61 protein-coding genes, 1 tRNA gene and 1 pseudogene (2 of these 63 only partly in view) are annotated in these 53,747 nt (G+C 67.9%); 40 read left to right on the forward strand and 23 right to left on the reverse strand.

Annotation, left to right across the window (positions count from 1 at the left end; genetic code table 11):
* From ABC319_RS03315 to ABC319_RS03325, 3 genes are all read left to right on the forward strand, one after another.
* On the forward strand, positions 1-507 hold the 3' end of the coding sequence (locus ABC319_RS03315; RefSeq protein ID WP_413068868.1) for an ArdC family protein. It extends 675 nt beyond the left edge of the window; only the last 507 of its 1,182 coding nucleotides appear in the window; its start codon lies beyond the left edge, outside the window; its stop codon occupies positions 505-507.
* A complete protein-coding gene (locus ABC319_RS03320) occupies positions 495-956 on the forward strand; it encodes a DUF2958 domain-containing protein (RefSeq protein ID WP_413068869.1) in 462 nt (153 codons plus the stop codon). The genes ABC319_RS03315 and ABC319_RS03320 overlap by 13 nt, the downstream gene beginning before the upstream one ends.
* Before the next feature lie 94 nt (positions 957-1,050).
* Entirely contained in the window at positions 1,051-2,895 is a 1,845-nt protein-coding gene (locus tag ABC319_RS03325; protein ID WP_413068870.1) for a ParB/RepB/Spo0J family partition protein, read from the forward strand.
* Between the two features lie 413 nt (positions 2,896-3,308).
* Here the strand turns inward: ABC319_RS03325 and ABC319_RS03330 are convergent, their stop codons facing one another.
* Positions 3,309-3,809, reverse strand: a complete 501-nt coding sequence (locus ABC319_RS03330; RefSeq protein WP_413068871.1) for a thermonuclease family protein — start codon at positions 3,807-3,809, stop codon at positions 3,309-3,311.
* 382 nt (positions 3,810-4,191) lie between these two features.
* On the opposite strand from ABC319_RS03330, the gene ABC319_RS03335 reads away from it, so the two are divergent.
* From ABC319_RS03335 to rlxS, 6 genes are all read left to right on the forward strand, one after another.
* The gene (locus ABC319_RS03335) at positions 4,192-4,512 is read left to right on the forward strand and encodes a DUF736 domain-containing protein (protein WP_413068872.1); all 321 of its coding nucleotides are present in this window, start codon (positions 4,192-4,194) and stop codon (positions 4,510-4,512) included.
* A 181-nt stretch (positions 4,513-4,693) separates the two neighbouring features.
* Positions 4,694-4,930 carry a helix-turn-helix transcriptional regulator gene (locus tag ABC319_RS03340; protein ID WP_413068873.1) on the forward strand — a complete coding sequence of 79 codons (237 nt, stop codon included), beginning with the start codon at positions 4,694-4,696 and terminating at the stop codon, positions 4,928-4,930.
* Entirely contained in the window at positions 4,923-5,492 is a 570-nt protein-coding gene (locus tag ABC319_RS03345) for a S26 family signal peptidase (protein WP_413068874.1), read from the forward strand. Before ABC319_RS03340 ends, ABC319_RS03345 begins: the two co-directional genes overlap by 8 nt.
* Positions 5,480-6,133: a lytic transglycosylase domain-containing protein gene (locus tag ABC319_RS03350; protein WP_413068875.1), complete on the forward strand. Its 654-nt coding sequence runs from the start codon at positions 5,480-5,482 to the stop codon at positions 6,131-6,133. The genes ABC319_RS03345 and ABC319_RS03350 overlap by 13 nt, the downstream gene beginning before the upstream one ends.
* A gap of 456 nt (positions 6,134-6,589) precedes the next feature.
* A complete protein-coding gene (locus ABC319_RS03355) occupies positions 6,590-6,952 on the forward strand; it encodes a hypothetical protein (RefSeq protein ID WP_413068876.1) in 363 nt (120 codons plus the stop codon).
* Between the two features lie 363 nt (positions 6,953-7,315).
* Positions 7,316-9,298 carry a relaxase/mobilization nuclease RlxS gene (gene rlxS / locus ABC319_RS03360; protein WP_413068877.1) on the forward strand — a complete coding sequence of 661 codons (1,983 nt, stop codon included), beginning with the start codon at positions 7,316-7,318 and terminating at the stop codon, positions 9,296-9,298.
* An 81-nt stretch (positions 9,299-9,379) separates the two neighbouring features.
* Here rlxS and ABC319_RS03365 read toward each other — a convergent pair whose 3' ends face one another.
* Positions 9,380-9,616, reverse strand: a complete 237-nt coding sequence (locus tag ABC319_RS03365) for a hypothetical protein (RefSeq protein WP_413068878.1) — start codon at positions 9,614-9,616, stop codon at positions 9,380-9,382.
* Between the two features lie 158 nt (positions 9,617-9,774).
* On the opposite strand from ABC319_RS03365, the gene ABC319_RS03370 reads away from it, so the two are divergent.
* From ABC319_RS03370 to ABC319_RS03395, 6 genes are all read left to right on the forward strand, one after another.
* Positions 9,775-10,002 (forward strand): hypothetical protein, encoded by a 228-nt coding sequence (locus ABC319_RS03370; protein WP_413068879.1) that lies wholly within the window; start codon positions 9,775-9,777, stop codon positions 10,000-10,002.
* A 7-nt stretch (positions 10,003-10,009) separates the two neighbouring features.
* Positions 10,010-10,306, forward strand: coding sequence for a hypothetical protein (locus ABC319_RS03375; protein WP_413068880.1), 297 nt, complete (start codon positions 10,010-10,012; stop codon positions 10,304-10,306).
* Positions 10,299-10,628, forward strand: coding sequence for a hypothetical protein (locus ABC319_RS03380; protein ID WP_413068881.1), 330 nt, complete (start codon positions 10,299-10,301; stop codon positions 10,626-10,628). The genes ABC319_RS03375 and ABC319_RS03380 overlap by 8 nt, the downstream gene beginning before the upstream one ends.
* 11 nt (positions 10,629-10,639) lie before the next feature.
* The gene (locus ABC319_RS03385) at positions 10,640-10,999 is read left to right on the forward strand and encodes a hypothetical protein (protein WP_413068882.1); all 360 of its coding nucleotides are present in this window, start codon (positions 10,640-10,642) and stop codon (positions 10,997-10,999) included.
* 2 nt (positions 11,000-11,001) lie between these two features.
* Positions 11,002-11,613: an SOS response-associated peptidase family protein gene (locus tag ABC319_RS03390; protein ID WP_413068883.1), complete on the forward strand. Its 612-nt coding sequence runs from the start codon at positions 11,002-11,004 to the stop codon at positions 11,611-11,613.
* Between the two features lie 67 nt (positions 11,614-11,680).
* A complete protein-coding gene (locus tag ABC319_RS03395; protein ID WP_413068884.1) occupies positions 11,681-11,914 on the forward strand; it encodes a hypothetical protein in 234 nt (77 codons plus the stop codon).
* Between the two features lie 35 nt (positions 11,915-11,949).
* Here the strand turns inward: ABC319_RS03395 and ABC319_RS03400 are convergent, their stop codons facing one another.
* From ABC319_RS03400 to ABC319_RS03410, 3 genes are read right to left on the reverse strand one after another with little or no spacing between them, the layout of a single operon-like run.
* Positions 11,950-12,150 carry a hypothetical protein gene (locus ABC319_RS03400; RefSeq protein WP_413068885.1) on the reverse strand — a complete coding sequence of 67 codons (201 nt, stop codon included), beginning with the start codon at positions 12,148-12,150 and terminating at the stop codon, positions 11,950-11,952.
* The gene (locus tag ABC319_RS03405) at positions 12,126-12,305 is read right to left on the reverse strand and encodes a hypothetical protein (RefSeq protein ID WP_413068886.1); all 180 of its coding nucleotides are present in this window, start codon (positions 12,303-12,305) and stop codon (positions 12,126-12,128) included. Before ABC319_RS03405 ends, ABC319_RS03400 begins: the two co-directional genes overlap by 25 nt.
* On the reverse strand, positions 12,302-12,481 hold the full coding sequence (locus tag ABC319_RS03410) for a hypothetical protein (protein WP_413068887.1): 180 nt from the start codon (positions 12,479-12,481) through the stop codon (positions 12,302-12,304). Before ABC319_RS03410 ends, ABC319_RS03405 begins: the two co-directional genes overlap by 4 nt.
* 647 nt (positions 12,482-13,128) lie before the next feature.
* On the opposite strand from ABC319_RS03410, the gene ABC319_RS03415 reads away from it, so the two are divergent.
* Positions 13,129-13,413 carry a hypothetical protein gene (locus tag ABC319_RS03415; protein ID WP_413068888.1) on the forward strand — a complete coding sequence of 95 codons (285 nt, stop codon included), beginning with the start codon at positions 13,129-13,131 and terminating at the stop codon, positions 13,411-13,413.
* A gap of 171 nt (positions 13,414-13,584) precedes the next feature.
* Here the strand turns inward: ABC319_RS03415 and ABC319_RS03420 are convergent, their stop codons facing one another.
* The gene (locus tag ABC319_RS03420; RefSeq protein ID WP_413068889.1) at positions 13,585-14,079 is read right to left on the reverse strand and encodes a Ros/MucR family transcriptional regulator; all 495 of its coding nucleotides are present in this window, start codon (positions 14,077-14,079) and stop codon (positions 13,585-13,587) included.
* 147 nt (positions 14,080-14,226) lie between these two features.
* Positions 14,227-14,466 (reverse strand): histidine kinase, encoded by a 240-nt coding sequence (locus tag ABC319_RS03425; protein ID WP_413068890.1) that lies wholly within the window; start codon positions 14,464-14,466, stop codon positions 14,227-14,229.
* Positions 14,467-14,737: 271 nt separating this feature from the next.
* On the opposite strand from ABC319_RS03425, the gene ABC319_RS03430 reads away from it, so the two are divergent.
* Together ABC319_RS03430 and ABC319_RS03435 are read left to right on the forward strand one after the other, a co-directional pair.
* Entirely contained in the window at positions 14,738-15,769 is a 1,032-nt protein-coding gene (locus ABC319_RS03430; RefSeq protein ID WP_413068891.1) for an AAA family ATPase, read from the forward strand.
* Positions 15,720-18,236: a S8 family peptidase gene (locus ABC319_RS03435; protein ID WP_413068892.1), complete on the forward strand. Its 2,517-nt coding sequence runs from the start codon at positions 15,720-15,722 to the stop codon at positions 18,234-18,236. The genes ABC319_RS03430 and ABC319_RS03435 overlap by 50 nt, the downstream gene beginning before the upstream one ends.
* Before the next feature lie 32 nt (positions 18,237-18,268).
* On the opposite strand, the gene ABC319_RS03440 is transcribed toward ABC319_RS03435, so the two are convergent.
* Entirely contained in the window at positions 18,269-19,165 is an 897-nt protein-coding gene (locus ABC319_RS03440) for a HEPN domain-containing protein (protein WP_413068893.1), read from the reverse strand.
* A gap of 204 nt (positions 19,166-19,369) precedes the next feature.
* On the opposite strand from ABC319_RS03440, the gene ABC319_RS03445 reads away from it, so the two are divergent.
* The 14 genes and pseudogenes from ABC319_RS03445 to ABC319_RS03510 all read left to right on the forward strand — a co-directional run bounded on the left by ABC319_RS03445 (position 19,370) and on the right by ABC319_RS03510 (position 32,435).
* Positions 19,370-21,397, forward strand: coding sequence for a conjugal transfer protein TraG (locus tag ABC319_RS03445; RefSeq protein WP_413068894.1), 2,028 nt, complete (start codon positions 19,370-19,372; stop codon positions 21,395-21,397).
* Between the two features lie 3 nt (positions 21,398-21,400).
* Positions 21,401-21,805 carry a CopG family transcriptional regulator gene (locus tag ABC319_RS03450; RefSeq protein ID WP_413068895.1) on the forward strand — a complete coding sequence of 135 codons (405 nt, stop codon included), beginning with the start codon at positions 21,401-21,403 and terminating at the stop codon, positions 21,803-21,805.
* Positions 21,802-22,797, forward strand: coding sequence for a P-type conjugative transfer ATPase TrbB (gene trbB, locus ABC319_RS03455; protein WP_413068896.1), 996 nt, complete (start codon positions 21,802-21,804; stop codon positions 22,795-22,797). Before ABC319_RS03450 ends, trbB begins: the two co-directional genes overlap by 4 nt.
* Positions 22,798-22,800: 3 nt before the next feature.
* A complete protein-coding gene (locus ABC319_RS03460; protein WP_413068897.1) occupies positions 22,801-23,136 on the forward strand; it encodes a TrbC/VirB2 family type IV secretion system protein in 336 nt (111 codons plus the stop codon).
* Positions 23,133-23,417, forward strand: coding sequence for a conjugal transfer protein (locus ABC319_RS03465; RefSeq protein ID WP_413068898.1), 285 nt, complete (start codon positions 23,133-23,135; stop codon positions 23,415-23,417). The genes ABC319_RS03460 and ABC319_RS03465 overlap by 4 nt, the downstream gene beginning before the upstream one ends.
* Positions 23,411-25,873, forward strand: coding sequence for a conjugal transfer protein TrbE (gene trbE, locus ABC319_RS03470; RefSeq protein ID WP_413068899.1), 2,463 nt, complete (start codon positions 23,411-23,413; stop codon positions 25,871-25,873). The genes ABC319_RS03465 and trbE overlap by 7 nt, the downstream gene beginning before the upstream one ends.
* A complete protein-coding gene (trbJ, locus tag ABC319_RS03475) occupies positions 25,870-26,643 on the forward strand; it encodes a P-type conjugative transfer protein TrbJ (protein WP_413068900.1) in 774 nt (257 codons plus the stop codon). Before trbE ends, trbJ begins: the two co-directional genes overlap by 4 nt.
* Positions 26,644-26,698: 55 nt before the next feature.
* Entirely contained in the window at positions 26,699-27,991 is a 1,293-nt protein-coding gene (gene trbL / locus ABC319_RS03480; protein ID WP_413068901.1) for a P-type conjugative transfer protein TrbL, read from the forward strand.
* Positions 27,992-27,994: 3 nt separating this feature from the next.
* Positions 27,995-28,804 carry a conjugal transfer protein TrbF gene (gene trbF, locus ABC319_RS03485; protein WP_413068902.1) on the forward strand — a complete coding sequence of 270 codons (810 nt, stop codon included), beginning with the start codon at positions 27,995-27,997 and terminating at the stop codon, positions 28,802-28,804.
* Positions 28,801-29,655 (forward strand): P-type conjugative transfer protein TrbG, encoded by an 855-nt coding sequence (gene trbG / locus ABC319_RS03490; RefSeq protein WP_413068903.1) that lies wholly within the window; start codon positions 28,801-28,803, stop codon positions 29,653-29,655. The genes trbF and trbG overlap by 4 nt, the downstream gene beginning before the upstream one ends.
* 5 nt (positions 29,656-29,660) lie before the next feature.
* On the forward strand, positions 29,661-30,878 hold the full coding sequence (locus ABC319_RS03495; RefSeq protein WP_413068904.1) for a TraB/TrbI/VirB10 family type IV secretion system protein: 1,218 nt from the start codon (positions 29,661-29,663) through the stop codon (positions 30,876-30,878).
* A 12-nt stretch (positions 30,879-30,890) separates the two neighbouring features.
* Positions 30,891-31,121, forward strand: coding sequence for a DUF2274 domain-containing protein (locus ABC319_RS03500; RefSeq protein WP_413068905.1), 231 nt, complete (start codon positions 30,891-30,893; stop codon positions 31,119-31,121).
* Between the two features lie 10 nt (positions 31,122-31,131).
* Positions 31,132-31,260, forward strand: a pseudogene (locus ABC319_RS03505) (helix-turn-helix domain-containing protein); the annotation flags it as partial.
* 74 nt (positions 31,261-31,334) lie between these two features.
* Complete coding sequence (locus ABC319_RS03510; protein WP_413068906.1) at positions 31,335-32,435, forward strand: tyrosine-type recombinase/integrase; 1,101 nt, start codon at positions 31,335-31,337, stop codon at positions 32,433-32,435.
* Between the two features lie 17 nt (positions 32,436-32,452).
* Here the strand turns inward: ABC319_RS03510 and ABC319_RS03515 are convergent.
* From ABC319_RS03515 to ABC319_RS03540, 6 genes are all read right to left on the reverse strand, one after another.
* Positions 32,453-32,528, reverse strand: a tRNA-Lys gene (locus ABC319_RS03515).
* A 95-nt stretch (positions 32,529-32,623) separates the two neighbouring features.
* Entirely contained in the window at positions 32,624-33,733 is a 1,110-nt protein-coding gene (rodA, locus tag ABC319_RS03520) for a rod shape-determining protein RodA (RefSeq protein WP_413068907.1), read from the reverse strand.
* Positions 33,730-35,808 carry a penicillin-binding protein 2 gene (gene mrdA / locus ABC319_RS03525; RefSeq protein WP_413068908.1) on the reverse strand — a complete coding sequence of 693 codons (2,079 nt, stop codon included), beginning with the start codon at positions 35,806-35,808 and terminating at the stop codon, positions 33,730-33,732. Before mrdA ends, rodA begins: the two co-directional genes overlap by 4 nt.
* Positions 35,805-36,317 carry a rod shape-determining protein MreD gene (gene mreD / locus ABC319_RS03530; protein ID WP_413068909.1) on the reverse strand — a complete coding sequence of 171 codons (513 nt, stop codon included), beginning with the start codon at positions 36,315-36,317 and terminating at the stop codon, positions 35,805-35,807. Before mreD ends, mrdA begins: the two co-directional genes overlap by 4 nt.
* The gene (locus tag ABC319_RS03535) at positions 36,314-37,198 is read right to left on the reverse strand and encodes a rod shape-determining protein MreC (protein WP_413068910.1); all 885 of its coding nucleotides are present in this window, start codon (positions 37,196-37,198) and stop codon (positions 36,314-36,316) included. The genes mreD and ABC319_RS03535 overlap by 4 nt, the downstream gene beginning before the upstream one ends.
* 26 nt (positions 37,199-37,224) lie before the next feature.
* A complete protein-coding gene (locus ABC319_RS03540; RefSeq protein ID WP_413071596.1) occupies positions 37,225-38,265 on the reverse strand; it encodes a rod shape-determining protein in 1,041 nt (346 codons plus the stop codon).
* Positions 38,266-38,412: 147 nt separating this feature from the next.
* Between ABC319_RS03540 and mutL the strand changes: the two genes are divergently transcribed.
* Positions 38,413-40,176, forward strand: coding sequence for a DNA mismatch repair endonuclease MutL (gene mutL / locus ABC319_RS03545; protein WP_413068911.1), 1,764 nt, complete (start codon positions 38,413-38,415; stop codon positions 40,174-40,176).
* Between the two features lie 271 nt (positions 40,177-40,447).
* On the opposite strand, the gene rplI is transcribed toward mutL, so the two are convergent.
* Genes rplI through rpsF form a run of 3 tightly spaced genes read right to left on the reverse strand, consistent with a single transcriptional unit; the run spans position 40,448 to position 41,713 of the window.
* Positions 40,448-41,035 carry a 50S ribosomal protein L9 gene (rplI, locus tag ABC319_RS03550; protein ID WP_413068912.1) on the reverse strand — a complete coding sequence of 196 codons (588 nt, stop codon included), beginning with the start codon at positions 41,033-41,035 and terminating at the stop codon, positions 40,448-40,450.
* Between the two features lie 13 nt (positions 41,036-41,048).
* Positions 41,049-41,273, reverse strand: coding sequence for a 30S ribosomal protein S18 (rpsR, locus tag ABC319_RS03555; protein WP_007403456.1), 225 nt, complete (start codon positions 41,271-41,273; stop codon positions 41,049-41,051).
* Positions 41,273-41,713, reverse strand: a complete 441-nt coding sequence (gene rpsF, locus ABC319_RS03560) for a 30S ribosomal protein S6 (protein ID WP_413068913.1) — start codon at positions 41,711-41,713, stop codon at positions 41,273-41,275. The genes rpsR and rpsF overlap by 1 nt, the downstream gene beginning before the upstream one ends.
* A 222-nt stretch (positions 41,714-41,935) precedes the next feature.
* Between rpsF and fabD the strand changes: the two genes are divergently transcribed.
* From fabD to ABC319_RS03595, 7 genes are all read left to right on the forward strand, one after another.
* Positions 41,936-42,895, forward strand: a complete 960-nt coding sequence (fabD, locus tag ABC319_RS03565; protein ID WP_413068914.1) for an ACP S-malonyltransferase — start codon at positions 41,936-41,938, stop codon at positions 42,893-42,895.
* Positions 42,896-42,931: 36 nt separating this feature from the next.
* Positions 42,932-43,669, forward strand: a complete 738-nt coding sequence (fabG, locus tag ABC319_RS03570) for a 3-oxoacyl-[acyl-carrier-protein] reductase (RefSeq protein ID WP_413068915.1) — start codon at positions 42,932-42,934, stop codon at positions 43,667-43,669.
* Between the two features lie 95 nt (positions 43,670-43,764).
* The gene (locus ABC319_RS03575) at positions 43,765-44,142 is read left to right on the forward strand and encodes a hypothetical protein (protein WP_413068916.1); all 378 of its coding nucleotides are present in this window, start codon (positions 43,765-43,767) and stop codon (positions 44,140-44,142) included.
* A gap of 141 nt (positions 44,143-44,283) precedes the next feature.
* Complete coding sequence (locus ABC319_RS03580; protein ID WP_055843503.1) at positions 44,284-44,520, forward strand: acyl carrier protein; 237 nt, start codon at positions 44,284-44,286, stop codon at positions 44,518-44,520.
* 104 nt (positions 44,521-44,624) lie between these two features.
* On the forward strand, positions 44,625-45,881 hold the full coding sequence (fabF, locus tag ABC319_RS03585) for a beta-ketoacyl-ACP synthase II (RefSeq protein ID WP_413068917.1): 1,257 nt from the start codon (positions 44,625-44,627) through the stop codon (positions 45,879-45,881).
* A 26-nt stretch (positions 45,882-45,907) separates the two neighbouring features.
* On the forward strand, positions 45,908-46,873 hold the full coding sequence (mltG, locus tag ABC319_RS03590; RefSeq protein WP_413068918.1) for an endolytic transglycosylase MltG: 966 nt from the start codon (positions 45,908-45,910) through the stop codon (positions 46,871-46,873).
* Between the two features lie 128 nt (positions 46,874-47,001).
* On the forward strand, positions 47,002-47,157 hold the full coding sequence (locus ABC319_RS03595; RefSeq protein ID WP_413068919.1) for a hypothetical protein: 156 nt from the start codon (positions 47,002-47,004) through the stop codon (positions 47,155-47,157).
* Between the two features lie 42 nt (positions 47,158-47,199).
* On the opposite strand, the gene eda is transcribed toward ABC319_RS03595, so the two are convergent.
* The 6 genes from eda to argC form a co-directional block, all read right to left on the reverse strand.
* Positions 47,200-47,805 (reverse strand): bifunctional 4-hydroxy-2-oxoglutarate aldolase/2-dehydro-3-deoxy-phosphogluconate aldolase, encoded by a 606-nt coding sequence (gene eda / locus ABC319_RS03600; RefSeq protein ID WP_413068920.1) that lies wholly within the window; start codon positions 47,803-47,805, stop codon positions 47,200-47,202.
* Entirely contained in the window at positions 47,802-48,770 is a 969-nt protein-coding gene (glk, locus tag ABC319_RS03605; RefSeq protein ID WP_413071597.1) for a glucokinase, read from the reverse strand. The genes eda and glk overlap by 4 nt, the downstream gene beginning before the upstream one ends.
* A gap of 61 nt (positions 48,771-48,831) precedes the next feature.
* Positions 48,832-50,643, reverse strand: a complete 1,812-nt coding sequence (gene edd / locus ABC319_RS03610; protein WP_413068921.1) for a phosphogluconate dehydratase — start codon at positions 50,641-50,643, stop codon at positions 48,832-48,834.
* On the reverse strand, positions 50,643-51,350 hold the full coding sequence (pgl, locus tag ABC319_RS03615; protein ID WP_413068922.1) for a 6-phosphogluconolactonase: 708 nt from the start codon (positions 51,348-51,350) through the stop codon (positions 50,643-50,645). The genes edd and pgl overlap by 1 nt, the downstream gene beginning before the upstream one ends.
* Before the next feature lie 131 nt (positions 51,351-51,481).
* Positions 51,482-52,945 carry a glucose-6-phosphate dehydrogenase gene (zwf, locus tag ABC319_RS03620; protein WP_413068923.1) on the reverse strand — a complete coding sequence of 488 codons (1,464 nt, stop codon included), beginning with the start codon at positions 52,943-52,945 and terminating at the stop codon, positions 51,482-51,484.
* 10 nt (positions 52,946-52,955) lie between these two features.
* Positions 52,956-53,747 carry the 3' portion of an N-acetyl-gamma-glutamyl-phosphate reductase gene (argC, locus tag ABC319_RS03625; protein ID WP_413068924.1) on the reverse strand. 135 nt of this gene lie beyond the right edge of the window, so the window shows 792 of its 927 coding nt (coding positions 136-927); its start codon lies beyond the right edge, outside the window; its stop codon occupies positions 52,956-52,958.

Consider the following 53,747-nt stretch of genomic DNA (forward strand, 5'->3'; position numbering starts at 1 on the left):
GCCTTCTACATGCCGGCGCGCGACGTGGTGCAGGTGCCGCCGCAGGCGGCGTTCCCTGCGCCGATCAACTTCTATCGCACCGTCCTCCACGAACTGACCCACGCCACCGGCCACCCCAGCCGGCTGGACCGCCGGCTGCTCAACGCGGTCGGCAGCAAGGACTATGCGCGCGAGGAACTCGTTGCCGAAATGGGATCGGCGTTCCTGTGTGCCGCGCTCGGCATCGTGCCCACCGTCCGTCACGCCGACTATATCGCCTGCTGGCTCGACGTGCTGCGCGAGGACAATCGGGCGATCTTCCGCGCCGCGAGCGCCGCCAGCCGGGCCGCCGACTGGCTGCTCGCCCGCCACGCCGAGGCCACCGCCGCAGCGCCGGCGCAGCCGATGCCGGCGGTGGCGGCGTGCCCCCCCGCCACCGGCCACGCGGCTCATTCCGTCCCGGACCCCGCGCGCGGTCGCGCCGCCTTCGCTGACCCAGACCGAGGATCATGCCCATGGACCTGCTGACCCCATCGCTGCGCTTCGCGCTTACCGCCAATGCGCTTGCGCAGGTCGAGGCGCAGCGCCTCGGCCGTCCGGAACCCGATCCGTCGCCGGTCGTGAAACTCTTCAATCCGCTGGGGGCGGCGACATGGCTCGCGACCGAACTCGACGCGGACGGCGACACGCTGTTCGGCCTCGCCGACCTCGGCTTCGGCTGCCCCGAGCTGGGTTCGTTCAGCCTGTCCGAGATCGCCGCGCTTCGTCTTCCCTACGGGCTGACGATCGAGCGCGACGGGCATTTCGTGAGCGCCGCGCCGCTATCCCTATGGACGTCGACGGCGCAGGCGACCGGGTCGTTGAGCGCCGCCGAGGCGGCGCTTGCGGCGCGGCGCACGCCACCGCCGGTGCCGCCCGCCGCCGACCCGGCGGGCGTGCTGGGTGAGCTTCCGTCGTCCGGTTCGGACGACGGCTGACGCGGCGGGCGCGTCTCGCCCGCAATCCCCGATCGTCCACGATCCCGCCCGATCAGGCGCCGGGGAGGGCGGTCCTTCGCAAGGAGTGGAAACGATGCAACTCGCCTTCATCCCGCTGGCCAAGCTGTCGGTCAGCCGTACCAACATGCGCTTCGCCAGGACGCGCCCCGATGTCGCCGACATCCTGCCGAGCGTACGCAAGCGCGGCGTGCTCCAGCCCGTGACCGTGCGGCCCGCCGCAGCGCCCGACGCCTTCGAGATCGTCGCCGGGTTTCGGCGCTTCACCGCCGCGCTGATCGTCGCCGACGAGCGCATCGCGGCCGGCGAGGAGGCCGACGACCTGCCGTGCGCGATCCTCGACACCGGCGACGATGCCGACGCGGTCGAGGCGTCGATGATCGAGAACATGGCGCGTCTCGACGCGGACGAGGTCACCCGCTGGGAAAGCTTCACCCGGCTGGTCCGCGAGGGCCGCAGCGTCGACGACATCGCCGCGACCTTCATGCTGCCCGAGATCGTGGTTCGGCGGACGCTCGCGCTCGGCAACCTCCTGCCAGCGATCCGGCGGATGTACGCGGCCGAGCGGATCGACGCGGCGACCGTCCGCCACCTGACGATGGCGACCAAGCGCCAGCAGCAGGCATGGCTGGCGCTCGCCGCCGACCCGAAGGCCTATTGCCCGACCGGGCATCAGCTCAAGGCATGGCTGTTCGGCGGCGAGTCGATCGCGGTCGCACACGCGCTGTTCGACGTCGCGGCGAGCGGCCTCGCGATCGTCGCCGACCTGTTCGGCGACGATCGCTATTTCGCCGATGCCGATGCCTTCTGGCGCGCGCAGACCGCCGCGATCGAGGCGCGCCGCGCCGCCTATCTCGCGGCGGGGTGGAGCGACGCGATCGTGGTGCCGCCGGCCGAGCATTTCGCGCCATGGGAATATGAGAAGGCGGCCAAGCGCAAGGGCGGGCGCGTCTATCTCGACGTCCGGTCGACCGGCGAAGTCGCGATCCACGAAGGCTATGTCAGCCGCCGCGAGGCGGCCCGGCTGGCAAGGGGCGAGACGCCCTTGACCGACGCCAGACCGCCCCGGCCGGAGACGACGGCCGCGATCCAGACCTATGTCGACCTCCATCGCCATGCCGCCGTCCGCGCGACGCTGCTCGATCATCCGCGCGTCGCGCTCCGGCTGATGGTCGCGCACGCGGTCGCCGGCGCCTCGCTCTGGACCGTCCGCGTCCAGTCGCAGGTCGCGCGCGATCCGGCGACGCAGGAGAGCGTCGAGACGGCCCCCGCCGAGGGCATCTTCGACGCGCGCCGTCGCGCCGTCCTCGACGCGCTGGGGTTCGATGCCGACGCGCCGACCGTGACCGGCGGCGCGCGCGGCTGGCGGCTCGACGACGCCGTCGTCGCCGTGTTCGCGCGGCTGCTCGACCTCGCCGACGACCTCGTCCTGGAGGTGCTCGCCATCGTGATGGGCGAGACGCTGGCGAGCGGCAGTCCCGTCGTCGAGGCGGTGGGCCTGCGGATCGGCGTCGACATGGCGCAGCACTGGCAGGCGGATGCCGCCTTCTTCGACCTTGTCCGCGAACGGGCGGTGCTTGGCGCGATGGTCGCCGAGGTGGCGGGCGCGACGATCGCCGCCGCCAATTCGAACGAGCCGGGCAAGACGCTCAAGCGGATCATCACCGACCATCTCGCCGGCCGCGACGGGCGCAGGAAGGTCGAGGGCTGGGTGCCGCGCTGGATGGCCTTTCCGCCCTCGGCCTATACCGAGCGCGGCGGCGTCGGCACGGTCGCGGCGCATGCTCGCGCGCTCGCGGCGCAGGCGGCGGTCGCCGACGCCGACACAGACCGCGATGACATCGATCGCGACGGCGCCATGGCGGCCGCGTCGCTGCCGCCGACGCCGGACGATGCCGACGACGTGCGGCTCGCGGCCTGATCCGCGCACCGGGAGCGGCGCCGAGGACGCCGCTCCCACGCCCCAAAAATCCGGCGCGCACCCCGGCCCGGACCCTGACGGCTCCGGGCCGGGGTGCGCGCATTGTCCTTGCCGAAAGGCCTGCCGGCCCGATCGTGAGCGAGCCGCATGGGACCGCCATGGGACCGGCGCGAAGGGCGGTTAATGGCGACGATGTCGGCGGTCAGCCCGATACCGGATCACCCGTTTCTCGCCGCAACACAGCGCGCAGAGGTCGCGACTGATGTCGAATCCGGGGGGTCCCGCGAGCCTGCGGGTCGCCCCGTTGGCCGCGCCCGTCGCGGCAAGATCGAGCCGCACCGCCAGGCACGCATCGCAGACCGGTTGCGGGGCCAGCCGCACGATCAGCGCCGCGATCCGTGCCGGAGCCCTCGTCATCGGCTTGGACCTCCCGAACGGCGGGCGCGCGTCGTCCCACCACACCAATTGGGCTTCGGCACGCCGCGCGGCCACCAGCGGGCGGCACCGATCGCGACCAGCGCGCGCGCCAAATCGCGGCCACCCAGCGTGACACGCGCGACGGTGCGCGCGTAGCTGCGACCGACCGGGACGATCCCGACGCGGCGACCGAGCAGGAGCGCGCGGACCTGCGCGGCCGAGGCGCGGCCTTGCACGATCTCAGCAGGGCAATCCGCCTGATCGGCGCGCGTCTCGGGCGCGTCGATGCCTGCGATGCGGATGCGCTCGCCGCCCACCAGCCGGAAGGTGTCGCCGTCGGTGACGCTCGCGACGCGCATCGGCGCGGGCGGCGAGGCCGCGATCAGCAGGCAGGCCGCCATCGCTCCCGCGCTGGCTAACGTTGATCGTGCCGTCGTCATGCCGACGCCCTTCTGGCCTGCGCCGACCCGGCGCGCCAGCCCGAACGATCGGCGCATCGGGCGATGTGACGCACGGTCGCGCGCGGGCATCCCTCGTCGTGGCGGTACTGGTCCGACGCATGACCGAGCCCATGCCGATGGCGCGCGGGAGGCGCTACCGGCGCTGTGGCGCGTCGTCCATCCGGTCGCCCGTGACGCCTTTTCGGTCCTCGAGCGCCTGACCTGGGGCCGCCTCGCCGCGCGCGAAACCATCGCGGCGGCACTGATTTCCCCGCCCGCCTGGCGGCGGGCTCCTCGCGGCCGCTTCGCTCTCAAATCAGCGCCTGGCTCCGGTCCTCCGCTGACGCTCCGGCCTGGCGGTTCGCGCGCGGCGCTGCCGTCCCCTGCGGTCGCGCCATCGTCCGGAAAATGGTCCGGGCGACGCATCAGGAGACCAACCATGCCCGCAATCGGATACGTCACCCGCGACGGCCACGGCTACAAGGGCCAGCTCAAGACGCTGTCGATCCGCGCCGAGATCGAGATCGTCCCCGTCACCCGCAAGACCAGCGATCGCCAGCCCGACTATCGCGTCGTGTCGAGCGGCGTCGAGGTCGGCGCCGGGTGGAACCGGGTCGGCGAGACCTCCGGTCAGGACTATGTCTCGCTGAGCCTCGCTGCCCCGGAGTTCGGCCCGCGCCGGCTCTACGCGAACCTCGGCCGCGCCGCCGGCCAGGATGACGACGACGCGTTCGCGATCATCTGGAACCCCGCCGACTGACTGGGCGGACGGGCGGCGGCTCCCGCAGGGGCCGCCGCCAGCCTTCCGGCCGGGATGCGATCGCAGGCGGGACGGTCGCAATCACGCGGGCCGGATTCCGACCCTGCCGGGCGCGGCGCTGCGCGGCGATGACGGGCGGGCGGCGGCGCAATCGGGCGACGCCGTCATGCGGAACCGACCGATGGCCGACCCCACTAACGACACCGCCGCGCGCGCGCAGGCGGCGCGGCAGACCTGCCCTTATCTTACCGCCAAACAGGCCGCTTTCCACCTCGGCATTGCCTATAGCACGCTGCGCGCGCTCCGTGCCGCCGGGCGGGGTCCGCTGTGTCGACGCCATGGCCGGACCTGGCGCTACCATATCGACGACATCGAGGCGTGGTCGGCGGCCCGGGCGAGCGGCGGCGGCCATGATTGACCCGCGCCACCTGCCGCTGTTCGCCTGGGGCGACGCGCTGCGCGCCGGCCGCGCCCGGCGCGCGCGGCTGCGCCGTCGTACCGCGGTCGTCGCCGCCGGGATCGCGATGGTCGCCGCCACGATCGCGCTGCCGCCGACCCCGCGGCTGGTCTGGAACGCGAGCGCCAGTGCGCCGATCGGCCTCTATGCGGTGGCACCGGGCGTGCCGCTCGCGCGCGGCGACAGGGTCGTCGCCTGGGCGCCCGCCGGACCCCGCCGGCTCGCCGCGACCCGCCATTATCTGCCCGCCAACGTGCCGCTGGTGAAGCGCGTCGCGGCGGTGCCCGGCGACCGCGTCTGCGCGGTCGGCGCGACGATCACGATCGACGGACAGGTGCGCGCGATGCGGAAACGTCGCGACCGGGCGGGCCGGCCGATGCCGTGGTGGCACGGTTGCCTGGTCCTGCGCGACGGCGCGCTGCTTCTCCTCAACGACCCCGTCGACTCGTTCGACGGCCGCTATTTCGGTCCGACCGGCGAGCGCGACGTCGTCGGCAAGGCGACGCCATTATGGCTCGCGTGACGCGGCGAACGGCGGCTGTGGCGCTGGCGCTGAGCCAGCTCACGCCGGCTGCCGCGCATGCCGAGGGCGTGGCCGACTGGCGTCCGCTCACCGTCGCCGCCGCCGCGCGCTTCGCGATCCCCGCCGTCTGGATCGAGCGGGTGATGGCGGCCGAGAGCGGCGGTCGAACGCATTGGGGCGGTCAGCCCATCGTCTCGCGCGCCGGCGCGATGGGGCTGATGCAACTGATGCCGGGCACCTGGTCAGCGATGCGCGCGCGATGGGGGCTCGGTCGCGATCCGCACGATCCGCGCGACAATATCCTCGCCGGCGCCGCCTATCTCCGCCTGCTCTACGACCGGTTCGGCTACCCGGGCCTGTTCGCCGCCTATAATGCCGGGCCGGCGCGGTACGCGGCCTATCTCGCCGGTCGCGCGCTGCCGTATGAAACCCGGCGCTATCTCGTCGCGGTGGCGGGCGCGAACACTGGCGGGTTCCCGCGCGACAGCCTCGATCCAGCCGCACCCGCGACCGAGCGCGGCGCGCACTCGCTGTTCGCGATCCCCGCTGCAGGCGACGCCCAGTCGGGAGAATGGTCGACTGTCCGGGCGCGCGAACGCGCCGCCCCAGGCAATTTGTTCGTCGTCCGCAAGCCCCGCTGATCGGGTGATCTCCAGCATAGGATAGCGATGCGCGTCGGCGACCCGGTCCGACGACGGCGTGCTGCTCCGTCTCCCGCTCCGCCGCGTCGGCGAGGCGTGAACAGCGGCGATCGCAGCGTGCAGGCCGAGCGGCATCCTCCATCATGCTGAGGGGCCGCCGGCGGTTCTTGGCGTCAACCGGGGGGTGATGCGGCGGGCGGGGGAGGGCTCGTCTCGGGTCGTCCCAGCATGGCGGCTGGCGCGGTGGCTGTGCAAGGCCGGCGGCCCCTCCAATTTTGCCGGGCAAGCGAGCGCGCTTCGCGCGCGCGTTTGTTCGTTCACCCCCGACAAAATCGGCTCCTCCGCCGCCGCTTCGCGGTGCCTCCGCTGACGCTCCGGCAGCCCTGACAGCCACCACGCCAGCCGCCGGACGAGGGCTGTCCTCGATGGGAGGACGGCAAGCGGATGGAGGATATGATGAGCGGAATGCAGGCAGTCGCGGCGGCGTCGGATCGGGTGATGGCGGCGCTGATCGCGGGGCTCGAGCTGGAGTTCGGGCGCGGCGCCGGCGAGGGGCTGGCGCAGCGGTTTCTGGCGGCGGAGGAAGCGGACTTTCGCTGGGACGCGCGCACAGCGGAGCGCTGGCTGGGAAGCTACGAGGGCGGGCTGGACGACGAGGATCTGGTGCTCGATCGGGTGGCGATCTGCGGGTGTCTCGATGCCGCATGGTTCGCGGCGACGATGATCGTGGACGGCGACGGCGCGGCGCACGGGATGGAAGGCTGCCGGGTATTGGACGGCGAAGGATCGGCGCGGGCGGCGATGCTGGCGGCCAGGTGATGGCATGCAACCGGGGGTCGGGCGCGATGCGGACAGCATGGCGTCCGGCTCCCTTTGCGCTGCTCGACGGCGGGGCGCGGCGTCAGGTCCGGGTGGTGGAAATCAGGGCGAAACGCGGCATGGGAGCGGCAAGGTGGCGTAAGGCAAGGTGGCGTAAGGCAAGATAAAGACACGGCACCCCTGGTGCCGTAACCTGTTGTCTGCACATCCCTTTTTCGCCATCCCGCCGGCACTGTCGGGATCCCGCCCGGTGCCATCCTCGCGCCAAGCCACGCTTTTCCGCGGGATTCGCCGGCACCGGTTTTCACGGGGCGCGTCTGTCGCCATGATTGCCGCGCCACGCTTGCGGGAACCCACCTCATCATGGCCGACGATACCGAGTTCGAACCCCGGCTCGGCCGGCAGCGTGTCCAGGGCGGCAAGCCCGCGCGCCGCTATCTGAGCCGCGTGCTCGCGGCCGCCGCGCTGGCGCGAAGCGGTGCACCGGCAGGCGGCCGCAGCGCCGGCTTCTCCGGCAGCCGGATCGGTCGCGGTGCCGGCGTCGGCCGCGTGCTCGCCGCGCGGGGCCCGCACGCGGCGCTCCGCCAGCGCCGCGTGATCGTCAAGGCGAGCATCGTCAGGCTGGCCGGCAAGGGGGCGGATGCCGCCGCGGCGCACCTGCGGTATCTGCAGCGCGACGGCACGACGCGCGAGGGCGATCGCGGCGCGCTCTACGGCGCCGAGACGGACGGCGCCGACGGCGCCGCATTCCGGGCTCGCGGCACCGGTGACCGTCATCAGTTCCGCTTCATCGTCTCCCCCGAGGACGGCGCCGAGTATGACGACTTGAAGTCGCTGACCCGGCGGCTGATGACCCAGGTCGAGGACGACCTCGGCACCCGCCTCGACTGGGTCGCGATCGACCATTTCAACACCGGTCATCCGCACACCCACATCGTCGTGCGCGGCGTCGACGAGCGCGGCGCCGATCTCGTCATCGCACGCGAGTATCTGACCCAGGCCATTCGCGAACGCGCCGCCGAGCTCGTCGACCTCGATCTTGGCCCCAGGACGGCGCGCGCGATCGAGACGGCGCTGCGCGCCGAGGTCGAGCAGGATCGATTGACCTCGATCGATCGCGACCTGCTGCGCGGTGCCGAGGCCGACGGCATCGTCGAGGCGCGCGGCGCGACCGCGTTCGAACAGACGATCCGCGCAGGGCGCCTCGCCAAGCTCCAGCGGATGGGTCTCGCCGAGCGGGTCGGCAGCCATCGCTTCCGCCTCGCCGACAACCTCGCGGACACGCTGCGCCGCATGGGCGAACGCTGCGACATCGTCCGCACCCTCCAGCGCGCGCTCACCGACGCCGCGGTCGACCGCGCGGGCGTCGACCAGAATGTCTATGATCCATCGGCCGAGGGTGCCCGGCGGCTGGTCGGGCGCCTCGTCGCGCGCGGGCTCGCCGACGAACACGCCGACCGGCACTATCTCGTCGTCGACGCCGTGGACGGGCGCAGCCATTACGTCGCGATCGGCAGGGGGCTCAACCTGGAGAGCGTCCCGGCCGGCGCGATCGTCGCGATCGAGCCGGTCCGGGCCACCGTTCGCGCGGCCGACCGGACGATCGCCGAAGTCGCGGTCGCGAATGGCGGCGTCTACGACATCGACGCGCATCTGCGTCACGATCCGGGCGCCACCGAAGACTTCGCGCAGACCCATGTCCGCCGGCTCGAGGCGATGCGGCGGGGCGGGGGCGGGGTCGAACGCACGCCGTCGGGTCAATGGATGATCGCGGCGGATCATCTCGACCGGGTCGAGGCCTGGGAACGCACCCGGCTGGCCGATCGGCCGGTCGCGGTCGCGATCCTCTCGCGTGCGCCGCTCGATCGGCTCGTCGACGCGCACGCTGTGACCTGGCTCGACCGTGAGGCGGTATCGGCCGCGCCCGAGCCGCTCCGCGATGCCGGGTTCGGGCGCGACGTCAGGCTGGCGCAGGAGCGGCGCCGGCTATGGCTCGTCGAGCAGGATCTGGCCGAGGCGGCAGGCGATCAGCGTCGGTATCGACCGGGTGCGCTGGAAACCCTGCGACGTCGCGAATTGATGACAGCCGCCGACCGGCTCTCGTCGGAAATCGGGCTGCCGTTCGCCGATCCCGGCGACGATCCCCGGGTGTCGGGCATCTATCGGCGCTCGATCGACCTCGCGAGCGGCCGCTATGCCCTCATTGAGCGGAGGTGGGATTTTACCCTGGTGCCGTGGCGGCCGGTCCTCGAGCCGCATGCGGGCAAGGCGGTGTCCGGCATCGTGCGTGGCGATGGCATCAGCTGGACGATCGGACGCGGGCGAAGTGGTCCCTCGATCACCTAGCAAGGCCATCCATGCGTACGGACGACCGAAGGCGCTCGATCGGTATAACAGCCCCGTCGCTTCGGCTCGCCCGGGATTGCCTCACGCGCCGATCGCCGCCGCCCAATCCGCTTCGGCGTCATCGACGCCGTCGAACATGTCACCGTCCGCCATCGCTCCACGCAGATAGGCGCGCACCGTTTCGGGATCACCGGCCTTGGGAAAGCGCCGATCGCTCGCCGCGGCTGCGGCCAGCTGACCGACGAATCCGCCGCGATTTGTCTGCCGGGCGAGCCACGCGCCGAAAGCGGGGGCGGGGCTATCCTGCTGGTCGGTCATATCTTCAACCTCGTGCCTCGACTCGGGCATCCTCCTATTGCCATATGTTCTCTTTTCGTTCTAGCTGGGATGGACGCCGTCGAGACACTGATTCGACGCTACCGGAGCCAACGAATGCCAGCCATTTTGCACGTGCGCGCGCTAGCGCGCGTCATGCCATGACCCTCGCTGAGCAGGCCGTACGACGCATCGCGTTGGCGCTGGCGATCGGCGCTCGGCCGCAGCGCTGGATCGTGACCCGCGAGGCGGAAGATGCGCTGCTGGCCGATGCGTTGCCGGATGCCTGGAGTGCGGACCATGCATTGTTGCACGGCCTGCCCGTCGAGCGGGGCCGGCCGCGCTCGGAGTGGGGGCTCGACCTGGTGCTCGCGCCGAGCGCGGCTTGATGTGCGGATGTCGCGGCGCGCGCTGGTCGATCGCGCGCTAGCCGTGCTGGAGGAGGCGCAGGGTCAGACCGCGATCGCGCCGGTCAAGCCGGGGCCGGGGCTCAGGCTCGCGGTCGCCTTCCTCTACGCGGTCAGCGACGATCGCGCGTTTCCGGGCCAGACACCCCGCGAGGCGTTCGAAGCTTTTCTGATGGCCGTCGGCGACGATCGCACCACCGACATGCCCGAGAAGGACGGGCGCGGCCGAGCGGCGACCGGCCTGGCCCTCCTCAATCACATTCGGCGCCGCGTCGGCCATGGGTGACGATCGCACCCATGTCGGTCAGAAGCTCGGCTGCCTGGAACATTGCGCGCTTCACCGCCGGACGATCACGCTCAGCTGTCCGGGATGCCAGCACGTCCGCCGCTACGACGCGGTGGCTTTGTGGTGGATGTTCGAGCGCCGCGGCTGGAACGATCGGCTGCCTGGCGCCTATCGCCGCCTCTATTGCAACGCGTGCCTCGTCACCGCCGGCCGGAAGATCCAGCCCATCGCCGAGATAACCCGCGACCGCCCCGACCCGGAGCAGCCGCCCTATCCCGATGACCGCACTTGGAAGCTGCTCGTTTCGCGCTATCGTTCATGAAGGAGACGACGATGTACCACGTCTATGACGGGCCCCGTGGCTATCGCGATCTGGATGGTGCCGCGTTCGAGGCGTGGCAAGCCGAACAGCGCGCCGAGCAGAAGGCGTTCTGGGATCGATTGGTGTGGCGTCCGATCACCGAGTACGATCGCGACGCCGGCCGAGCCGAGTTGCTCAGGGACGGCCCCAACTGGGCAATCGGGTTCTGGGGGCCGGGCTCGCGCGATTGGTGCGCGGACGACGATGACCTCCGCCCGTCCTGGCGCAATGCCCAGGAGAGCATGATGGCGCATCCGCTGTGCTTCGAGCCGCGGGAGTTTGCGATGATCGAGGACGAGCGCCGCCGCGTCGATTTCATGGCGGATCTGTAGCGATGTGCAACCTCTATAGCCTGAAGGTTGCCCGCTGGGAGTTGATCACCCGTTACGGGGCTGATGACGCTGTCCGTCGCGACGTCGACGAGCAGGAGATGGAGAAGGACTATGTCTCGCCCGGCCGGGAGGGCTGGGTGGTGACGCGCGACGCTGCCGGTCGACACGTCGAGAAGATGAACTGGGGATTCCCGCCGCCGGCCGGAGCGCGCCAGCCGGTCGTCAACGTCCGCAACTATGGCTCGCCGTTCTGGCGATCGGCATTAGCGAACCCGGAGCGTCGCTGTCTCGTGCCCTTCCAGCGGTTTCAGGAGTGGAGCGTCGAGCCTGATCCAGCGACGGGCAAGAAGCGGCCGCATTGGTTCAGCCTGCCATCACGGCCGATAGGCACATTCGCCGGCGTCTGGCGCCCGACGGCTGACGGCCCGCGCTATGCATTTCTGACCTGTGGCTATGACGGCGATCCGGCGGCGCATGTCGTTGGCGCCGTCCATCCGAAGGCCATCCCCGTGATCCTCCATGATGAGGATCACGAGCGGTGGCTGTCGGCGCCGATCGAGGACGCGCTGTCACTCGCCTGCGCGCACCCGTCGCAGTTGATCGCCGTCGACTGAAACGACACGGCACGCGGAACCCGACTCGGGAGCAGTGACTCTGCTCATCAATGGAACGCGCGCGCCCATGGCTATACCGAGGCCTGACGAGATAGCCGACCTGCCCGCCGAGGTTATCGCCGTTGTCGCCGGCGGCAGGAAGATGACTTGGCGGCGGCGCATCGGCGCCGTGGAGCGCCTGCCGACCTGGAAGCACGTAAAGCATAATTGGTGCGTCACGCCCATCGGCACGGTGGAGGAGAAGGATCTGGTCGAGCGGGCCGTCGAGATCGTGCGGAGCGAGCACCCTTACATCGCCTAGACAGGACGAACGACGCTGGTCGATACGGGCGGCAGCTAAAGGCGCAGCAGCCACCACAGGATCAGGCCGCCGACGCCGACCCGCAATGCGGCGTCGAGCATTCTGAGTGCGCGTACGCGATCAGGCACGTCAGTGTTGCGACGCGGCTCACCCGAGAAGGGCAACAGCAGCCGCCCGAGGTTGGGGCGGCCGGGTGGACGGCCGCCGCCAGTCATCTCGCCCCCGGCGTACCGCATTTGGCGAACTTACCGTCCTTGCGACAGACCTTCGCCTTTGTCTTGGTAGGTTCCGGGCACTTCACGAATTTGCCTTTCGCGTCTTTGCAGGGCGCAGCGTAAGCAGGCGTGGCGACGACGCCCAGCGTGGCAACGGCAAGCAGCAGGTGCTTCATGCTCTTTTCCTCGCGGCCATGATGGCCGGTGACAAGACTAGCGCAAGGACCAAGCGCTGCAAGATCGGCTGGCTGATGTCGCTGCCCGCCAGCAGCGCCTCATACCGCCTGGCGATGGCCACGAAGCGCTCGATGCCCACCATTTTACTGGCCGCGGCGCGGGCACCGATCCGCACGGCGATCCTCCACGGAAGATTAATCTGTGGATCGGGCTATAGAAGAGATAAGGCGACCGCTTCACAGTCACTCGAAATCAGCAGGATAGTTTTTACCGGAACGCGCTGTGATAGTCTTCCGTTGCGACGGCGAGTCGCAACAGGAGGAACAGTGATGCAGGAGCACGTCTTTCAGCCACTTGAAGCCCCTATTGCAGGCGACGAATTTGCCCTGGTATCAGGGTCTCGGGTTGAGCGAACTGCTGGCAGAAAGGCGCCATTTGTCGTGCCCGCGGGGGTAACGACCATATGGCTCTATGGTGCGGGCGCGGGATCAGGTGGTTTCGCAGGGGGAAACTCGCCAGGTTCGCAACGACCAGGAGGCGGCGGGATTGGAGGCGCCGGGTGCGCTGCCTATTATTGGAATCCGAACTTCTCGGGATTGCGCTCCGACATTGCTGTTAATCCAGGCGATATCTTCGAAATCGAGATAGGAGCAGGCGGCGATTCAGGGCAGGCGGGTACGCTTACGACTGTCACACAAACCATTCCTGGATCTTCAGCGCCTCAGAAGAAGTTCGCGTTTGGCGACAATGGTCGTTTTGTCACTATTGGCGGCGTAGGAAGCGGGGCTGGCAGAGATCGGTCGGGGGATGGCAGGTCGCTTAATGGTGTTCCTGGCGGTCGAGGCCTCATCGCTTTCCGAGGAAATCAGGATAATCATTGGGGCGGCAATGGCGGCGGAGGTGGTGCCGGGGTCGACGGTGCGGGTGGAAACGGCGGGGCCGGCGGATGTGGTGGCGGTTCGGAAATCGGAATGGGCGGAACCGGCTCCGCTGTTTTCAAGGCGGCGCATCAGGGCAAGCCAGGGCGTCCGGGGGCTGGATGCGGCGCAGGCGGCGGTGGCGGCGGCGGCGGTGGTGATACGGATAAGGACGGCAACACCGGATTAGGCGCTATGGGCGGAAAAGGCGGCGACGGTTTCCTCGAGATATTGTGGTAAGCTCCTGTAGCGCTACAATGCGCAAGCCATGCTGGAGGTTCTTGTGGGACAGTATGGTAGGCTGCCCCAACAAGGAATGGAGCTGAATTACGCAACCAGCGTCAGAACTTGCCCGCAGCGATCAGCTCTTGACGGACACTCCGAGCTTGCGGCGCCTGGGTTTGGCTGGCGCTGCCGACTGCTCGGTTGGTTCGGTCTTTTTACGACCGAGGCCGATCTTCTTCGCCATCGCGCGGCGCGCCTCGCTGTAGGTAGGAGCGACCATTGGATAATCGGCCTTTAGTTTGTAGCGGGCACGATAGTCGTCGGGGGTAAGGCCGTTCGTCGAAAGATGACGGCGCAGCGTGCGATAGGGTTTGCCGTCGATCATGGAGATGATCTGGTCGGGCGAGGCGAGCGATTTACGGACGGTAACGGCCGGCACATGCTCGTCGACGGTATGTTGCCGGGCGTCGGCCTCAATCGAACGGGCGCCGCTGTCGAGCTGCACGATTGCGGCATGGATCGCGGCCAGTAACGACGGCACGGCATCGACCTCGACACGGGTATTAGGATTAGCCAGCCACGCGGCGGTCAGTTCGGTCGCCAGCTCGACCGGGTTTGTCGGATCGTTCATCTGCTCGGTTGCCCCTTGCACTTGTCGCCTTGCTTTCGATCAGCGGCCCGCACCGATGTAGGCAGGCCACAGCGACAATCTCAACACCCCCTTTGGCACGGACAAGCTGATGCTCGGCGGGATCAATCCAGATCCAAGAGTCCGCCCTCACCACGGTCGGCTCCACCGTAAGCTAAAAGCGATCGCATTGCCGAACAGGTTGAAAAGCATTTGTCCGATCCGGACGTGGTCGCCGGCGGTGGAGGCCTCAATGACGATGTCCGACCGGGTCGCTCGATCGGGCGTGATCGAAACGATCTCAGCCACGACCTGCTCCAGCTCCGGCGCGCGCGAGGCGAGCGCGTTTTTCGCCAGACCAATGTCACCAACCAGCTGCCCGCCCGCCAATGGCCTGCTGCATCGACTTAGATGCTACGCATGAGAATCGACAGCTTGCTGGCATGGACAGTGACTGCCTGACGCTTCATGCTGGCCGGAAATCGCATTTACCCTCGGTCCCACGACAGGGTAGAGTCCAGCCTGGCAGGTGCGATTCGGTTCAGCCTGTTTACGGTCCTGCCCGGCGCGGGCCCGGAAATTGCGAAGGCGCATCTATCTTCGGCTGCAGTAGATGGGAAAATCAGGCATAGGCTCGGCGCGGGGACAATTTAGGGCAGCCATGGCACGTAGCGATCTTCTCGTCAGTCTCGTGCGCGCCAGTGCGGCTGGCGATCGGGATACCGTGCGCTCGGCGACCGAAGCGCTTGTCGCCGACGAGCTGGCCAAAAAGCACTATATCGTCGCCGATCGTCTGCAGCGTGCCCTGTCGGCGGTGCCGGTGACTCCGCCTGCGCTCACCTCGACGTCTCAGCAGCCTAATCCTACCAGCGGCCGTGAGGCGATCCTGGAGGTAAGCGCACGCCTGCAGCTCGACGAACTGCTGCTGCCGCTGCCGGCCCAGCAGAGCGGTCGCCAAATCATCGAAGAGCACCGGCGTGCGGATGTGCTGCGGGCGAGCGGGTATGAGCCACGCCACCGCGTACTGCTGTCAGGGCCGCCGGGGAACGGCAAGACCTCCTTTGCGGAAGCGCTCGCCGAAGGCCTTGGCCTGCCCTTTTTTGTGGTGCGCTACGACGCGCTTATCGGCAGCTATCTCGGCGAGACCAATGCACGCCTGCGCAAGCTGTTCGACTACGTGCGGACAACGCCGAGCGTTCTGTTTTTCGACGAGTTCGATGCTATCGGCAAGGAACGCGGCGATACGCATGAGACTGGCGAGATCAAGCGCGTCGTGTCTTTCCTGCTGATGCAGCTCGACCAGCTGCCGAGCTACGTCGTCGTGGTCGCTGCGACTAATCATGGGGAACTGCTTGATCGCGCGGTTTGGCGGCGTTTCCAGATGCGTTTGGCGATCCCCGCGCCGCACCGGCGGGACGTTACGGTGTTTCTCGATCGAGTATTGTCCGATTGGCCAGACACGCCGAGGATGGGTGCGGGCAGAATTGCTGGAAAGTTGGGTGAGGCCAGCTATGCTGAGGTACTCGACTTCTGCCAAAGCGTGCGACGGCGCCAGATATTGGGCTTGGGGGAGATATCTGTAGATGAGGCTTTGCGCGCAGAACTCGAACTTTGGACGGCGCGGGTAACGCCCGAAGCACTCCATGCCCAGCGATCCAACGAAACCGCTTCTGAGGCTGACGCCGCAAGCTGAGCAACCGCGACAGCGCGGGCGTCCTGCTTATGTTCCGGCGCCAGATAGTTTTTCGAGGGCGCGACAGACCGGCACCTTTGGGCCGCAATTCGCGCGTCTGGCCGATGTGCTTGCGCGCGGCGCGAATGCCCTTGAGCTTCGCGCCGATCCGACAGGTCTCGCGCCCGAGCGCCTGCTGGTGTTCGAGGTCCGCGGATCGATCAACGCTTTTGCGACTGCCGTACGCAACGTTGCTGGCCTCGAGCTGATCGACGAAGAGGAGCTCGAAGGCGATGACGGCGACAAGCATCCGTTCGCCTATCTACTCGTCCCGGACATGATTGCGCTTCGTAACCTGGAGTCCCTCTGGCGCCGGTGGCAGACAGGCCGGCTGCTACGAGGCGAAACACCTTGGGCCGCCGTATTCGATTTGCTGCGCGATCTACGGCCATGGGGTCCGTCCGATCGCGTTAATGCCAGCGATGCGTCGTACCTCGAAGCCGCGCTCGAAGGTCTTGATGACGCAGATCTCGTCCGACTGGAAATGGAACTCGTATTTCGGGAGCGCGAGGCGGTCGCGGCCGAACAGCAAGCCAATGTCCGCGCCGCGATAATCGGCCACGGTGGAGCGGTGATCTCGCAGGCTCGGCTGGCGGACATCGGTTACCACGCTCTTCTTGTCGATCTTCCGGCCGCAGCGGTAAGGGCAATTGTCGCCAAGCGTGTCGATGGCATCGCCGGTCTTGAGTCGGTGCTGCACATCCGTCCGCAAAGCGCGCCCACCGAGATCGAGATCGCGGATGCTGGAGAGGCTCCAGCTGCTGCATTAGACGAACGCACCCTTGGCGAGCCAATTCTCGCGTTGTTGGACGGCGTGCCCGTTGCCGCACATCGGCTGCTTGCCCGCCACATCGACCTTGACGACTCGTTCGACCTTGAGCCTGGTGCGCTTGTCGCGAGCCGATCACATGGCACTGCCATGGCATCGTTGATCATCCATGGTGATCGGAACGAACCAGGCGAAGCGCTACCCCGCCAGATCCACATGATGCCGGTCATGGGCGACAATGACGAATTCCCGGCTGACCGGTTGATCGTCGACCTCATCTACCTCGCAATCATGCGGTTGCGCGAGAACCGGCCCAATGTCCTGATCGTCAATCTCTCGCTGGGAAACCGGGTCCGGCCGTTTCACGGCCAGCTCTCCCCATGGGCGCGTCTGCTCGATCGACTAGCGGCCCGTTTCGGGATTTTGTTCATCGTCAGTGCCGGTAACACGACGAGCGATATCCCCGTTCCTGCCTATCCGACCGGCTTGGCCTATGAGCACGCCAACGGCGGCCACCGCGCGACCTCAATGATCAGTGCCCTGCAGGCTGTAATAGGCGACCGGCGCATGTTCTCGCCAGCCGAAACCGTCAACGGTGTGACGGTCGGGGCATGGAACAAGGATGCTGTGCCCGATGCCGATCGAGCGTTGGCGCGCGTCCTGATCGATCCTTTCCCCGCGCATGATACCGCCAATCCGTCGAGCGCGCTCGGGCCAGGCTTCGCTCGTTCTGTAAAGCCCGACATACTGCTCCCGGGCGGGCGCGAACACATGCAGGTTGTGCGCAACCACACCCATATCGAGGTGCGGCCAGGCCGGGCTTCGCGCGGCGCCGGTCTCAAGGTCGCTGCGCCCCCAGCGGGGGCTCGCGAGAATCAGGATGGCTACACCAACGGAACGAGCGCGGCGGCCGCTCTCGCATCCCGGACCTGTCACCGGATCCATGATGCATTGGAACTTGCCTATGGCGACGCTTTCCTCGCCACCCCGGCGCTGCAACGCGCCGTACTATTGAAGGCGTTGCTCGTCCATCCGGCGCGGTGGCCGCGCGATATAGCCGATCTCATCAAAGCGACCGTTGGGCCTTGGGGACGCGGTCAGGCAAGCAAACAAAAAGACAATATTCGTCGCTTCATCGGCTTCGGCTGTGTGGATGCAGACGAGGCAGTCGCATGTGCTGCGGACCGGGCCACCTTCTTCGCAACGGGCACGCTTCCACCCGATCGTAATTTGACCGTCGCCGTGCCCGTCCCATTGACAATGGGGGGCAAGGCCCGCCCGCACAGTCTGTCGGTCACACTCGCCTGGTTCACACCGATAGCACCGGGCCGGAAAAGTTATCGGACGTGTCGGCTCAAAGTTCTCAAGCCTTCCGCAATCGGCGAATTGGGCGTGGCCGGCCATAGCTGGCAGCCGGATGAAAACCAAACCAATCGCGGCACTATTTTCTCGCGATGCTGGGAAGGAGCTGATGCCCCGATCGTGACGGCTGAGATGACCGTGCCACTCATTGTGCAACGCAATCCCGACCAGGGTGCGGCTGTCGATGATCCTGTCACCTTCGGAATGGCGGTCACGCTGGCAATGCCAGGCGAAGTAGGTCTATACGATGAGGTGTTCGCGCGCGTCCGACCGCCAATTCGGGCCGGCGTCAGGTGACGGATTGACTGCATCCCCGGCATCTGATGTCACTAAGCCTCCGACAATCGTGACTCGCAGGCAGAACGAACCAGTTCCTGCAGAAGTCCGACATGTTCCGCGATCCAGCCAAGTTCTTCGGCACTGATCTCATAGTGAGGTGAGTAGCGGGCGTTGACATACGCCTGCCGTAGGAGCTCGAAACAGCGGCGCGGGAAGCGATGCTTGCGCGGCCAGACCGTGGCGAGTTCGGGTACCAACTGCTCGGCCTGACTGCGCAGGAAGTTCAGGCGGTGAGATTTCGGGCTGTAAAGCGTCAGGACCAAGAGGACGCAATGATATAGCCGTTCAACAGACTGGTGGTAGGCAAACGCTGCTTCATTGCGATCGCCTACCGCAGAGGCTCCGTCGCCCATTCGCTTAAACGCCTGTGCGCTGGGAAGCCATTTTGCGAAATGCGTTCTTGCTTCCGCACGTGCCTCATCTGCTGGTAATTCACGCGGACTGGCGAAGCAGAAGCCCTCCGCTTCATAGAGCGCGATGCCCTGCCGCACGATGTCGATGAAGAAGGGACGGCCGCGTTCGAGCTGCGCGTTCAGGTCGCTCAGGCTGTGGACGATGAAGCTGACCGGCGCGGACAAGGTCTTGGTGATCGTCGTCTCGCGCATGAGGCGGTCGTCGGCGGCCGACCACAGCTCGAAGTCGACCAGCCGCTCGTCATTGACGACGACGAGGATGTCATAGTCGGACGTATAGCCGCCAATCGGGTCGTCGACCCAATCGCCGCGCGCATAGCTGCCATACAGCACCAGCTTGAGGATGCGGCCCTGCTTCTTCCACTTGGTCGTCGTGGCGGCGGTCGCCGCCTCGAACTCTTCGAACAGCACCCGCACGACATGCGCCAGCTCGCGTTGTTTCGTGACCGGCAAATGATCGAGCGTGTCGCGCATCCTGTGACCCTAGCGGCTGAATGGGCTGGGCAACAAGCCGCTGACCGCTTGACGGGTGCCTGAAGAGCGGGCGCGCCGCTCCGACGGTCGAAGCCGGCACTATCCGGCGCTTCAACACCCATCAGCACCATTCGATTTAGCGACGCCATACGCGAGTCTTGCCGCGCCGGGTCGACCGACGTGCCCGGCGGAGCATTCGCCACCATGACGCCCACCAAACTCCTGATTGGCCAGATACTGGTCGTGTTCGCCATCGTGCTACTCGGGGTTTGGGCGGCCACCCAATGGGCGGCGTCGATGCTGGCCTACCAGCCCCAACTGGGGCAGCCCTGGGCGGTCGCTGCCGGGGTGCCTGTCTATCGGCCATGGGCACTGTTCGCCTGGTGGTATCATTTCGGCGCCTATGCCGAACCCGTGTTCGACAAGGCCGGGGCACTCGCCGGTGCGAGCGGATTTATCGGCTGCGGCGCGGCGATCGCGGGCTCGCTCTGGCGTGCGCGCCAGGCGAGCAACGTCACGACTTACGGTTCGGCGCGCTGGGCGACGGCTCGGGAAATCGACGCTGCGGGGCTCCACGCAGATGCCGGCGTGATGCTCGGCCGGCTCGGCGACCAGTATCTCCGCCACGCCGGCCCCGAGCACATCATGGCGTTTGCGCCGACCCGATCGGGCAAGGGCGTTGGTCTCGTCGTGCCGACCTTGCTGTCGTGGACCGGTTCGACCGTCGTCCATGATATCAAGGGCGAGAACTGGACGCTGACCGCCGGCTGGCGCTCGCGCTTCTCGCACTGCCTGCTCTTCAATCCGACCGATCCGCGATCCGCACGCTACAATCCGCTGCTGGAGGTTCGCCGCGGCGCCGATGAAGTGCGCGACGTCCAGAACATTGCCGATATTCTGGTCGATCCCGAAGGAGCGCTCGAACGCCGCAGCCATTGGGAGAAGACCAGCCATTCGCTGCTGGTCGGCGCCATCCTCCACATCCTCTATGCCGAGGAGGAGAAGACGCTGGCGCGGGTCGCCACCTTCCTCTCCGACCCGCAGCGCAGCTTCGTCGCGACGCTCGGGCGGATGATGTCGACCAACCATCTGGGCGATGCGGCGAACCCAAAGGTCCATCCCGTCGTTGCATCTGCGGCGCGCGAGCTGCTCAACAAGAGTGAGAACGAGCGATCCGGCGTGCTCTCGACCGCGATGTCGTTCCTCGGGCTCTATCGCGATCCCACGGTCGCCGAGGTCACCTCGCGTTGCGACTGGCGCATCGCCGATCTCGTCGATGGCGAGCGGCCCGTCTCGCTCTTTCTCGTCATTCCGCCGTCGGACATCAGCCGTACCAAGCCACTTATCCGTCTCGTCCTCAACCAGATCGGCCGGCGCCTGACCGAGCGGCTCGACGCGCCCGGCGTCGCGACCCGGCGGCACCAGCTGCTGATGATGCTCGACGAGTTCCCAGCGCTGGGGCGGCTCGACTTCTTCGAGACCAGCCTCGCCTTCATGGCCGGCTATGGCATACGCGCCTTTCTCATCGCGCAAAGCCTCAATCAGATCGAGAAGGCTTACGGCGATCACAACTCGATCCTCGACAACTGCCATGTCCGCGTCGCCTTTGCGACCAACGACGAGCGTACCGCCAAGCGGATTTCCGATGCGCTGGGCACCGCGACCGAACAGCGCGCCATGCGCAACTATGCCGGTCATCGCCTCGCGCCATGGCTCGCCCACGTCATGGTCAGCCGGCAGGAGACCGCGCGTGCACTGCTGACACCAGGCGAAGTGATGCAGCTGCCGCCGACCGACGAAATCGTTCTCATCTCCGGGCTGGCGCCGATCCGGGCGAGCAAGCTGCGCTACTTCCAGGATCGCAACTTCACCGCGCGGGCGCTGCCAGCCCCCACGCTCGGTGAGGGGCGCTACGGCGATCGACCGGCTCCGCGAAGCAACGACTGGGGCCGGTTCGCCCGTCTGCCCGATACCCGCCTCGCAAGGTCGGGCGCCGACGCCGAATACGGCGAAGACGGCGGCAGGGAACACGCGCGTCATCCCGGTATGGCCGAAGAGGTGCCCGCCGCGCGCACCGATCAAGAGCTGCCGGCCGAGATCGGCAGTCCCGACGACGACGGCGACGTGCTCGCCGATCGCCGTGCGATGGATCAGGCGCGCGGCCTCACCGCCATCGCCCGCGGCTACGCGCTCGACGAGAGCAGCGGGCGCGACCTGCTGTCTGGAAACTGAGCCATGAAGGTTCGTCAAAACCTCTATATCGACCAGGCGGTCAGCGACGCGCTGGAGGCGCTCGCAGTCGGGTCTCGGTTCAACAAGAGTCGGCTCGTCAACGATGCATTGGTCGATTGGCTCAACCGACGCGGGTCGGGCAGGGTCGAGTCGGTATTCAAGGACCGGCTCGATCGGATCGCGCGCGAGCAGGAGCTCATCCGCCGCGATATCGAGGTGCTGCTCGAAAGCCTTTCGCTGTTCGTCCGCTATCAGCTCACCGTCTCCGCACCGCTGCCAGACGCCGACAGCGCGGCCCGCGCTGTCGGGCGCGAGCGGTTCGAGGCGTTCGTGTCGCAGGTCGGGCGGCAGCTCGGCTCAGGCACGCGGACGATTGCTCCGCCCGGTCAGCAGGAGAAACCGGCATGAGCGCGGCCGAGCCGATGTCCGACGAGCGCCGACGCGCCATGCTGCGCACCGCGATGGGACCGACGATCGCGGCGGCGCTGGCCGATCCGCTGGTCGCCGAGGTGATGGTGAACCCGGACGGTGCGCTCCGCCTCGATCGCTTGGGCGAGGGGCGAAGCGACGTGCTCGTCCGTCTCGATCCCGCCCAGGTCGAGCGGATCATCCGGCTCGTCGCGAGCCACGCGCGGCTCGAGGTCCATCCCGGCGCCCCGATTGTCTCGGCCGAACTGCCGCCGCATGGCGACGGGGCAGGGGAGCGGTTCGAGGCCCTGTTGCCCCCCGTATCGACTGGTCCCTGCTTCTCGATCCGCAAGCCCGCGACCCGCCTCTACACGCTTGCCGATTACGTCACCGACGGGATCATGCCGGCGTGCGTGGCGGACGAGCTGCGGCGCGCGGTTGCCGACCGGCGCAACATCCTCGTCGCCGGCGGCACCAGCTCCGGCAAAACGACGCTCGCCAATGCCTTGCTCGCCGAGATGGCGAGCCGCGACGAGCGCGTCCTCCTGATCGAGGATACACGCGAGCTGCGCTCGCCCGCGGCCGATACGGTGGCGCTGCGGACGCGAACGGGCAGCGTGACGATGGCCGACCTCGTCCGTTCCACGCTTCGCCTGCGCCCTGACCGGATCATCGTCGGCGAGGTACGCGGGCCTGAAGCGCTCGACATGGTCAAGGCCTGGAACACGGGCCACCCCGGCGGGATCGCGACGGTGCATGCGAACGGCGCCCTCGCCGCGCTGCACCGGCTCGAGCAACTCATCCAGGAAGCGGTCGTCACCGTGCCGCGCCGCCTCATCGCCGACGCCATCGACATCATCGTCTTCATCGCCGGCCGCGGCACGTCGCGCCGCATCGAAACCCTCGCTCGCGTCGGAGGCCTCGGGTCCGACGGCGACTACGCGATCTCCGACCTCATTCCTGCCCTCCAACCTGCACCTGAAGGAGACTGACCCATGCGCCCAATCCACGCCCGCCGCCTGTCCACCCTGCCGATGATCGCCGTCGCCGCCGGCCTGTCTGCCACGATGTCGGCCCAGGCTTGGGCTGCCGGCTCCGGCATGCCCTGGGAGGAGCCGCTCCAGCAGGTTCTCGCCTCGATCCAGGGGCCGGTCGCGAAGATCGTCGCGGTCATCATCATCATCTCGACGGGCCTTACGCTTGCCTTCGGTGAGACCGCGGGCGGCTTCCGCAAGCTCATCCAGATCGTGTTCGGCCTGTCGATCGCGTTCGCGGCGTCGTCGTTCTTCCTCTCCTTCTTCAGCTTCGGCGGTGGGGCGCTGATCGGATGAGCGACGCTCCCTCCACCTCGTCGCCGCACATCGCCGGGTTCGAGGCACCGATCCACGCCAGCCTCGGCTCACCGATCCTGCTCGGCGGCGCGCCACGCGGGATCGCGATCGTCAACGGAACGATCGCGGCGGCGATCGGGCTTGGGCTCCAGCAATGGGCCGTCGGGCTCGCGTGCTGGGCCATCGGACACAGTGTCGCAGTGTTCGCCGCCCGCCGCGACCCGCACGTCGCACCGATCCTCGTCCGCCACCTTCGCCAGAAGGGCTATTTGTCGTGCTGAACCTTGCGGAATATCGTGGCCGCGCCGATCGGCTGGCCGATCACCTGCCCTGGGCCGCGCTCGTGGCCCCTGGCGTCATCCTCAACAAGGACGGCAGCTTCCAGCGCACGCTCCGCTTTCGTGGTCCCGATCTCGAGAGCGCGACCGAGGCCGAGCTCGTCTCCATCTGCGCTCGCGCGAACAACATATTGCGCCGGTTCGGAAGCGGTTGGGCGCTGTTCTTCGATGCCGAGCGCCGGCCGGCGCCCGGCTATGCCGCGAGCGACTTTCCCGATGCCGCGTCCTGGCTGGTCGACGAGGAGCGCCGCGCGGCGTTCGAAGCGGAAGGCGAGCACTTCGAGAGCCGCTATCATCTCACGCTGACCTGGCTTCCGCCCGCTGACGCCACCGAGCGGGCCGGCCGCTCGTTCGTCGAGCAGCCCGAAGGCCAGTCGCCGGCCCGGGACTGGCGGACTGCGCTCGCCGGCTTCGTTTCTGAGACGGAACGCGTGCTCGATCTCTTCGCCGGGTTCATGCCCGAGGTAGAGGCGCTCGACGACACCGATACGCTGTCGTTTCTCCACGGGACGATCTCGTCGCGTAGGCATCGGGTCGCGGTCCCCGCCACGCCGATGTATCTCGACGCGCTGCTCGCCGACACACCGCTCGTTGGCGGCCTCGCGCCGAAGCTTGGCCACCAGCATCTGCGCACCGTCACTCTCCTCGGCTTCCCGATGCTGAGCCGTCCCGGCCTGCTCGACGCGCTCAACCACCTCGATTTCGGCTATCGCTGGGTCACCCGCTTCATCGCGCTCGACAAGATCGACGCCACCAAGGCACTCACCAAACTTCGGCGGCAGTGGTTCAATAAGCGCAAGTCGATCGCCGCACTGCTGCGTGAGGTAATCTACAACGAGCCGACGCAGCTGCTCGACAGCGATGCCGACAATAAGGTGATCGATGCCGACGTCGCGCTGCAGGCGCTCGGCGGCGACCACGTCGCCTTCGGCTATCTGACGGTGACGATCACTGTAGCCGACACAGACCAGTCGCGCGTCGACGCCAAGGTTCGCGCGATCGAGCGGGTCGTCAACGGCCTCGGCTTCGCGGTCAAGCGCGAGGAGATCAATGCCGTCGAGGCCTGGCTGTCGTCGCTCCCCGGCCAGGTCTACGCCAACGTTCGACAGCCGCTCGTTCATACCCTCAACCTCGCTCACCTGATGCCGCTGCCGGCAGTATGGGCTGGCCCATCCCGCAATGCCCATCTTAGCGGCCCGCCGCTGCTGCACGCGCAGACCGCTGGATCGACGCCGTTCCGCGTGTCGAGCCATGTCGGCGACGTCGGGCACATGCTGATCGTCGGGCCGACGGGCGCGGGCAAATCGGTTCTGCTCTCGCTCATGGCGATGCAATTCCGCCGCTATCGCGATGCGCAGGTCTACATCTTCGACAAAGGGCGGTCTGCCCGCGCCGCGACGCTGGCGATGGGCGGCGAACACCATGCGCTCGGCGTAGGCGCAGTCGCGAGCGCGCAGGATCGGTCTGAGCTTGCCTTTCAGCCGCTCGCCGCCATCGACGATCCTGCCGTGCGCGCCTGGGCCTTGGAGTGGATCGTTTCGCTGTTCGCGCAGGAGAAGGTCGCCGTCACGCCCGAAGTAAAGGATATAGCCTGGTCAGCGCTCGGCAGTCTCGCCGGTGTACCGGCGGCGGAACGCACGCTTACGGGACTGTCCCTCCTTCTCCAGTCCAACGCGTTGCGGACGGCGCTCGCGCCCTACACGCTCGAAGGTCCGTACGGTCGGCTGCTCGATGCGGCCGAGCAGCGCCTCTCCTTCGCCGACGTTCACTGTTTTGAGACGGAGGATCTGCTCGGGCAGGCGAGCGCCGTCGCCCCTGTCCTGACCTATCTGTTCCATCGGCTCGAAGAACGGTTCGATGGCCGGCCGACGCTGCTCATCCTCGACGAGGCCTGGATATTCCTCGACCATCCGCTGTTTGCGGCGCGGATCAGGGAATGGCTGAAGACGCTGCGCAAGCGCAACGTTGCTGTTGTCTTCGCGACACAGAGCCTCGCCGACATCGCCGGAAGCAGCATTGCGCCGGCCATCATCGAGAGCTGCCCGCAGCGCATCCTGCTTCCCAACGACCGGGCCGCTGAGCCGCAGTCGCGCGCCGCGTATGAGCGGTTCGGCCTCAACGAGCGACAGATCGAACTCATCGGCAACGCCATCCCGAAGCGGCAATATTACCTGCAGTCCGCACGCGGCAATCGCCTTTTTGAACTCGGGCTGGGACCGATCGCGCTCGCGCTGTGCGGCTCCGCGGACCCGGCATCGCAGGCCGCGATCGATCGGCTGATTGCCGAGCACGGCCCGTCGGCCTTCGCCGCCCGCTTCCTCGAACACGCCGGACTCGGCTGGGCGGCGTCGCTGCTTGACCGCTTCGATGGCCCACACCGCCTCCAGGGAGAACCATGATGACGACCGCAACACCTCGCCCCCGTCGCTCGCTCGCGCGCTGCCTCGTTGCCGGGACGTCCGGTCTCTCTACGGCCTGTGTGGCCGGGGTCGTCTGGATCTCCCCGGCAAGCGCCCAGATCGCCGTCTACGACCCGACCAACTTCTCGCAGAACGTGCTCACCGCAGCGCGCGCGCTCCAGCAGATCAACAATCAGGTCCGCTCGCTCCAGAACGAGGCGGCCATGCTGCTCAACCAGGCCAAGAACCTGACCGCCATCGGCTTCCCGGAAATCCAGGCGCTGACGCAGAAGCTCCGGCAGATCGACCAGCTGATCGGGCAGGCGCAGGGTATCCAGTTCCGCGTCGCGTCGACCGAGCAGCAATATCGCCAGCTGTTTCCGGCAAGCTTCGATGCGACGATGACATCGGGCCAGCAGGCGCGAGCGGCACGCGACCGGCTCGACACCTCGATCGACGCTTTCGGCCGGACGATGGCCGTCCAGTCCGAAATCGTCGAAAACGTTTCCGCCGACGCCCAGGCGCTGAACGGGATCGTTGCGCGCAGTCAGGGCAGCCCGGGTGCGCTGGCCGTGGCGCAGGCCACCAATCAGCTCCTCGCGCTGACGGCCAAGCAGCAGTTCCAGCTCCAGACCATGATGGCCGCGCAGTACCGCGCCGAGGCGCTCGAGCAGGCGCGACGCGTCCAGATGGAGTCGGATGCGCGCGCCGCCAGCCGCAAGTTCCTGGGCTCCCGCTCGGCGTACACGCCGCTTCCGAGCGGTCACTAGGCCTCCACGACGACATCGCGCGTCGACAACACCTCGCTCACCGGGTCACACCAGCATGAACGACCTCAACGTCATCGACCGTTTTCTGGCCGATTTCATTCGCTACATCGACAGCGGCTTCGGTCTGCTCGGCAGCGACGTCGCATTCCTGACCGGCACGCTGATCGCGATCGACATCACGCTGGCAGGACTGTTCTGGGCGCTGGGTGGCGAGCAGGACGTGATCGGGCGCTTTCTGCGCAAGATCCTTTACGTCGGCGCCTTCGCGTTCATCATCAACCGGTTCTCGTCGCTCGCCGACATCGTTTTCCGGTCGTTCACCGCCGCCGGAATCACCGCGGGCGGGGGTGGCATGAGCGCCGACGATCTGCTGCGGCCGGGCCGGCTCGCGGGCGTCGGCTTCAGCGCAGCCTGGCCGCTGCTCCAGCAGGCGTCGGACCTCAGCGGGCCGGTCACCTTCTTCACCAATTTCGCGACCATCGCCGTGCTGCTCATCGCCTGGGCGCTGACGATCATCACCTTCTTCGTCCTCGCGGTGCAGGTCTTCGTCACGATCCTCGAATTCAAGCTGACCGCGCTTGCCGGCTTCGTGCTGGTGCCGTTCGCGCTCTGGAACCGGACCAGCTTCCTTGCCGAGCGGGTGCTCGGCAACGTCGTGAGCGCCGGGATCAAGGTGATGGTGCTCGCGGTCATTATCGGCATCAGCGCGAATTTCTTCGCGGAGTTCGCTTCGACCGCACAGGGCGACGCCGATATCGCGACGGCGCTGAGCCTGCTGCTCGCCTCGCTGACGCTGTTCGGGCTTGGCATCTTCGGACCGAGCATCGCCTCGGGATTGGTCGCGGGCGCCCCGCAGCTCGGGGCCGGCGCCGCCCTAGGCACGACGGCGGGCGCCGTCGGCATCGCCGCGCTCGCCACCGGCGGTGCGGCCGCCGGTGCGAAGGCGCTGGGCAGCGCGGCACTCGGGGCGGTGAGGGCAGGCACGGCCATGGGGTCGGCCGCACGCACCTCCTACCAGCTTGGGCAGGAGACGGCTGGATCGAAGAGCGTCGGGTCAGGTCTTTCCGGCGTCGCGAAGGCGGCCGGCGGTGCCGTCCGGCAGCGGATGTCGTCGGCGCTCGGACTGGGCGAGGCGGCCGAGGCCGGGCGCCAGGCCGCATGGGCTGGCCTCAACGGCACCGCCAAAAGCAGCGCTGCGCCTGCCGGTGACGGTGCGCCGACCTGGGCGCGGTCACTCCAGCGCAGGCAGAACGCCCGTCATCACAGCCAGGTCGCCATGCACGCGCTTCGTGACGGCGATCGCGGCGGCGCCTCCGCCACCCCCGACATCGCAGAGAAGGATGCCTGAGCCATGTATTTCAAACGTAGCGTCCAGCGGTACGGCCGGTCGCCTGAACCCGTGACGCCCTATCAGCGAGCAGGCCAGGTCTGGGACGACCGCATCGGGGCGGCCCGCATCCAGGCGCGCAACTGGCGGGCCATGGCGTTCGGCCTGCTGGTCTGCTCCGGCGGGTTATCGGCGGCGCTGATCTGGCAGTCGCTGCAGAGCCGTGTCGTCCCCTATGTGGTGGCGGTCGACCAGCTCGGCGAAGCCAGGGCGATCAGCGAAGCGGAGGCGACGTATCGGCCGACCGACGCGCAGATCGCGTGGCAGCTTGCCCGCTTCGTCGAGAACGTCCGATCGATCTCGCTCGACCCCGTCCTCATGCGCCGGGATTGGCTGTCGGCCTATGACTTCGCGACCCAACGTGGCGCCGCGTTCCTCGGCGACTATGCGAGGAGCGCCGATCCATTCGCGGGGATCGGCGATCGCTCGGTCTCGGTCCAGGTCACCAGCGTCGTCCGCTCGTCGGACACCTCATTCCAAGTTAAATGGACGGAGTCGGCGTTCAATCGCGGCAAACAGACCGGCGTCTCGCACTGGACCGGGATCCTGTCTGTTGTGATGAAACCGCCGAACTCCGCCGAGACGCTGCGCAAGAACCCGCTCGGCCTCTACGTCGATGCGATCGATTGGAGCCGGGAGCTGGAGCCAGCAGGCCCGACGACGGCCATGGTCGAGCCGACGCGGCCGCCAGACAATCTGCCGCTCGGATCACCGCTCGATCCGATGCTGGCATTGCCGACCCCTGCCACCCCGCAACGGAGAACCCTGCCATGAGACCGATCCTCTTTGCGTCCGCTTTCAGCCTGGCGGCCGCCGTTGGCGGCCAAGCCACAGCGCAGCGCAGCGGACAGCAGAACTTGCGCGATGAGCGCGCGGTCGTGGCTGCGGCGAACCAGCACGCGACGCTTGGTCCAGCGGCAGCGGGGTACGTCAATGCGGCGCAGGTCTATCCCTACAGCGAGGGCGGCATCTACCGGGTCTACGCCGCGCCGGGACGCGTGACCGACATCGCGCTCCAGCCCGGGGAGCAGCTCGGGGCCGTAGCCAGCGGCGACACCGTGCGGTGGGTGATCGGCGATACCACCAGCGGGGCAGGGGGCGACAAACGCGTCCACATCCTCATCAAGCCGTTCGCCGGCGGCCTCGCGACGAACCTCGTCATCACCACCGAACGTCGGACCTATCATCTCGCGCTGTCGAGCGCCGTCGGCGCAGCCATGACCGCGGTATCGTGGAGCTATCCGCAAGACGCACTCATCGCGCTCCAGCGGCAGAGCGAAACGCAAGCCGTCGCAGAACCGACCGCGCGGGGGCTCGACGTCGAGCAGCTTCGCTTCGATTACGCCATCACCGGTGACAAGCCGAGCTGGCGTCCGCTCCGCGCGTTCGACGACGGGCGTCAGACCTACATCGAGTTCGCGCCCACCTTGGCTGTCGGCGAAGCGCCGCCGCTGTTCCTCGTCGATCCCAAAGGAGGCGTCCGGCTCGTGAACTACCGCGTGCATGGCCGCTTCTACATCGTCGATCGGCTCTTCGACGTCGCAGAGTTGCGGCTTGGCACGCAGCATCAGGAGATCGTCCGCATCGTTCGCACCGCTCCCGCGCACGCCGGGAAAAGGAGCTGATGGCCATGGCACCGCATGAAGTCGCGGAGGTCGTGGAAACGCTGCCCGCCAAAGTCGATCCGGAGACGCTGGTGTTGCGAGCGAAGCCGCCGCGGGCGATCCGGTTCAAACGTGGTGCGGTGGTCGCCGTCGCGGCCATGGCCTCGGTGAGCCTGATCGCCACGGTTTGGGTCGCGCTCAAGCCGTCCGCCTTCCATATCGTCGGCAATGACGCATCGCGCGATGTCGCCGCCGTCGCACCGACCGAAGCCCTTGCCGCCTTGCCGACGAGCTACGACGGTGTTCCCAAGCTCGGTCGGCCACTTCCCGGCGATCTCGGGAAGCCGATCCTCGATCACGAGCGAGCCACGACGGGGCTTGATCTGCCGTCGGCGCCCGCCGCGTCCCCGCGTGCCATCGACGTGCAGCGCGAGCAGGCCATCGCGCAAGCGACGGCGGCTCGCGAATCGGCGTTGCTGGTGACCTCTTCGACCCGGCAGCCGGCAGCACCGGACGCACCGGTGGTCGCTGCCGGTCCAAGGCCGGTGCCTGGCGCGGCGATCAGCGCGCCGACGCTGCCCGACGCGGAGCGCGAGCCTGGCGGGCAGCAGCGAAAAGCTGAATTCGTCGCAGGAAGCGACAGGGCGGGGGCGTTCGATCCTCACACAGTCGCGCCACCCGCATCGTCCGCCCCGTTGAGCGCCGGCAGCGTCATCAACGCGGCGCTCATCACCGGGCTCCGATCGGACCTTCCGGGCCTGGTGATCGCGCAGGTCACCGAGCGCGTGTTCGACAGCGCGACCGGTCGCGTGCTCCTCATCCCGCAGGGCGCGCGGCTCATCGGCACCTACGACAGCGTCATCGCTTTTGGACAGCAGCGGGCACTGGTCGTCTGGCAGCGCATCCTGTTCCCCGACGGCAGCTCGCTCCAGATCGACAACGTGCCGGCGACCGATCCCGCAGGCTATGCCGGTCTCGCCGACAAGGTCGACTTCCACAGCTGGACACTCCTCAAGGGCGTCGGCATCTCGACGCTGCTGGGGGTCGGCTCGACCCTTTCCCTGGCGGGCGAGAGCGACCTCGTCCAGGCGTTGCGCCAATCAACGCAGCAGAGCGCCACGCGCGCCGGCGACCAGCTCACGTCGAAGAACCTGCAGGTACAGCCGACGATCACCGTGCGTCCCGGCGCCCCAGTTCGTCTTGTCGTTCACCGCGACTTGATCCTGCCTCCCTGGCACTCGTGAGGAGACCGAACCATGCCCGACATCAAGCTTCCACGCCTCCCTGATCGCACGCCGGTTAAACTGACGCTCAGCATCCTGCCGGAACTGCAGGCCCGTCTGGATGCCTATGCCCGAGTCTATACGGCGACATACGGAACGTCGGAACCGGTCACCGAGCTGGTTCCCGCGATGCTGACGAGCTTTCTCGACGGGGATCGCGAATTCGCCAGGATGAACCGCGGCGGGGCCGCTCCTCAGGGCTGAGGCGACGGCCGTGCTGTTGACCCTCGTCGAAGCGGCCGCCTTTCTCAAGCTGCATCCCAACACGGTACGCAAGCTCGTGAAGACGGGCGTCCTCCCCGGATCGCGGATCGGGCGGAGCTGGCGTTTTCACGAGGACGACCTTGTCGCCGCGACTCGGGCGAACTATTCTGCGCCCGCACGAATGCAGCCGAGTGCCTTATCCAAGGAGGCAACATGGCACTCTGGAAACGTGCAGACATTTACTACGTCAAGCTCACAGCACCTGACGGAACGGTCATTAGACGCTCTACTGGCACGACCGACAGGCGTAAGGCCGAGGAATACCACGACAAGCTGAAGGCCGAGCTGTGGGATCTTGCCAGGTTGAAGCTGAAGCCGATGCGGACATGGGACGAGGCGGCTTTGCGGTGGCTGCAGGAGAAGAAGCACAAGAAGTCCTACAGGGACGATGTGTCTCGGATCCGGTGGTTTACCAAGCATCTGCGTGGCAAGACGCTGGACCAGGTGAGCAGGGACATGATCGACGGGATCATCTCTCGCCACCACGCTCGTTCGAGCACGCGTACGAAGGATCTCTACGTGGCGCTGATCCGCGCCATATTCCGGATGGCGCAGCGCGAATGGGAGTGGATCGAGCAGGTGCCCGCGTTCAGGACCTACACGAGGAACGGTAAGGTCCGGGTGCGCTGGCTGACCCACGCGCAGGTCGAACGCCTCCTCGCGGAACTCCCGGCTCATCAGCAGGATCTGATGCTGTTCGCGCTCGCCACCGGGCTGCGGCAGGGCAATATAAAGAGACTTACCTGGGATCAGGTCGATCTTGCCCGCCGCATCGTCACGATCGAGCACGGGGACACCAAGAACGGTGAGGCGCTGGGCGTACCGCTCAACGATCTCGCAGTCTCGGTTCTCGAGCGGCAGATGGGGAAGCAGTGCGAGCACGTGTTCACCTATGCCGGGCGTCCGATCGGCCAGGTGAACACACGACATTGGCGAGCGGCGCTGAAAAGGGCCAAAATCGCCGATTTCCGCTGGCATGACCTGCGCCATACCTGGGCGAGCTGGCTGCGGCAGAATGACGTGCCCACCTGGGTGCTTCAGGAGCTGGGTGGCTGGAAATCGGAGGCGATGGTGCGTCGCTACGCGCACATGTCGACGAAGCATTTGCAGCCTTACGCAGACCAGCTAATTTTCGAGGGCACAAAGGCTCCGGCCCGCCCCTCGAGCGTCAACCCCAGTCAAGGGCACAAAAATGGTCACAGTGCAGCGCCGGCCCGGCTCAGGCTCGTTGCCGGCACCGATCTAAGTCACTGATAAGAAAGGAATGAAAATGGTGGACGCACTTGGGCTCGAACCAAGGACCCGCTGATTAAGAGTCAGCTGCTCTACCAACTGAGCTATGCGTCCATTCCGTCGGTCTGGGGTGGTCGCCTTGCGGGCGGCCCCTCGTCGGGAAGCGCGCGGTTAGCACCGCTGGCGGATCATGCAAACCCTTTTTTCGTCTACCACGCCGGCCGGCGTCGATTCTGCCGGTCGATCGCCATCAGGATGCCGAGGCAGAGCAGCACGGTCATCTGTGCCGATCCGCCGTTGCTGAACAGGGGGAGGGGGATGCCGACGACCGGCGCCAGGCCCATCACCATCGCCAGGTTGATCGCGACGTAGAAGAAGATCGTCATCGACAGGCCGGCAGCGGTCAGCTGCGCGAAGCGCGAGGTGGCGTGCTGCGCGACGTTCAGGCCCCAGCGGATCACCAGCAGATAGGCCGCGATCAGCAGGACGCCGCCGACCAGTCCCCATTCCTCTGCCATGGTGGCGAAGGCGAAGTCGGTATGCCCTTCCGGCAGATAGTCCAGGTGGCTCTGGGTGCCGTTCAGATATCCCTTGCCCCAGATGCCCCCCGATCCGATCGCGATCTTCGACTGGCTGATGTGATAACCGGTGCCGAGCGGATCGCTTTCCGGATCGAGAAAGATCAGGATGCGGTTACGCTGATACTCGTGAAGCACGAAATTGACCGCCAGCGGCGCCGCAACGGCGATGCCCAGTGCTCCGCCCACGAACAGCCGGAGCGGGATCCCCGCCAGGAACATGACGGTCGCGCCGCCCGAACAGATCATCAGCGCGGTGCCGAGATCGGGCTGCAGCATGACGAACGCCGCCGGAACGCCGATCAGCGCCGCTGCCGGCCATACCGCTCCGAAGGTCCGCGTCTGTCCCGCCGGAAGCAATTCGTAGAAGCGGGCGCAGGCGAGCACGATCGACAGCTTCATGAACTCGGACGGCTGCAGGCGGATGAAACCCAGATCGAGCCATCGCTGGCTGCCGCCGCCGACCTTGCCGACCACCTCCACCGCCACCAGCGCCAGCGTGATGACGATATAGGCGGGCAGGGCGCCGCGCCTGAACCAGTCCTCCGGTACCCGGGACACGACGATCGCCCCCATCAGGAACACGCAGAACCGGATGCCCTGCGGCAAGGCCCAGGGCCGCGGGCTGCCGCCGGCAGCGGAATAGAGCATCATCACGCCGAAGCCGCTGATCGCGGCGACGAGGAAAAGCACGCGCCATGGAAGGCGGGCCAACGGTTCCGGGATCAGGCGGCTGCTCATGGCGTATGTTCCGTCGTTCCCTCGGCCGCCGGCGTATCCGCGGCCGGTGCCTCCGCCAGTGCGGCCTGCGCCTGATTGGCGAGGGAGGTTGCCGCCTCGACCGCGGGCGCATCGCTGGGTACCGTCGCATCGGTCTTCGTCGCCGCGGCAGCGGGCGCGGGATTGCGGGAAGCGCGGTACGCCGCCTCCTGCGCGGCCATCCGCATCCGGATGTCGCCGCCCCATGTCGGCTCGACCTCCGCCAGGCTGGCGAGCGCGCGGTCGCGATCGAGCAGATAGGTCATGATATCGCGCCCGATCATCGGCGTGTCCAGGTTGCGCACGGTGTGGCCGTTATGCTCGAGCACGATGCCCGCGGCATAGCGCGGGTTCTCCGCCGGCGCGAAGCAGACGAACAGCGCGTGGTCGCGCAGCTTGAACGGCAGCTGCCCGTTCTTCAGCACGCCGCCCCGCCGCTCCGCCATGGTGATGCGGCGCACCTGTGCGGTTCCGGTCTTGGCCGCGATGCTCATGCCCGGCACCAGCAGGCGCGCCGCCGCGCCCGTCCCGCCGCCGTTCACCACCGCCCACATCGAATCGCGCACCAGCTGCAACTGTTCGGACTGGAAGGGCAGGGCGGGGGCGTCACGGTGGACCTGATCGGCGAGAATGCTCGGCTGCAGCGCCCGCCCGCTGGCGATCCGCGCCGCCATGATCGCCAGCTGGAGCGGGTTGGCGAGGACATAGCCTTGCCCGATCGAGGCATTCAGCCCGTCCGCGACGGTCCAGCGATCCTTGTACTTCCGCTCCTTCCACGCGCTGTCCGGCACGGTGCCGTACCGCTGCGTGGTGAAGGGCAACTCGAATTTCTGGCCGAGCCCCAGTTCGCGGGCGACCGGGGCGATCCGGTCGTAACCCAGCCGGCGGATCATCTCATAGAAGTAGATGTCGCACGACTGTGCCACCGCGGTCTTCATATCGACCGGTCCGTGGCCGCCGCGCTTGTGGCAGTGGAACACGCCGGTGCCCACCCGGATCGCGCCGCTGCAATTGACCCGGTCGCTCGGGCTGACCCCCGCGGTCATCAGCGCCAAGGTGTTCATCGGCTTGACGGTCGAGCCCGGCGGATAGAGCCCCTGCGTCACCTTGTTCATCAGCGGCACGTGGTCGTCCTCCGACAGCATCTGCCATTCCAGATGGCTGATCCCGTCGGAAAAGCTGTTGGGATCGTATGCGGGCATCGACACCATGCACAGCATCTCTCCCGTGCGGCAGTCGATCACCACCGCCGATCCGGAATTGGTGCCGAGCCGCCGGGCGGCATATTCCTGCAAGCCCGCGTCGATCGTCAGGCGCGCGTTCTTGCCCGGCACATCGGGCCGGGTGGCGAGTTCTGCCACCAGCTTCCCCCGCGCCGTCACCTCGACACGCTTGGCGCCGGCCTGGCCGCGGAGCCGCTGCTCCATCGCCTTTTCCAGCCCGTCCTTGCCCAGCTTGAAGCCGGGCGTCACGAGCAGGGGGTCGCGCGTTTCCTTGAACTGTTCGGCCGTCGGCGCGCCGACATAGCCGGTCAAATGCGCCACCGCCGCTCCCGCGGGGTAATGCCGCGCGAACCCGCGCGTCGGCTGGACGCCCGGTAACTCGGGCAGGCGGACGCTGACCGCCGCGAACCGCTCCCAATCGAGGTTCTCGGCGACCTGCACCGGCTGGAACCCCGCCGCATGCTCCAGGTCGATCCGTACGCGCTCGAGCTCCTCGGGCGTCATGCGCAACAGGACGCCGAGGAGCTTCAGCACGCGATCATTGTCGCGCAGCCGGTCGGGAATGATGTCGACCCGAAAATCCGTGCGGTTATTGGCGATCGGCGCGCCGTGCCGGTCGATCAGCCAGCCGCGCCGGGGGGGCACCAGCGTCGCATTGACCCGGTTGCTTTCGGACAGGATGTTGTACCGCTCGTTCTCCGCGATCGACAGCCAGGCCATCCGCCCGGCCAGCAGCCCGCCCATGCCGACGGTGCCCGCACCCAGCAGCCAGGCGCGGCGGGAGAAGCTGTACGCCTGCATCGCCGGTGTCACGACCTTGGGCGGCCCCCTCATGCCATTCCTCGCTTCCGATCGATCCAGGCGACCAGCCGCGCCGCGACCGGGAACAGCAGGATGGTCGCCGCCGCCTGTACCAGCAGGGCGCCGTCGACGGGTGCGCCGACCGGCATCGCCAGCACGCGTCCGCCTGCCAGGCAGAAGAATACCGCGCCGCTCGCGATCAGCCAGTCCTGCCAGAAATCACGGAACACCATCCGCCGCTCGATCAGGTCGATCGCGAGGAAACAGAGCGACCACAGCAGCACCGCCGATCCCAGCGGCTGCCCGCTCACCAGATCGTCGAAGAAGCCGAGGAGCGCGGCCGCCCAGGGCCGCAGCGCGAACCGCGCCAGCAGCCGCCACGCCAGCAGCATCAGCAGGCCGAACGGCGGCAGCAGCGGCACGGTGGCGATCACCGGCACGATCGTGATCAGCGAACCCATCGCGACCGTCACCCACGGCAGCGCGCGGGCACGGCCGGGCGCAAGGGCCGGTGCGAACGGATCGACGTCGGGCGGGCTCATGGCGCCTCGGCGGGAGCGGGGCCGGGGAGGGACGGGGGCAGCGGCATGAACGCCTTCTCGACCAGCGCGAAATCCAGCGCATCGGGCTGCGCGAACGGCCGCGCGATCACACTGTCGATCCCGTTCGCGACGACCCGGGCGACGGGAATGCCCGGCGTGTAGAGGCCGCCGGTTCCCGACGTGACGAAGACGTCGCCGGCTCCGAACCGGACGTTGGTCGCATTCACGGAACGGATGTCGACCGATCCGTCCGCCCGCCCGGCGGCGATCGCCGCCAGTCCGTCGCGGGCGCGACGCACCGGTACGACGCTGTCCGCATCGGTCAGCAGCAGCACGCGCGCCGCATTGGGGCTGGTCTCGATCACCCGGCCAACCAGCCCCTCCGGCCCGCGCACCGGCATGCCCGGCAGCACGCCGCTGAACCGACCCGCGTCGAGCAGGGCAAAGCGCCGGCCGCTCGATGCGCTGGAACTCACCAGCCTCGCGGACACCACCGGCTCCGCTGCCCGGTCGCGCAGCGCCAGCAGGGTACGCAGCCGGTTGTTCTCGTACGCGATCACACGGGCCCGCATCAGCAGTGGACGCGCCGCCGCCAGATCGCGCCTCATCGCCGCGTTCTCGGCATGGGCGAAGGTCCAGCCGTTGATCCACTCGGGGATGGCCGCCGCACCGTCGCGAACGGCGGTGAGCGCCGTCGAGACCGGCGCGGTGATCCCGGCGACACCCATCCGCAGTCCGGCGAACAGCGGGGGGTTCACCGCACTGGCGACGAGCAGCACAGCGCCGACCATCGCGCCCGCCACCGCAAGCACGTAGCCGATGAAGAGACTGTATTGCCGCCGCCGCGAGAACCCGGTGCGGCGGTCGCTTGCTGGCGCCATGCGCGCCGTCCCCTGTTGCTAGAAGGTCAGCCGCTCTGCAGAACGCCGCGGAACATCGGATCTTCCAGCGCGCGGCCGGTACCCAGTGCGACGCAGGTCAGCGGATCCTCGGCGACCGTCACCGGCAACCCGGTCTCGTCGCGCAACACCTCGTCCAGGCCTTGGAGCAGCGCACCGCCACCGGTCAGCACGATACCCTGGTCGACGATGTCGGCGGCGAGTTCCGGCGCGGTATTCTCCAGCGCCACACGGACGCCCTCGACGATCGTCGCCACCGGTTCGCTCAGCGCCTCGGCGACCTGACCCTGGTTGATCTGGATCTCCTTGGGTACGCCATTGACCAGATCGCGGCCCTTGATGTGGATGACTACGCCGATGCCGTCGATCGGCGGCTTGGCGCAGCCGACTTCCTTCTTGATCCGCTCGGCGGTGGCTTCGCCGATCAGCAGGTTGTGGTTGCGGCGGACATAGCTGACGATCGCCTCGTCCATCTTGTCGCCGCCGACGCGCACCGATGTCGTGTAGGCCAGGCCGCGCAGGGACAGCACCGCGACCTCGGTCGTGCCGCCGCCGATGTCGACCACCATGCTGCCGATCGGTTCGGTGACCGGCATATCCGCGCCGATCGCGGCTGCCATCGGCTCCTCGATCAGCCACACTTGGCTGGCACCCGCGTTCGAGGCGGCATCGCGGATCGCGCGTCGCTCCACCTTGGTCGATCCCGAGGGGACGCAGATCACGATCTCGGGCCAGCGCGCGAAGCGGCGGGGGCCATGCACCTTCTGGATGAAGTATTTGATCATCTGCTCGGCGACATCGATGTCGGCGATGACGCCGTCGCGCAGCGGACGGATCGCCTCGATCGTGCCCGGCGTCTTGCCCATCATCAGCTTGGCATCGTCGCCCACCGCCTTGACGCGCTTCACGCCGTTGATCGTCTCCACCGCCACGACCGACGGTTCGTTCAGGACGATACCGCGTCCACGGACATAGACGACGGTGTTCGCGGTGCCGAGGTCGATGGCCATGTCGTGCGACATGAATTTGAAGAAGCGGGGCAGGTGCATCGAGCGCAGGTCCAATCATGCGCCGCCGGCAGGCGGCAGCCGGTCGCAGGGCATCTCGCGGACCGCCACATGTTCATGAGCTGCCAGATATGGATTTCATGGTTAGCGGGGTCGCGGGACGGCTTGGCTTGGTCTAGAGCAACCGGCGTGTCAATACGCCGACTGCCCGAGCATCTGGTCAACCGCATCGCTGCCGGTGAAGTGGTCGAAAGGCCCGCCAGCGCGTTGAAGGAACTGGTCGAGAACGCGATCGACGCCGGCGCCACCCGCATCGCGGTGACGCTCTCGGCGGGCGGACTCGACCGGATCGGCGTCGCGGACGATGGTTGCGGCATGACCCCGGCCGACATGGCCATGGCGCTGGAGCGGCACTGCACGTCGAAGCTGCCGGACGAGGCGATCGAGGCGGTCGGCACGTTGGGGTTCCGGGGCGAGGCACTTCCCTCGATCGCCAGCGTCGCACGACTGACCCTGGAGAGCCGCCCGGCAGGTCTGGATGGCTGGCGCCGGGTCGTCGACAATGGCGCGCTGGTTGCGGAGGGCCCCGCCGCCCTGCCGCCGGGCACCCGCATCGTCGTCGCGGACCTGTTCGCCCGGGTCCCCGCCCGCCGCAAGTTCCTGCGCAGCGCGCGCGCCGAATATGCCGCTTGCCTCGATGCGGTCCGGCGGCTGGCGATGGCACGTCCGGATATCGGCTTCTCGGTCGAGCACGACGGCCGGCGGGTACTCACCGTGAACGAAGGCCAGGATCGGCCTGCGCGAGTCGCCGCGCTCACCGACCGCGCGCTTGCCGACAATGCCGTACCGATCGACTGGGTCCGCGACGCGATGGCGCTGGGCGGCGTCGCCGGCCTGCCGACCTTCCACCGGGGCGTGGCCGACCATCAGTACCTGTTCGTCAACGGCCGCCCGGTGAAGGACCGGCTGCTGATCGGCGCGATCCGCGGCGCCTATGCGGAGATGATGCCGCGCGACCGGCACGCCGTCGTCGCGCTGTTCCTCGATCTGCCCGGCAGCGACGTCGACGTGAACGTCCATCCCGCCAAGACCGAGGTACGCTTCCGCGACCCGGCGATGGTGCGCGGGCTGATCGTGTCGGGACTGCGGCGTGCGCTGGATGCCGCCGGCCACCGTTCGGTCCAGCGCCCGGGCGAGGAAGCCCTGTCCCGCTGGCAGGCCGAGCCGGTCGCCCCTGCGACTGCGGAGCCGGGCTGGTCCGCGCCCGTCGTCGATCCCCGCACCTCGCTGTTCGATCGTCGCGCCGGCTTCGCCGCGCCGCCCCCGCTCGGCCGGGCCGAGCCTGCCTGGGCACCGTCACCCGATCCTGCCGCCCATCCGCTTGGAGTAGCCCGTGGCCAGGTCGCCAAGACCTATGTGGTGGCGGAGGCGGAGGACGGGCTGGTCCTAGTCGACCAGCACGCCGCGCACGAGCGGCTGGTGCTGGAACGGATGCGCGCGGCGCTGGCCGGCGGGCGGGTCGCGAGCCAAGCGCTGCTGCTGCCCGAGGTCGTGGATCTCGACGAGTCGGCCTGCGATCGACTGGAATCTCGTGCTGCCGAACTGGCGGAATTCGGCCTGGATCTCGAACGCTTCGGTCCACGGGCGATGCTGGTGAGGGCGACGCCCGCCCTGCTCGGCCAGAGCGATCCGCGCGGGCTGGTCGCCGATCTGGCCGACGAGCTTGCCGCGTTCGATGAGGCGCTGTCGCTGCGCGAGCGGCTCGACCATGTCGCGGCGACGATGGCTTGCCACGGCTCGGTCCGCGCGGGTCGCGTGCTCTCGGTCAGCGAGATGAACGCGCTGTTGCGCGAGATGGAGGCGACGCCGCATTCCGGCCAGTGCAACCACGGCCGCCCCACCTGGGTGAAGCTGGCGCATGCGGATATCGAGCGGCTGTTCGGCCGTCGCTGAGGCTGCCTTGGGGCAGATCCGGATCGACCCACCGTTCACGTCGTGGCAACCTTTGACCGGCCGGATGCATTATAGGTGCAAAGGACCAATCAACCGTCGGGTGACGCGATGAAGCAGATATTTCCCGTTCTATTTGCCCTGATTCCCCTAGCCGCCGTCATCGGTGCGTGCGTGACCTGCCCCTGAAGACCATCGATCCAAGGCCGGCATAAAAAAGGCCGCCCGGTGTGATCCGGGCGGCCTTTTCGTTGCCGGTCAAGAAACCAGAGCCTCAGCCCTGGGTCTCTTCCTGCTGAACCTCGGCGGTGGCGCCGGGCTCGGCATTCGGATCGTAATCCTCGGTAAAGCCGGCTTCGTCACGCTCGAACATCGATGCCATGACATCGACACCCGACGCCTGCATCTCCGCTTCTTCCGGCGATCGGGCGACGTTGACCTTGACCGCGACCGACACCTCGGGGTGCAGTGCGACCTTCACCTCGTACACGCCGATCGACTTGATCGGCTTGTCGAGCACGACCTGCGACTTGGTGACCTTGTGGCCGGACGCTTCCAGCGCCTCCACCAGGTCGCGCACCGCGACCGAGCCGTACAGCTGGCCGGTGTTCGACGCCTGACGGATCAGGGTGACCGACGCGTCCTTGAACGAGCCGGCGTCCTTTTCCGCCTCGACGCGGCGGTTGGCGTTCTCCGACTCGATCCGCGCACGGTTCGATTCGAACACCTTCTTGTTGGCTTCGTTGGCGCGCAGCGCCTTCTTGCGGGGCAGCAGGAAGTTTCGGGCGAACCCGTCCTTCACCGTGACCACGTCGCCGATGACGCCGAGCTTCTCGACGCGCTCCAGCAGAATGACGTCCATGTCTGCGGACTCCTTACTTAACGACGTAGGGCAGCAGGCCCAGATGGCGGGCGCGCTTGATCGCCTGGGCCAGCTCGCGCTGCTTCTTGGCGCTCACCGAGGTGATGCGCGACGGCACGATCTTGCCCCGCTCGGACACGAAGCCCTGCAGCAGGCGGACGTCCTTGTAGTCGATCCGGGGAGCGTCCTTCGCGGAGAAGGGGCAGCTCTTGCGGCGGCGGAAAAACGGGCGAGCCATTATGCGGCCTCCTCTTCACGGTCACGACGGGGCGCACGATCGCCACGGTCAGGACGGTCGCCGCGCGGGCCACCGTCACGGCCGCCTTCGCGGTCGCCACGACGCTCGCGGTCGCGCTCCTGCTTACGCATCATCGCCGACGGGCCCTGCTCCAGCTCGTCGACCTTCACGGTCATGAAGCGGATAACGTCTTCGTTGATCTGGGTCTGGCGCTCCAGCTCGGCGACGACACCCGCGGGGGCGTCGATCTCGAGCATGACGTAATGCGCCTTGCGATTCTTGGCGATGCGGTACGCCAGCGAACGCAGGCCCCAGTTCTCGGTCTTCACGACCTTGCCCTGATTGTCCTCGATGATCTTGGTGGCGGCTTCCGCCAGCGCGTCCACCTGCGCCTGTGCCAGATCCTGGCGCGCAAGGAACACGTGCTCGTATAGAGCCATGTCTTACCTTCTATGTTGGCCGATCGCTGACGCCGCCCCATGCGGTCGCCCCTCCGGCTGTCTTCCACGTAGATCGCGGCCGATGGTCGATGCCATCCGCCCGCGAAGCCGCGCTCATACGGAATTATGGGTGAAAGGCAAGCCGCACATGTCCTGCGAACCGCTTGTCATTGCCGCGACGGGGCAATAGTCCGCGCCGCTTGGATTGCGAGAGGATTGCCCATGCGTGCGTTCATCTTTCCCGGCCAGGGGAGCCAGGCCGTCGGCATGGGTGCGGCGCTCGCCGCCGCCAGCCCGGCCGCTCGCGAGGTCTTCGGCGAGGTCGACGAGGCGCTGGGCCAGAACCTGTTCCGGCTGATGGCGGAAGGGCCGGCCGACGACCTGCAGCTGACCGAGAATGCCCAGCCCGCGATCATGGCGAACGCGATCGCCACGCTCGCGGTGCTGGAACGCGAAGGCGGCGTGCGGCTGGCCGACAAGGTCGACTACGTCGCCGGCCACTCGCTGGGCGAATATACCGCGCTGAAGGCCGCGGGCACCTTCGATCTCGCCACCGCCGCACGGCTGCTGAAGCTGCGCGGCCGGGCGATGCAGGCCGCGGTGCCGGTGGGTGAGGGGGCGATGGCCGCCCTGCTCGGCGCGGATCTGGAGAAGGCACAGGTCATCGCCGGCGCGGCGGTCGACGCCATCCTGGCGGAGGGCGGCCCGGAACTGGTCTGCACCGTCGCCAACGACAATGATCCGTCGCAGGTCGTCATCTCGGGCCACCGCGCCGCCGTGGAGAAGGCGGTATCGCTCGCGAAGGAACTGGGCGCGAAGCGGGCGGTGCTGCTGCCCGTGTCGGCGCCGTTCCACTGCCCGTTGATGGAAAGCGCGGCGCAGGCGATGGAGAACGCGCTTCTCGACGCCAGCCTGTCCGCCCCGCTCGTACCCGTCTATGCCAATGTCGATGCCGCGCCGATCGCCGATCCGGGCGCGATCCGCGTGGCGCTGGTCCGGCAGGTCACCGGCATGGTCCGCTGGCGCGAATCGGTGCTGGCGATGACGCAGGCGGGCGTCACCGATTTCGTCGAGTTCGGCGGCAAGGTGCTCGCGCCCATGGTCAAGCGCATCGCCCCCGACGCGAATGCTACCAGCGTCGTGACGATGGACGATATCGAGGCGCTGCTGAAAACGCTGTGATGCCGCCCCGGCGGGAACGATCGATTGGAGAATAGCATGTTCGACCTTACCGGCATGACCGGCCTCGTCACCGGCGCGTCCGGCGGAATCGGTTCCGCCATCGCCCGCGCTCTGGCGGGGCAAGGGGCCCGCCTTGCGCTGTCGGGCTCCAATGCCGCCAAGCTGGACGAATTCCGCAGCGGCCTCGGCGGCAAGCACGTCGCCCTCGTCTGCGACCTGTCCGATGGTGCCGCTGTCGACGCCCTCGTTCCGCAAGCGGTCGAGCAGCTCGGCACGCTCGACATCCTCGTCAACAATGCCGGCGTCACCCGCGACAATCTGGCGATGCGGATGAAGGACGACGAGTGGGATCAGGTGATCCGGGTCAATCTCGAGGCCGCGTTCCGGCTGGCGCGGGCGGCGGCGCGACCGATGATGAAGGCACGTTTCGGCCGGATCGTGTCGATCACCTCGGTCGTCGGGCAGACCGGCAATCCCGGCCAGGCCAACTATGCCGCGTCGAAGGCGGGCGTGGTCGGCATGTCGAAGGCCTTGGCCCAGGAACTCGCCAGCCGCGGCATCACCGTCAACTGCGTCGCCCCCGGCTTCATCCGCTCGGCGATGACCGACGTCCTGCCGGAAGCGCAGAAGGCGACACTGACCGCCCGCATTCCGGCAGGCGATCTTGGCACCGGTGAGGATATCGGCGCCGCCGTGACCTACCTTGCCAGTCGCGAGGCGGGATACGTCACCGGGCAGACGATCCACGTCAACGGCGGCATGGCGATGGTGTGAAGCTTCGCGGCGCCGTGGATGCTTCCGGCCAGCGGCGAGTTGCTTTGGCCAGGGGATCGGTTACGGTAACGCAATCACCTGCCGGGAGGATCGCGATGCCACGCTGGATGATCGCCGTACGGGGCGTCGGATTGATGTTCGCGGTGCCGGCGGCGATGTTCACCATGTTGAGCCTCGCTACCGACCTGCTGGCAATCCAGGGATCGAACCGTTGGGCAGATACGGCGCTGATCTGCTGCGCTTGTGCGACACTGCTGCTGTTGAACGCCGCATTGCTGTCATCGGCCGCCGGGCTGGGCATGGTACGTCTGGTTATTGCCGACGTCATCCTGGCCCCATCTGTGGCGCTGTTGTCCTATATGGGATCCGTCGATCCGGTGGCCTTATTCCTTGCCCTTCCGCTCCTTGCAGGCGTCATCGTGATGCTAGGGGTGTCGTCCTGCCCGTTGCGGCGGTTTGCAAGGGCACACTGACCGGCTACACGCGGCGGACGAGGGGCCGTCGGCGCAGCGATGGGGCATTCCGGCGCACGCTTGCCCTTGTCAGGCGGCCAACCCCGTTCTACCTGCGTTCAGCAATTCTTAAATCTACCCCAATCCGAAAGAGGGACTACCATGAGCGAGACCGCCGACCGCGTGAAGAAGATCGTCGTCGAGCATCTCGGCGTCGAGGCCGACAAGGTGACCGAGGACGCCAGCTTCATCGATGATCTGGGCGCAGACAGCCTCGACATCGTCGAGCTCGTCATGGCGTTCGAGGAAGAGTTCGGGGTCGAGATTCCCGACGATGCCGCCGAGAAGATCACGACCGTGAAGGACGCGATCACCTATATCGACGAGCACAAGTCGTAAGGCCATCCGATTGCCCCTTTCCAGGGCCCGGATTTGAACGGCTCCCCGTCCCCTGACCAAGAGGGCGGGGAGCCGTTTCGTTATAGAAGAATGGAGTAGAGGGTATGCGGCGTGTCGTCGTGACCGGTTTGGGCCTCGTGACGCCGCTCGGCGCGGACGTCGAGACGGCTTGGGCGAACATCATCGCGAGCAAGTCGGGCGCGGGGCCGATTACCCGCTTCGACGCATCCGGGCAGAAGTGCCGGATCGCGTGCGAGGTGAAGCCTGCCGACCATCCTTACGGGTTCGATCCGGGCAAGCGCGTCGATCACAAGATCCAGCGCCAGGTCGATCCCTTCATCATCTTCGGCATCGATGCGGCCGGCCAGGCGCTCGAGGACGCCGGCCTGCTCGAGATGACCGAGGCGGAGCGGTTCCGCGCCGGCTGCTCGATCGGGTCGGGCATCGGCGGGTTGCCCGGCATCGCCAGCGAATCGCTGGTGTGCGAGAACAAGGGGCCGACCCGTGTCTCGCCGCATTTCGTCCATGGCCGCCTCATCAACCTGATCTCGGGCCAGGTTTCGATCAAGTACGGGCTGATGGGCCCGAATCACGCGGTCGTCACCGCCTGTTCGACCGGTGCGCACTCGATCGGCGATGCGGCGCGGATGATCGCGATGGACGATGCAGACGTAATGCTGGCGGGCGGCGCGGAGGGCGCGATCTGCCCGCTCGGCATCGCCGGCTTCGCACAGGCCAAGGCGCTGTCGATGCGCAACGGCGAGCCGGAGCGCGCCAGCCGACCCTATGACAAGGACCGCGACGGCTTCGTCATGGGCGAGGGTGCGGGCGTCGTCGTGCTCGAGGAATATGAGCGCGCGAAGGCACGCGGCGCGAAGATCTATGCCGAGGTGATCGGTTACGGTCTGTCGGGCGACGCGTATCACGTCACCGCACCGCATCCCGAAGGATCGGGGGCGTTCCGCTCGATGGAGATGGCGATGCGCAAGAGCGGGCTCTCGCTGTCCGACATCGACTATATCAACGCGCACGGCACCTCCACCCCGCTCGGCGACGAGCTGGAGCTGGGCGCCGTCCGCCGGCTGTTCGGCAACGACATCGGCAGCCTGTCGATGTCGTCGACCAAGTCCGCGATCGGCCATCTGCTGGGTGGCGCGGGAGCAGTGGAGAGCATCTTCTGCATCCTGGCGATGCGCGACCAGATCGTCCCGCCGACGCTGAACCTCGACAATCCCAGCGACAATTGCGTCGGGGTAGACCTCGTCCCGCACACCGCCAAGAAGCGGCAGGTGAAGGCCATCCTGAACAACTCGTTCGGGTTCGGCGGCACCAACGCGTCGCTGGTCATGCGCGCACTCTGATCGAACAGGCAGGACGGGGCTGATCCATGCGGAAACTCGGTTGCCTTGTCCTGCTGATCGCGGCGGCGCTGGTGGGTGCGGTCGTCGCGGCGAACATGTGGGCCGGATCCGGCCCTGCGCCGCGCCCGATCGCCGTCGTCGTGCCCGAGGGGGCCAGCCTGGCCCGCGCGGCGACTGAACTGGAAAAGGCCGGTGCGATCGGCTCCGCCTCCCGCTTCCGGCTGCTCGCTCGCGTGTTCGGCGGCGGCGGATCGATCAAGGCGGGCGAGTACGAGATCCCCGCCGGGGCCAGCGCCAAGGACATCCTCGCCCTGCTCGAGACCGGCAAGGTCCGCCAGCGGTTCGTCGCCGTGCCGGAAGGATTGCCGTCGGTGATGGTCCACGACGCGCTGGCGAAAGCCGACGGCCTGACCGGCACGGCCGCCGTCCCGGCGGAGGGCAGCGTGCTGCCGGACAGCTACGCCTATCAGCGCGGCGACACCCGCGCCGCGGTGCTGGCCCGCATGCAGTCGGCGATGCGCGACTATCTCGCCGCCGCCTGGGCGAAGCGGAAGCCCGGCATCGCGGTATCCACGCCGGAACAGGCGATCGTGCTGGCATCGATCGTCGAGAAGGAAACCGGCAAGCCGGCGGAGCGCCGCACGGTCGCCGCGGTATACGGCAATCGTCTGCGCCTCGGCATGCCGCTGCAGGCGGATCCGACCGTGATCTATCCCATCACGCGTGGCCGCCCACTCGGACGGCGCATCCTGCGATCGGAACTGCAGGCAAAGAACGGGTACAACACCTACGCCTCGCCGGGATTGCCGGTCGGCCCGATCGCCAATCCCGGCCGCGCATCGATCGATGCGGTCCTCGATCCGGCATCGTCGCGGGCGCTCTACTTCGTCGCGGACGGGACCGGTGGACACGTGTTCGCCGACACGCTGGAACAGCATAACGCCAACGTCGCCAGGTGGTACGCTCTGCGCCGCTCGCGCGGCGAGATGTAGGGCACCGACACCTCGCGACGAAAAGCACGCGCGCAAGGCACTTCTGCAACGAAGCGTACACACGCCCGCAACATGGCGGCGCTATTGGGGTCGGGCAGGGGTATCGCACGATGCCAAGGGCCGCCATCATGATCGACACCGACGCTTTCGCCTATGCCGCCCGACGGTCGCAGCAGGAGGCGATCGCCGCCATCAACGCGGCCAGCACGCGGGTGGCACGCGCGCACGCAACGTTGGCGACACTGCACGCGGCGAGAGCCGCAGCGGTGATGCGCCACCGGTAAGTTCAGCGATGGCGCCGGATCGCCAGCCGACGATCCGGCTGGTTACCGCCGCATCGCCGCCGCCGACCGGGCCTTCGCCTCGACCTCGGCCAGCGTGCCGCCCGTCACCCAGCTGCCGCCGACGCACTCGACCGGACCGAAGGCCAGCCAATCCGGGGCGGACGCCTCGGTGATCCCGCCGGTCGGGCAGAACCGGCACTGATAGAAGGGCGCGGCGAGCGCCTTCAGCGCCTTCAGCCCGCCCGATGTCTCTGCCGGGAAGAACTTGAACGCGGTCAGCCCCAGATCCAGCCCCCGCATGATGTCGCCCGCCGTGGCGATCCCCGGCAGATAGGGGACGCCCGACCGGACGATCCGTTCGCCCAGACCCTGCGAAAGCCCCGGCGACACGATGAACTCGGCGCCCGCCGCGGTGACCTGCTCGAACTGCTCGACGGACACCACGGTACCCGCCCCGACGATCGCGCCGTCGACCTTCTTCATCTCGGCGATGGCGTCCAGAGCGGCGGGCGTGCGCATCGTCACTTCCAGCACGCGCAGGCCGCCGGCGACCAGCGCCTCCGCCAGCGACCGGGCGGTGGTCGCGTCGTCGATGACCAGCACCGGGATGACCGCACTGGTGCGCATGATGTCGAGAATGTCGGTCATCGGGCATGTTCCTGGGCAAAGGCGGCCGCGGCGCCGAACAGGCCCGGCTGCGGGTGGGTGATCAGCTTGACGGGCATCGCCGCCATCATCGACTGGAAACGTCCCTTGGCGACGAAGCGCTGGTCGAAGCCCGACCGCAGCAGCTTGTCCTTGATGCGCAGGCCCAGCCCTCCGGCGATCACGACCCCCATCGCGCCCTGCGCCAGCGCGAGATCGCCCGCGACCGCGCCCAGCGCCAGGCAGAAGCGATCAAGCGCCGCCAGCGCGATTGAGTCGGTGCCCTCCAGCGCCTCCTGCCAGATCGTCTTGTCATCGCGGCTCGGCACCGCGCGCCCCTCCATCTCGGCCAGCGTCTCGTAGATCGCGATGATTCCGGGTCCGGCGACCACGCGCTCGGCCGATACCCGCGTGAACGTCCGCCGCAGCCGCCGCAGGATGTGATCCTCGATCGAATCGAGCGGGGCGTAATCCATATGCCCGCCCTCGGTCGGCAGCACATGATATTCGCCGTCGGACTTGAACACCTGCGCCACGCCCAGCCCGGTGCCCGGGCCGCAGACGGTGGTGATCCCCTTTGCCGGCAGCGGGGTATCCGGCCCGCACAGGTGCACGAAGTCGGCTTCCGGCAACTGCGCCACCGCATGGCCGACGGCGCCGAAATCGTTGATGATCGTGTACGTCTCCGCGCCCAGCCGCTCCGGGATCAGCGAGGGCCGGATCACCCATGGATTGTTGGTCAGGCGGATGACGTCGCCGGTAATTGGCGACGCGACGGAGATCGCCGCGGCACGGGGCAGGGGGGCGCCATGCTGCGCCTCGAAAGCCTGCCACGCCGTCTGCAACGACGCATGCTCGGCGGTCTTCTGCGTGCAGACCTCGCCCAGCGACACGACCCGGCGGTTCGCCACCTCCGCCACGGCGAAGCGTGCATGGGTGCCGCCGATATCCACCGCCACGACCTGCATCATCCTGTCCTCTTCCTCGATTGTCGGTCGTAATCTCGTTACGCGTCGGGGGTGTCTGACTTTACAGCCCGGCCCCTGCCAGCATGGCGGAAGCGCCCTTTTCCGCCTCGTCCGCCAGTCCGCGGAACATGCCGAACAGCTCGCGACCCATGCCGCTGACCGCCGGCGGCGTCGCGATCGGCTTGCGCGCGTTCCACTCCGCCGGATCGACCAGCGCCTCCAGCGTTCCGGACACCGCATCCACCCGGATCAGGTCGCCGTCGCGGATCCGGCCGATCGCGCCGCCGCCCAGTGCCTCGGGCGAGCAGTGGATCGCACACGGCACCTTGCCGCTCGCCCCGGACATGCGGCCATCGGTGACCAGCGCCACCTTGAATCCGCGGTTCTGCAGCACGCCCAGCGGCGGCGTCAGCTTGTGCAGCTCCGGCATGCCGTTCGCGCGCGGCCCCTGGAACCGGACGACGACGACCATGTCGCCCTCCAGCTGCCCCGCCTTGAACGCCTCCAGCACGTCGAGCTGGTCGTCGAACACCCGCGCCGGCGCCTCGATCACCCAGCGCTCGCGCTCGACCGCGGATACCTTGATGCAGGCGCGCCCGATATTGCCGGTCAGGATGCGCATGCCGCCATCCGCCGAGAAGGGCGCGGCGGCCGGGCGCAGGATCGTCTCGTCGCCGCTGTCGCCGACGGGCTCCCATTGCAGCCGCTCGTCCGCGATCACCGGCTTCTCGGCGAACGCGCCCAGATCGCCGCCGGCGATCGTCATGATGTCGCGGTGCAGGTGCCTGCTGCCGAGCAGCTCGCGGATGACATAGGGCATGCCGCCGGCCGCCTCGAATGCGTTCACGTCGGCCGATCCGTTCGGATAGACGCGCGCGATCAGCGGCACCGCCGCCGACAGCCGGTCGAAATCCTCCCAGTCGATCACGATCCCCGCCGCCCGCGCGATCGCCGGCACATGCAGCAGGTGGTTGGTCGACCCCCCCGTTGCCAGCAGGCCGACGGCGGCGTTCACGATCGCCTTCTCGTCGACGCACAGGCCCAGCGGCCGGTAATCGTCACCGCGGCCGCCGATCTCGCTCAGCCGGTGGACCGCCGCCCGGGTCAGTTCCTGGCGCAGCTTGGTACCCGGATTGACGAAGGCGGCGCCGGGCATGTGCAACCCCATCACCTCCATCATCATCTGGTTGGTGTTGGCCGTGCCATAGAAGGTGCAGGTGCCCTTGGTGTGATACGCGGCGATCTCCGCTTCCAGCAGCTCCTCGCGCCCGCAATCCCCCTCGGCGAAGCGCTCGCGCACCGCCGCCTTGGCCTTGTTGGGCAGGCCGGACGGCATCGGCCCGCCGGGGATCAGCACCATCGGCAGGTGCCCGAAGCGCAGCGCGCCCATCAGCAGGCCCGGCACGATCTTGTCGCAGATGCCGAGCAGCGCCGCACCCTCGAACGTGCCGTGGCTGAGCGCGATGGCAGTCGACAGCGCGATCGTGTCGCGGCTGAACAGCGACAATTCCATGCCCGGATAACCCTGGGTCACGCCGTCGCACATCGCCGGCACGCCGCCCGCCACCTGCGCGGTCGCGCCTGCCTCGCGCGCCCAGACCTTCATCAGCTCGGGATAGCGGTAATACACGGCATGCGCCGACAGCATGTCGTTATAGGCCGTCACGATGCCGATGTTCATGCCGGCATCGCGCTTCAGAGCGTCGCGGTCCTCGTCCGTCCCGGCATAGGCGTGCGCGATGTTGGCGCAGCCCATCGCCGGACGCCGGATCGCCGCCGCCCGCTCGCGCTCGATCAGGTCGAGATAGGCGCGGCGGGTCGGGCGCGAACGCTCGACGATGCGATCGGTGACGGCAAGGACGGCAGGGTTCATCAGGGGGCCCAGTGGATATCGATCGGCAGTTCCACGTCCGCCAGGACGCGCCCGATCGGGTAGGAAGACGAGGGGCCCTGCTCGATGGCCCGCTCCAGCACCTGTCGCTTGGCGTCGCCGGTCACGGCGATCATCAGCGCCTTGGCCGAGGCGATCGACGCACGCGACAGGGTGACCCGCGCCACCGGCGCCTCGGGCGGCAGCGGATCGGGCATCACGCCCAGCGCGCGCCGCTCCTTGGGCCCGTTCAGCGCCTCGTCGAAATCGGGACCGGGGAAGATCGAGGCGGTATGCCCGTCGCCGCCCACGCCCAGCAGGCAGAAGTCGAGCGGCCAGTGCAGGTCCTGGCACAGCGCGTCGGCGGAGCGACCGGCCGCCTTGTAGTCGGGCACCGCCTGCGGCACGATCGGCATCACCCGCGCACCCTTGGGCAGGAAGATCTTGGCGAGCGCGGTGACGTTCGACAGCGCATCGCCCAGCGGCACCACCCGCTCGTCGGTCGGGATGATAGTGACCTTCTTCCAGTCGAGCTTGGCCTTGGCCAGCTTCTCATAGGCGGGGAAGGGCGTCTTGCCGCCGGCCAGCGCGATCACCGCGGAGCCGCGAGCGTCCAGCGCGCTCTCGATGACGAACTGGATGTCGCCCGCGACGGCATCGGCCAGCTCGCCGGCGTCGTCATAATCCCACCATTCGATTTCGGTCGTCATCACTCTCTCCGGATAGTCACGCTAGGCGAACATCGCGCCGCAGGCGACAGGCATACGTATGGTGGAAGGGCCCGCCCGTCACACCCGGGCAGGTCGCGTCTGGAACGGCATCTGGTCGGCAGAAACGACGATCAATCGTCCTGCCAGCTTACCCCGTCCCGTTCGGTCAGCGCGATCGCGGCAGACGGTCCCCAGGCGCCGGAAGGATAGCTTTTCGGCTTGGTGTCGTTCGCCACCCAGCCGGCGCGGATCGCGTCGATCCACTTCCACTGCGCCTCCACCTCGTCGCGGCGCACGAACAGCGTCTGGTCGCCCTCGATCAGGTCGAGCAGCAGCCGTTCATAGGCGATGCGCCGCCGGCTGCCGGCGAACTCGGCATCCATCGACAGGTTCAGCGGCACCTCGCGCAGGCGCACGCCGTCGCGGTCCAGGCCCGGTTCCTTGGCCATTACCAGCAGCTGGATATATTCTTCCGGCTGCAGGCGGATGATGAGCATGTTCGGCTGGAGCAGCCCCCCGCGACCCGCGAACATCGAATGCGGCACCGCCTTGAACTGGATCGCGATCTCCGACCGGCGCGTCGCCATCCGCTTGCCGGTGCGCAGGTAGAAGGGCACGCCCTGCCACCGCCAGTTGTCGATATGCGCCTTGATCGCGACGAACGTCTCGGTCGTCGACGGCCGGCCCAGCTCCTCGGCATAGCTCTTGACGAACTTGCCCCCGACCGCCCCGTCGCCATACTGGCCGGTGACGGTGTTATTCGGCACCTCCTCCGGCTTCAGCAGGCGCAGGCTGCGGAAAACCTTCGACTTCTCGTCGCGCACGTCGGCGCCGTCGAAATGTGCCGGCGGCTCCATCGCGACCAGCGCGAGCAGCTGGAGGATATGGTTCTGCACCATGTCGCGCAGCGCGCCGGCACTCTCGTAATAGCCGGCGCGCTCTTCCAGGCCGACCGTCTCCGCGATCGTGATCTGGACGTTGTCGATTCCTTGCGCATTCCACACCGGCTCGAAGAACGAGTTGCCGAAGCGCAGCGCCAGGATGTTCTGGACCGTCTCCTTGCCCAGATAATGGTCGATCCGGAAGATCCGCTCCTCCGGAAAGGCGCGCGCGACTGCATCGTTGATCTCACGGCTGCTCGCCAGATCATATCCCAGCGGCTTCTCCAGCCCGACCCGGACGGTTTCGCCCGCCAGCCCGACTGAGGCCAGTCCCTCGATCGCCTGTTCGAACAGCGACGGCGCCGTCGACAGGTAAATGGCCAGCCCGCCGCCGATATCGCCGATCTTGTCCGCCAGCGGCCGGAACGCGGCCGGGTTCGACAGGTCGGTCGGCTGGTAACGCAGCCGGTCGAGGAACGACCCGATCGCCCCTTCGTCCTTGCGGTCGGCCGGCAGGAACTCGTCGAGCGCCTTCTTCGCGAACCCGCGATACGCCTCGTCGTCATAATCGTGCCGCGCGGCGCCGGTGATGGTCAGCTCGTCGGGCAGCAAGCCGTCGGCGTGGAGGCCGTAGAGCGAGGGCAGCAGCATCCGCTGCGCCAGATCGCCGGTCGCGCCGAACAGCAGCAACTTGGCCACGGGATCGCGGTGCATGCCAGTCCTTTCAGATGACGAGGCCGGCGAGCGGATCGAGCCCGGCCATGATGTTCAGGTTCTGGACCGCGGCACCGCCGGCGCCCTTGCCCAGATTGTCGAGCGTGGCGATCAGCCGCAACTGCCCGGTCACCGGGTTCGAGAACAGGTGCAGGGTCATGCGATCGGTTCCCGCATCGTCCTCGATCGACAGCGTCGCGATCTCGTCGTGCGACACGCGCACCAGCCCGCCGGCGGGATACGCCTCGCGCAGGATGGTATCCACGTCGCCGGGCGTCGTGCCGGCCGCGAACTGCGCCAGGTGCAGCGGCACCTCGACGACCATCCCGCGATACGTGCTCGCCACCGCCGGCTGGAAGATCGGGCCATGCTGCAGGCCGGCATGGACCGTCATTTCGGGCACGTGCTTGTGCGACAGGGACAGCGCGTAGGGGCGGAACGCCGAACCCGCTCCGCCCTCGAACTCGGCGATCATCGCCTTGCCGCCACCCGAATAGCCCGACGTCGCATTGACGCCGAGCCGTGCGTCGGCCGGCAGCACGCCCGCGCGGACCAGCGGCCTGACCAGCGCCAGGAAGCCGGTGGGGTAGCAGCCCGGATTGGCCACGAACCGCGCCGCGGCGATGCGCTCCGACTGTCCCGGATCCAGCTCGGCGAAGCCATAGGCCCAGCCCGGCGCCGTCCGATGCGCCGTCGACGCATCCACCACCCGCGTCCGCCCGTTGCGGATCAGCGACACCGCCTCGCGCGCGGCATCGTCGGGCAGGCACAGGATGACGAAGTCGGCATCGTTCAGCGCTTC

This window comes from Sphingomonas phoenicis, assembly GCF_047238005.1.
In the GTDB taxonomy this organism is placed as follows: domain Bacteria; phylum Pseudomonadota; class Alphaproteobacteria; order Sphingomonadales; family Sphingomonadaceae; genus Sphingomonas.

Excerpts from the sequence above, each read along its gene's own strand:
- ABC319_RS03510 (WP_413068906.1), top strand. The coding sequence starts at position 31,335 with ATGGCACTCTGGAAACGTGCAGACATTTACTACGTCAAGCTCACAGCA.
- ABC319_RS03320 (WP_413068869.1), top strand. The coding sequence starts at position 495 with ATGGACCTGCTGACCCCATCGCTGCGCTTCGCGCTTACCGCCAATGCG.
- ABC319_RS03330 (WP_413068871.1), bottom strand. The coding sequence starts at position 3,809 with ATGCGCCGATCGTTCGGGCTGGCGCGCCGGGTCGGCGCAGGCCAGAAG.
- mrdA (WP_413068908.1), bottom strand. The coding sequence starts at position 35,808 with ATGAGGGGGCCGCCCAAGGTCGTGACACCGGCGATGCAGGCGTACAGC.
- ABC319_RS03440 (WP_413068893.1), bottom strand. The coding sequence starts at position 19,165 with ATGCGCGACACGCTCGATCATTTGCCGGTCACGAAACAACGCGAGCTG.
- ABC319_RS03385 (WP_413068882.1), top strand. The coding sequence starts at position 10,640 with ATGTACCACGTCTATGACGGGCCCCGTGGCTATCGCGATCTGGATGGT.
- rpsF (WP_413068913.1), bottom strand. The coding sequence starts at position 41,713 with ATGGCTCTATACGAGCACGTGTTCCTTGCGCGCCAGGATCTGGCACAG.
- rplI (WP_413068912.1), bottom strand. The coding sequence starts at position 41,035 with ATGGACGTCATTCTGCTGGAGCGCGTCGAGAAGCTCGGCGTCATCGGC.
- ABC319_RS03450 (WP_413068895.1), top strand. The coding sequence starts at position 21,401 with ATGAAGGTTCGTCAAAACCTCTATATCGACCAGGCGGTCAGCGACGCG.
- ABC319_RS03325 (WP_413068870.1), top strand. The coding sequence starts at position 1,051 with ATGCAACTCGCCTTCATCCCGCTGGCCAAGCTGTCGGTCAGCCGTACC.
- ABC319_RS03380 (WP_413068881.1), top strand. The coding sequence starts at position 10,299 with ATGGGTGACGATCGCACCCATGTCGGTCAGAAGCTCGGCTGCCTGGAA.
- trbJ (WP_413068900.1), top strand. The coding sequence starts at position 25,870 with ATGATGACGACCGCAACACCTCGCCCCCGTCGCTCGCTCGCGCGCTGC.
- ABC319_RS03390 (WP_413068883.1), top strand. The coding sequence starts at position 11,002 with ATGTGCAACCTCTATAGCCTGAAGGTTGCCCGCTGGGAGTTGATCACC.
- rpsR (WP_007403456.1), bottom strand. The coding sequence starts at position 41,273 with ATGGCTCGCCCGTTTTTCCGCCGCCGCAAGAGCTGCCCCTTCTCCGCG.
- ABC319_RS03415 (WP_413068888.1), top strand. The coding sequence starts at position 13,129 with ATGGTGTTCCTGGCGGTCGAGGCCTCATCGCTTTCCGAGGAAATCAGG.
- ABC319_RS03535 (WP_413068910.1), bottom strand. The coding sequence starts at position 37,198 with ATGGCGCCAGCAAGCGACCGCCGCACCGGGTTCTCGCGGCGGCGGCAA.
- ABC319_RS03420 (WP_413068889.1), bottom strand. The coding sequence starts at position 14,079 with ATGAACGATCCGACAAACCCGGTCGAGCTGGCGACCGAACTGACCGCC.
- ABC319_RS03540 (WP_413071596.1), bottom strand. The coding sequence starts at position 38,265 with ATGCACCTGCCCCGCTTCTTCAAATTCATGTCGCACGACATGGCCATC.
- fabF (WP_413068917.1), top strand. The coding sequence starts at position 44,625 with ATGCGGCGTGTCGTCGTGACCGGTTTGGGCCTCGTGACGCCGCTCGGC.
- ABC319_RS03365 (WP_413068878.1), bottom strand. The coding sequence starts at position 9,616 with ATGACCGACCAGCAGGATAGCCCCGCCCCCGCTTTCGGCGCGTGGCTC.
- ABC319_RS03335 (WP_413068872.1), top strand. The coding sequence starts at position 4,192 with ATGCCCGCAATCGGATACGTCACCCGCGACGGCCACGGCTACAAGGGC.
- ABC319_RS03405 (WP_413068886.1), bottom strand. The coding sequence starts at position 12,305 with ATGAAGCACCTGCTGCTTGCCGTTGCCACGCTGGGCGTCGTCGCCACG.
- glk (WP_413071597.1), bottom strand. The coding sequence starts at position 48,770 with ATGCAGGTCGTGGCGGTGGATATCGGCGGCACCCATGCACGCTTCGCC.
- edd (WP_413068921.1), bottom strand. The coding sequence starts at position 50,643 with ATGAACCCTGCCGTCCTTGCCGTCACCGATCGCATCGTCGAGCGTTCG.
- ABC319_RS03340 (WP_413068873.1), top strand. The coding sequence starts at position 4,694 with ATGGCCGACCCCACTAACGACACCGCCGCGCGCGCGCAGGCGGCGCGG.
- rlxS (WP_413068877.1), top strand. The coding sequence starts at position 7,316 with ATGGCCGACGATACCGAGTTCGAACCCCGGCTCGGCCGGCAGCGTGTC.
- ABC319_RS03375 (WP_413068880.1), top strand. The coding sequence starts at position 10,010 with ATGTCGCGGCGCGCGCTGGTCGATCGCGCGCTAGCCGTGCTGGAGGAG.
- zwf (WP_413068923.1), bottom strand. The coding sequence starts at position 52,945 with ATGCACCGCGATCCCGTGGCCAAGTTGCTGCTGTTCGGCGCGACCGGC.
- ABC319_RS03400 (WP_413068885.1), bottom strand. The coding sequence starts at position 12,150 with ATGCGGTACGCCGGGGGCGAGATGACTGGCGGCGGCCGTCCACCCGGC.
- trbF (WP_413068902.1), top strand. The coding sequence starts at position 27,995 with ATGTATTTCAAACGTAGCGTCCAGCGGTACGGCCGGTCGCCTGAACCC.
- ABC319_RS03495 (WP_413068904.1), top strand. The coding sequence starts at position 29,661 with ATGGCACCGCATGAAGTCGCGGAGGTCGTGGAAACGCTGCCCGCCAAA.
- trbG (WP_413068903.1), top strand. The coding sequence starts at position 28,801 with ATGAGACCGATCCTCTTTGCGTCCGCTTTCAGCCTGGCGGCCGCCGTT.
- ABC319_RS03395 (WP_413068884.1), top strand. The coding sequence starts at position 11,681 with ATGGCTATACCGAGGCCTGACGAGATAGCCGACCTGCCCGCCGAGGTT.
- ABC319_RS03345 (WP_413068874.1), top strand. The coding sequence starts at position 4,923 with ATGATTGACCCGCGCCACCTGCCGCTGTTCGCCTGGGGCGACGCGCTG.
- mltG (WP_413068918.1), top strand. The coding sequence starts at position 45,908 with ATGCGGAAACTCGGTTGCCTTGTCCTGCTGATCGCGGCGGCGCTGGTG.
- ABC319_RS03575 (WP_413068916.1), top strand. The coding sequence starts at position 43,765 with ATGCCACGCTGGATGATCGCCGTACGGGGCGTCGGATTGATGTTCGCG.
- ABC319_RS03460 (WP_413068897.1), top strand. The coding sequence starts at position 22,801 with ATGCGCCCAATCCACGCCCGCCGCCTGTCCACCCTGCCGATGATCGCC.
- ABC319_RS03500 (WP_413068905.1), top strand. The coding sequence starts at position 30,891 with ATGCCCGACATCAAGCTTCCACGCCTCCCTGATCGCACGCCGGTTAAA.
- eda (WP_413068920.1), bottom strand. The coding sequence starts at position 47,805 with ATGACCGACATTCTCGACATCATGCGCACCAGTGCGGTCATCCCGGTG.
- mreD (WP_413068909.1), bottom strand. The coding sequence starts at position 36,317 with ATGAGCCCGCCCGACGTCGATCCGTTCGCACCGGCCCTTGCGCCCGGC.
- ABC319_RS03580 (WP_055843503.1), top strand. The coding sequence starts at position 44,284 with ATGAGCGAGACCGCCGACCGCGTGAAGAAGATCGTCGTCGAGCATCTC.
- fabG (WP_413068915.1), top strand. The coding sequence starts at position 42,932 with ATGTTCGACCTTACCGGCATGACCGGCCTCGTCACCGGCGCGTCCGGC.
- ABC319_RS03435 (WP_413068892.1), top strand. The coding sequence starts at position 15,720 with ATGCCCAGCGATCCAACGAAACCGCTTCTGAGGCTGACGCCGCAAGCT.
- trbL (WP_413068901.1), top strand. The coding sequence starts at position 26,699 with ATGAACGACCTCAACGTCATCGACCGTTTTCTGGCCGATTTCATTCGC.
- ABC319_RS03355 (WP_413068876.1), top strand. The coding sequence starts at position 6,590 with ATGAGCGGAATGCAGGCAGTCGCGGCGGCGTCGGATCGGGTGATGGCG.
- ABC319_RS03350 (WP_413068875.1), top strand. The coding sequence starts at position 5,480 with ATGGCTCGCGTGACGCGGCGAACGGCGGCTGTGGCGCTGGCGCTGAGC.
- ABC319_RS03465 (WP_413068898.1), top strand. The coding sequence starts at position 23,133 with ATGAGCGACGCTCCCTCCACCTCGTCGCCGCACATCGCCGGGTTCGAG.
- rodA (WP_413068907.1), bottom strand. The coding sequence starts at position 33,733 with ATGAGCAGCCGCCTGATCCCGGAACCGTTGGCCCGCCTTCCATGGCGC.
- ABC319_RS03430 (WP_413068891.1), top strand. The coding sequence starts at position 14,738 with ATGGCACGTAGCGATCTTCTCGTCAGTCTCGTGCGCGCCAGTGCGGCT.
- pgl (WP_413068922.1), bottom strand. The coding sequence starts at position 51,350 with ATGACGACCGAAATCGAATGGTGGGATTATGACGACGCCGGCGAGCTG.
- trbB (WP_413068896.1), top strand. The coding sequence starts at position 21,802 with ATGAGCGCGGCCGAGCCGATGTCCGACGAGCGCCGACGCGCCATGCTG.
- ABC319_RS03445 (WP_413068894.1), top strand. The coding sequence starts at position 19,370 with ATGACGCCCACCAAACTCCTGATTGGCCAGATACTGGTCGTGTTCGCC.
- ABC319_RS03595 (WP_413068919.1), top strand. The coding sequence starts at position 47,002 with ATGATCGACACCGACGCTTTCGCCTATGCCGCCCGACGGTCGCAGCAG.
- fabD (WP_413068914.1), top strand. The coding sequence starts at position 41,936 with ATGCGTGCGTTCATCTTTCCCGGCCAGGGGAGCCAGGCCGTCGGCATG.
- ABC319_RS03370 (WP_413068879.1), top strand. The coding sequence starts at position 9,775 with ATGACCCTCGCTGAGCAGGCCGTACGACGCATCGCGTTGGCGCTGGCG.